Consider the following 43,047-nt stretch of genomic DNA (forward strand, 5'->3'; position numbering starts at 1 on the left):
CCCGGCGCAACAGACGCGACACACTGTTGGCATTAAGTGGCTGCTTGCTGAGATGCCCCCAGCGATCAATGCCACGAAACAGTGGGCCTTTCTCAATACCGCTGAGCGTTAGCCACTGTTCGACGGCTTGTACCGGGCATAGGCGTTTCAGCGCCGGCATGGTCAGATTGCGCCCGCGGTTGTCCCGGTCGGTCTTGCTGCTTGCCAGGAACACGTGCATGCCTACTTCCGTCTCGATCCGCACGTGCTCGGCCTGCAGTCGGCACAGCTCGTCGCCACGAAAGGCGCGCCAGAAACCGAGCAGGATCAGCGCCTGGTCGCGGGCGGCACGCAGTCGAAGTGCGGGTAGTGCACTGTGCATGTCGGCGCTCAAGCCCTCAATGCTGGCTTCCAGCACCTTGAGCTGCAACGCCGGCGCCTGTTTCACCGGCTGCGGGTGCAGCGCCTGGATGCCGCGCAAGGTGTCGCGCACTTGGGCCGCCTTGGTCGGGTCGACAAAACCGCGCTGCTGGTGCCACTGGGCGAGTGCCGCCAGGTGCGTGCGCAACGTACTGGCGGACAGCCGTGCCCCGAAGGCCGCCAGGTAGCGCACCACGCTGACGCTCGACGCCGGCAGCAGCCCGCCCCACTCCCCTTCGAAGTGCTCGATGGCCTGAGCGTAGCGGCGCGCGGTGCTGGCCCGGCGTGCCGCCTGCTGATACCGCTCCGCGTCGCTCACCTGACCTCCCGTGTACCGCGCTTACGCGCCGAATCCCGCTAAAACGCCTGTCAGGTTCAAGAAATCTGCATTCTCGAACGTCAGCTCGTCGGTCCGAAACTCCCAGTCCATATGCCAATCGTACCTGTACGCGCATACTGCTTGTACGGTACGAAATTGTCGGACTCTGCTCATGGCACGCGCAGGCATTAACAAGGCTCTGGTGCAACGGGCACGCGATACCTTACTCGCCCGTGGCGAACACCCAAGCATTGAGGCGGTGCGGGTAGAACTCGGCAATACGGGATCTAAAAGCACCATCCTGCGCTACCTGCAGGAGCTGCAGGCATCCGAACCGCACCCACCGAGCATTCGCCTTGATGACGAGCTGCAGACCTTTATCGGCAGTCTAGCCCAGCGCCTCGCTGCCGATGCCCAGGCGGCCGTCGCCGAGGACCGTGCTCGGCTACAGCGACAGCAAGCGGCCTACGAGCAACAACGCGCGATTGATCAAGCCCGGATGGAACAATTGCAGACAGTCCATCAGGAGTTGGGAGTCGAACGTCAGGCCGCTCAGCGACGTGAGCAGGAACTCAACGAACGCTTGCAAACCGTCGACGGTGAATGTGCGCGCTTAAAGGCGGGCGCACAGCATGCCCAGCAACTCTTGGAAGAACGCACTCAGCAGATCCGTTCCTTAGAAGAAAAGCATAAGCAAGCGCACGAAGCGCTGAGCCACTATCGACAGCAACACCTCCTACAACGTGAACAGGAGCTGCAGCGCCATGAGCGGCAGACCCAGCTCTTGCACCAGGAGGCACGCCACTCCCGCGAACTTCTCATGCGCAAGCAGGAAGAAGTGGCTCAGATCTACCTTGAACTTGAGCGCATCAACGCCGAGCAACAGATGCGCGTGCAGGACTTGCGCCGCCAGGAGCACGAATTGCAGCAGGCACTCATAGACAATGCACGCTTGATGAACGCACTACAAACCGCTGAAGCAGGGCGACAGATTCTGCAGGATGAGATCCAGGCTTTGCGCGCGCGAGCGCACCGCACACTGCTTGAACGACGTGGAGACAAGCAGGCACTGCGGCGAATGACGCTGCAACTCGCGCAACTACATGAGCTCCTCGCCCGGCTGACGACAGTTTGATTGGCTATACGGGTGTCGTGGTGAATCGCAATACCCACTGCCCCGTGCCAACAGCCCGCACCGCCACGTCTACCGGAAACGGCTATCGATTTGCTGGTGTTGCCGCACTTAACTCACAAGAGCAGCCTGTTCCACACCCGTTGTTCAGGTGGTGCTAATACTCTGGTCTCACACTCAGCAGTTAGCAGCTGCGTTGAAGGGCAAGCAAAGCGCTGGCACTGTCGAGCCCACTTTCGACGAAAGGAATCTGGAATTGAGGCCGCGCCCTGTCGCTCACGAAATTGTGAGAGCAACTGCCAGTCATCCGTTACTAGCCACAGCAGCAGCAGTAAGTCTGACTGTGGTCTTTCTATGCCAATAATGGCGCTGAGCCGTCGACCCAGTTGGGCGTAACGCTCGACTAGCTGGTTAAATGCATCTGCATTTTCAGGCCAGCATTGAAGAGCGATGTCGCCAAATTGGCCTGTTCTGATCAACATATCAGTCAACTGATAGATATCGCGGGCAATATTTTTTAAAACAGAATCCACGAGCGCTATGCACAGGTAACGCGTGAAAAATTTAGCAATCCCCAATCGATGATAACGATACTGAGGAGCGTCCCCTCTCAACAACAACACGAAAACACCCAAGCTATCCAAGTTGGGATATGCACGCACCTCACGCATATGGCGTTGCGAATAATACCCAATCGGCGCGTTCTGGATCCTCACCGCGTTGGCGCAGGAGTTCCAAAAAGCTTTGCTTTGGTTCGTCTGGATATCGGACAAGGCGTACCAAATCGGACTGGTGAGACCGTTCAACATTTCTGGCAGCTCGTTCAACAACAGCTTCAACAAATCGGAGCTAGGCAAAGCGCCCTGAAAATAGGCATCCCATTTTCGATTGAGCTGCGTGTCTTCCGTTGGTCCGTGGGTTGCTTCCCACCAACGTGCTAACGCTGGCCCGTTTGGCGCAACGTGGATTTTTGCCGCCAGTGTAAAAATGAAATGCTTGGCCCGGCAGTGCCGTACCAGCCTGTTGTACCCACAGATATCAGTCATCAATCACCAACCTAATTTGCTGGCAGACGTTCCCAGTGAAAACCGGGGTGGAACTTTCTGTACCTGCTGAGACCCTTGTGTTAGAGCCTTAATCCAAAAAATCGATGTATTGTTTTACGGGTTTGGAAAACAGTGAGAATACGCGCAATCTGTTAACACCGAAACAACGCCAGCCATAACGGCGGGCTGGCGTCGAAGGGCCCATCAGGAAAGGATGACATTAAACTGTCAGGCTTCATAATTGCAGATGATTCTAATTGTTATTTGGATCTATATCGTCGGATCTCACATATTCCTGAACTATGGAGGCAGCCATGATCGTTATTCCTGAAGCGTTGATGAAAGAATTTACGCTATCGACGGTGAAGCGAATCGCTCATGGACGCCATGGCCGACGCGTATCATGCTTTCCCTCCCGTAAAAACCACATGGGTGTCATGTGTGACTCCTTGCTTGAAAGCGATTTCTGCCTTGAGTTAGAGCGGCGAAAAGCAGTAAAACAGTACATCTCACAGCCTTTCAAACTTACAGAAAATAAGAGTCGTGCCAGTTATACACCGGACTTTGAAGTATTACTTCATAACAACCAAACTATATTATACGAAGTCAAGAGCGAAAACCGCTTCAAATATGGCCGAAGCGTTGAAAAGCTTGAATTATTCTCTTCCATTTTAAGAGAGTGCGGCTACTCTTTAGAGTTCGCGCTCGACTCAGACATCCGACATATACACAGAACAAGAAACCTTAGGATGCTCTATCATCACTCCTTTACCGTGACCGATAGTGAAGTAGAGAGCTTCAAGCTCAATTTAAAAAAGTGTAGACAGCAGGTCGCTTCCATTACCTCACTTTTATCCAGCGGCTTCGAGCCAAGACTTATTGCTTATGGTTTGTTCTATCAAGTCTTGCATGCGGACCTCAATCATCCATTGACCATCAACTCAGTCGTTAAAGTGGAGACTACTGATGATCACCTTGACTAGTGACCACGATGAGTTTTCTCCAATTATTGGCGAGCACTACAACTATTACGGGCATGCTTTTGAGGTGATGGAAATAGTGGCCGACCGCTACCAGTTGAGAAGCTTAGAGCGTAGCGGGACCATCACTTATCACCGCTACCATCGGCTACAAAAAGCCTGGCAAAAAGGACGTTTTATACGAACACAAGTAGCCCCCCTCAATGGCGAACCCAACAAGATCCTAGCAGGCCTGACCCAGGTTGAACTCAATGCATTTTCGCGACGCAAAAGTTATGTAGACCAAGTATTGGCGCAATTAAATGGCCCGCTCCCTATACGCGAGGTAAAAACCATCATTGCGAGTACCGCCAGCACAATCAATGATCCGACTCCCCCCTGCTACAATACCGTACACAACTGGATCAAGGCATACTTTCGCTCAAACCAAAATCCCATCTCACTGGTTACCCGCTCCATCAGGCGTAAGACACCGCGGTTATTGCGCCAACCTTTTGCTATTCAAGAGATTATTCAACATCACATCAATGAATATTATTTAATTAAAACCCCATTTTCTGGGACAGATATAATTGAGCAGATCCAGGCAGCTGTCGCAGAGACCAATTCTAGACGCCCTGTCAATGATTTATTACTAACTCCCTCGGCAAGCACGCTCCGAAGAATCCTAAATGAATATGACAATTATGAGCTAACCCAGAAGCAACGCGGCAGCAAAGAGGCAAGGAAGCGACATTATTGGGGGATAAAAAATCAACCCCATGTAGAAATGTTAGACTGCGCAGAATGCGACTCGCATCAATTAGATATCCAATTAATAGATGTAAATGGGGGCAGGTGTGGCAGGCCATGGCTTACCTGCCTGATGAATGTTGCCTCGCGACGAGTGCTAGGGTGGAAAATTTCCACGAACAATCCGACCCTTGATTCAACACTTAGCGCACTGAGAAATTCCTTATCTTCTAACAGTTCACGCACTGGCCTGTGTAGAACTTATGTAATTGATAACGGTGCTGAGTTCGTCAAGGAAATGCTCAAAATTATACTTGCCAGCATGGGCAGCACACCCATTTTTTGTGAACCTGAAGAGCCAAATCAAAAGCCGCATATTGAGCGTTTTTTTAGAACGCTTGAAGTTCAACTCATTCACTACATGAGAGGCACGACGTTTTCCAATCCAAAAGAAAAGGGCGACTACAACTCAGAAGCAGAAGCTTGTTACACACTGGATCAACTCGAACACGCGTTTCAGGATTGGCTCGAAAATGTATACCACCAATGCTACCATCGTGAAATTGGAACTTCGCCCGATCTCTATTGGGACAACCATATAAACAACCTATTTCCTCCTCGCCAATTTTCTGACTTAACTCTTAAGCAGATGTTCCTATGTAAAGAAAGTGCATTTGCGGTTAACGGTCGTGTCGGATTCAAAAAGCTACAATGGACCTGCCCCAGCGTTCCTTTTCTCAACCTGTGGAGAGGTCAACGCAAAAAATTAACGATTTATTATGACGTAAGTGACCTCGGGAAAGCATTCGTCTGCCATCCAGACAATCCTGACGAGTTACACACCGTGCACGCTGTAAATCCAGAATACCAAGAAGGGTTATTGTTCAGCACGCACCTTCAGATTCTTGAAAAAATAAAAGAGGAGAAACGTACATTCAATCACTCTATTGCATTGAAGCATCGAGTACGAATTAATCAAAGCATTGTCAAGAAAAACAAGAACAAGGCACGAACTGGCAAGCCCCCTTCATGTCAAAGGTTACCGCCAAAAAACAACGATGTAAACTCCAAACAAGACGGGCTTTTTGAGCCGACCCATTGGGTACGTGCTGAAGATCTCCCTGATGTAATAGCAGCGTGCCCAGCCCCCACTAAATTCAATCCTGAAGAGCAATAACAATGGATGCCGAAATTAAAGATCGACTAGAACGATATAGCCAACAAGTGGTTTTTTTCAAGAACTATCGGAGCAGCTATGCGCTGATTTTGAAAGCTATTGAAACCACTCAACTGCGCGGATCTCCTAATTGCGCTCTAATTACTGGACCTTCAGGCACCGGTAAATCCACCCTACTTAGCTTCACTCAAGCAGCCTACCCCTCAAAACACTACGTTCACCTTAAGCATGATAAGCAATTAATCATCCCAGTAGTCAAATGCACTCTCCCACCTGCTACCACGCCCAAATCTTTAGTGAAAACAATTTTGATAAGCCTGGACTGCGACGAACTTCAGGGCGACACGGTCGACTTGACCCATAGACTTAAAACACTGCTTCGCACCTGCCAAGTCCAGGCAGTACTGATTGATGAATTTCAATTTCTTATTAAGAAAGACGCCTTTAAAACGCAAGAAACGGTGATTAGCTGGCTCGTAAGGCTGCTTGACGAGACAGCGACCCCCTTCATTCTTGTTGGGCGTGACGAAGAGGACACCGAATCTTTATATTACCGCAGTTGTGAAAACCTGATTTACAGACGCGCGGACTTAGCCCGCAGATTTCCTTTTCACGCAAAACTTGATCTGCTTGCTTACAGTGATTTGCAGAATAGCGAATACCAGACTGTACTCACAGAACTGGATGCACAGATGTACGCTATAGGCGAACTTGGGCCTGGCACGCACCTCACGGATCCGGGGATAAGGGAGCGTATCTACCTCGCTTCGTTGGGAAACCTTGAAATTATTAAACTTCTCACTTTCAACGCCCTACAGCTATGCCTCAGCCAAAACCCTAAGGTCCTTTCAGTAGACTTACTAGCAAGATCTTATGCACTGGTTAAGCTTATAAACAATCTTCCCGATCGGCAAAATCCCTTCAGCATGTCCCAATCCGAGTGTTCCAGGCAGGTGAACTAATCATGAAAATATTTCATTACATTCCCGCGCCATACACTGAAGAAAGCCCTTCAAGCCTCTTGCGACGGGTGGCGCTAAACAATGGATTCAGTAGCGTGAACCGTTTTTGCAAAAGAACCAATTTAACAATAGGCGTAGAACTCCTATTGCAGCAAGGTGATTTCCACTCACTTCTTCAGAGAGAATATCCGGAAATTGAGTACCTACCTGCTTTTTACAAAAAGCTACCATTCAAGCCTGGTCACCCGATAGATATAGGTGGATGCGAAGTTCCCGCCGTACAATTGAACTGCCTTGCATCAGGCATTTGCACCGAATGCCTAAAAGTGGGATGGGAACCTAAGGTTAAAGATCTAAGATGCGTAGAATACTGCCCAATCCATATGCGTCGATATCTGTTTTCCTGCCCACACTGTCATATTAAATTCACACCGTTTACCCAGTTGAGCGAATCCTGCGCTTGCGGAGCAAGCCTCGTATGTGAATCGGTCACAGCTGACACAGCTAAACTTGAATTGACTTTAATGTCAATATTAAAAAACAAAGACCAATTAGTTTTGGACAATTTTTTTTTGCGCTTACAAAATTAAAGTACCGCAGCAAAACTTATACGAGTCAAACTAGTCGCATTTTGGCATTGTGCGCGATGGACATAGCTTTCGGCCACATTACTAATGCGTACAACAGACTCAATACAAACTTTCACTACCCAAACCCACTGAACCACAGAGCTATCATAGCCCAACTAACGTACGCATCATACAAGTCTATTCCCTCCACTACCCTTGCCAGCTTAGATTTTGTGAGCCAGGTCAACCATGGACAAATACTCGGCATCAGTTTCGCCAAAGTGGAGCTTCTCACGATGCTAGATATTCCATACTTCCATTGGCGTACAAAGGCTTTTGAGCTATTCAGGAAATCCACTCAGGGCCGGTATAGTACAGATGAAATCATTAAAATCCACAAGCTATATCAGACCTTCATCCATGATTATATGGAAGAATTGGCTGCTTCGGTGAGCGTTATACAAGCCAAACAAACGCTAGACATTCCGAAAAACCTAGTCATCAAACTCTACCGACTTGGCCACCTAAGAAAACTACAAAGCCAGTCACTTATACCAACCAGAATTTCACAAGACTCTCTTAAAATCATCCATGACAAATACATTTCCATTTGGGCAATTAGCAAATTACTACAACTCAGAATCGCGTCAATCCAAAAGGCAGTCATTGAAAGTGGGGCGTCATATCTCGCTCACCCTGGGGAACACACACCGTACCTCATCGAGAGAAACTCGCTTCCTATATTGCGAGAACACTTAACTCAAGTAAAACTCCACCCTGAACCAAGCAGCTTGAGACTTGATGATAACTTAAGAATCTCAACCATAGATACAAATCAGAAGACACAACTCATCACATTCAAGCAAGCTTGCAAGCGCCTAGGCTGCCGAAAAGTAGACATGCACCTACTTGCCAATAGCGGGGTTTTCACAACATACGGGCGCAGAAATTTACGCTTGCTGAAATCAGCAGATATATCTTCATTCAAACGAAAATTCATAACACTAAGCAGTTTAAAAAAAGCCACCGGAATTCATGGCAATCAAATTATAGAAGTACTCAGTGAAATGGGCATCCTTTCAGCCACTTTCAGAGCCGGGGATTTTTCGACCACTATCGTCAAAAAGAGTGATATCAAGAAAACCAACTTTCAAATTTCATACGAATATGCATCCACGCTTACAACCTACAGAAAAAACGGCAAATCCATCACATTTAATAAAGCCCAAAAAGAGCTAGGCATAGGGAGACATGAGTTTTCTAAGCTCGCAAGAGACATTATTTACAGACGCCCTATCGTCTACCAAAGCACTTACTACAGAAGAGGTTTTTCTTTCGGAGAATTTGAAGAAATAAAAAAAACATTTTTGGAATCAGTCCCACTTGACGCAATAATCAAAGAATGCGGAATACCAAAATCTCAAATACTTTCACAATTCAAAATCATTCGAAACAAAGAGATACTCCACCTAAATAAAATTGCCAACTTAAGAAAAAGCTTCGCAGCGGACATATTTTTTTATTATACTAACTACATATCTATAAACGCAGCCGCGAGCAGTATTAATATTTCGCCACCGTACCTTTTAAAAATATTGTCCCAACACCCTGACCCTAACCCGTATCTAAAGAGTACGCCATCATTTAAGTGCCTGAGTGCTGGACACTTTGATTTTGCATTTAAACTTGCTCGCAATCTTCCCGAAAACTTCTCGGGCCCAGTTAAGCCGACTTAAGACAAACCTACCCCTCCATTCAGTGTCTTTTCCCTCCGATAAACAAAACCAAACTCACCTGGCAAAAAACCTTATTATTTCAAAAAACTTGAAAAAAAATTAACCTAGCACTGATCCAACGCTTCTGGCAATGCCCTACCAGAAGAGGCCGTTTTCAATGACGTTTGAAGATCAACGCCAGGAGCATTGCGCGCGCTGAAGCCCAGGCATCGTGACCACGATTGATAGCCACGTTTTTAACCCAACCAGAAGAGAACCCAGCAATGTCGATAGATAACAGCCTCATCGGTTCCGTAATCAATGCCTTGCCGATGGACCGCATGATCGCAGGCCCCCTGCAGGCCATGGTCCAGGCCCAGGTCACCGCCAGCAAATCCTACGCCGACTTCCTGATGCAGGTGTGCGTCCAGGACGGCAAGGCCGTGGCCATCCAGTTCGACTACGACGAAACCATCGTCGACGAACAAGGCGAGTACAAGGGCGTGGTCAGCAAGACCATGAAAGTGCCGCTGGTGGCAGCCATCACCCACCCGAACATTTCCATCGAAGAAGGTAATGTCGAGTTCGAGCTGGTCATCAACCAGATGTCGGAAGACGTTTCCAGCAAGGACATGAATGCCGAGGCAAGCGGTTCGCTGGGCTGGGGGCCGTTCAGGCTCAACGTGAAAGGCAGCGTCAGCCACAAGTCCACGCAAACCCGCAAGACTGACACCCGCGCCCGCTACGCCTTCAACACGACCTTGAAACGCCAGGACCCGCCTGAAGCGATGATGCGGGTGATCGACTTCCTGACCGACGCCGCGACAAAGCCGACCGTGGTCCAAACCGCCACACTGGACAGCCAAGACGCAATTTCCCAGGCCGATACCTTGAAGAACCCTGCGGCCGACGGCGCTCCGGCCCTCGGCGCCGCCACCTCTTGAGGCGCACCTCCCCGCCCCGAACAGCCCCCCCTGACCAGCAACAGGGGGGCACCACCTGGCCTGAGGAGTCGAAGCATTGGATAAATCCCCCGCCCCCATGACTTCCATCGACCTGCGCGAAATCACCCGTGGCCTGCAGGAAGCCGCCAGTGCTACCAACAGCCTGATCGCGCAGCAGTACATCAACCTGTTCGACCAGTTCTTCGAATGCGACACCGAAGCGTTGGGCGCGCCCATGAAAGCCAAGATGGTCGAAGTGGCCATGGACGGCCAGCACATCATGCGCGTACCGCTGTTCGCGCTGGTGTCGCCCAAGGGCCTGGCCCTCGAGCGCATGCAGGTCGACCTTTCGGTACGGGTCAAAGGCACCGAAGCACAGCAGGCACTGTTGACCGCAGGCGAAAACAAGGCGGCCAGCTTCAAGGTCACCATCGGTGGCCAAAGCCGTCAGGGCGACAACCGTGACCCCGATGAAGTGCAGATCCGCATGCAGTTCCAGGCCAGCGAACCACCAGAAGCCCTCAACCGGCTGATCGAGGAGTACACCAGCCTGATCATCCCGGTACGCGCCCCCAGCCCGCCGCCCTCGCCCGACACCAATGAGTTCATCGAGGCGGCCATCGTCCGTTGACGGCCGCCCCCGCGACGGCTCAGAAGTCGCGCTTGTAGAAGATGTCCAGTGAGCTGGCCAGCCCGCTGGCAGCCTCGAGGTACACCTTCTTGCTCAGCTTGTAGCGCAATGCAATGGTGTTCGCAGGCTCGAACACCCCCACCCCATAGCGCAGGCTCAGTTTCTCGGTGAGGTTGCCGCTGGCGACCACGCTGGTGGTATTGCCCGAACCTTCGGTGTCCAGCTGGAAGTCGTCGATACCCAGGCTCGAGGCCAGGCTGCCGGTGATCCCGGCGCTACCCGCCAGGCCCAGGCCCAAGGCCGCTTCGGCAAGCATGTTGTTGTCTTCGCCGGACGCGCCCAGAGGCCGCCCCAGTACCAGGTACGACAGCGCCTGCTCCTGGCTCATGGCCGGCTCCGAGAACACTTTGCTGGTGGGCTGCTCGGCACTGCCGCTCAGGCGGATACCGGCAATCACGTCGTCGACCTTGCGGATCGCTTCAATGTCCAGGTACGGCTGGTCGATCGGGCCTGCGAACAGCAGCCGCGCACGGCGAATGGTCAGGCGCTGGCCGTAGGCACGGTAGCGGCCGTCGGCCAGGCTCAGCTCGCCACGGGTGTCGAGGTTGTCGCCGATGTGCACATGGCCGAGCAGGTTGGCCTTGAGGCCAAAGCCACTGAACGAAAGCTTGTCGCGGCCCACTTCGACATCGATGTCCATGGCCATCGCCATGGGTGGCTTGCCCTCTTCGGTCTGGTGGCCAACGATCACCGTGTCATCCGAAACCTTGACGGTGGACGGTGGCAGCTCGCGTACAGTGATCGTGCCCTTGGGCACCTGTACCTTGCCGGTCACCGCCAGCTTGTCGTCGATCAGGCGCAAGGTCAGGTCCGGGGCAACCTCCAGCGTCGCATAGGGCTCGACCGTGACGGGCAGTTGCTGGCCCTGCAGACGCAGGTCCATGCCCAGGGCCTGGCCCCAGGTGAGGTTGCCATTCAACTGGCCACGCCCCACCTCGCCACTGCGCCAGCCGCCATTGAGCTGTACCTGCTCGCCGGCAATCAATGCCTGCAATGACAGGTCCTCGAGGCTGACCGGCAGCTCGGCGCCGCTGACTTCGCCACCGCTGAGCATCAGGTTGCCGTTGACCTGCGGCGCCAGCAAGGTGCCCGACAGCCGGCCACTGCCATTGAGCTGCCCGGCCAGGCGCTCGACCATAGGCACGAACGGGCGCGCCACCGACAGGTCGAGGCCGGCCAGGCGAAAATCGCCCGACAGCGGTTTGTTCTTGCCCAGTGGATCGAGGCGGGTGTTGACGTTCAGCTCGCCCAGGCGCTCGCCGCGGAACGCCAAGCGGGTATCGATGCGCCTTGGCGCCAGCGTGCTGTCCAGGCGCAGGGCCTGGTACGGGAAGTCGACCCAGCGGTCCTTGTCGCGCACGCGCAGGGTACCGCCACTGGCGTCGACGACGATGTTGCCCTTGGGGCCAGTGGCCGGGATATCCAGATTGATGTCGGCATTGAGCAGGCCCTGCCAGGCGAAGTCCTTCGGCAGCCACTGGGCCAGGCTGTCCAGCGGGAACTGCTTGAGGTGGTAGCGCAAGCGTGGCTCGGGGGCCAGGCGCTGGTCGTCACCACACAAGCTGGCCTGGCCGGAGCGCCAGCAGTGCGCAGCAAAGTCCAGCTGGCCGCTGGCCAGCCGCTGCAGGCGCGCCGGTGCCTGCAACTGCCAGTCCTGGCCGCCGGCCTGGATCCGCCCACTGGCCAGGCGCCCACGCCAGTCACCCTTGTTCAACTGGCCATCCAGGCCGAGGTCGAGCTTGAGCTGCGGGCCGTCCAGCGCCAGGGTCAACGCTTGCTGGCGAATGTCGCCTTTGCCGTTGGCCTGCAAGGTACCCAATGCCGTGTCACCCAGGTGAATGCCGCTGGCCTTGAGTTCGATCACGCCGCGCTGGGCGTTGTCCAGGCGGGCATCCAGGTCCAGCTGCTGCAAGCGGTTTTCCGCCTGGGCCAGCCGCTGGCCCTGCAGGGTCAGCGTACCTTGCGGGGCCTGCAAGATGCCAGCGACGTCCAGCCGACCCTTGACCTGGCCCTGCAACCTTGGCCACAACTGGCCCAGGCGCGGCAGGTCGAGGTCGACCCGCCCGGCCAGGCGCTGCTGCAGGCTGCCACTGCCATTGATGCGGTTGTCCCCCAGCTGGATTGCCAGGGCGCCCAAGGTCCAGCTCTGCCCTGCCCCCTGGGCCTCGACCTTGAGCATTGCCGGCTGGCCGCGCAGGCGGCCTTTCAGGTCAAGCTGGGCATCGAGGCTCAGGGCGTCGCCTTTCATCTCGCCCTTGCTGCGCAGCGGCCCCGCCAGGGTACCCGGCAGCTCGGCCAGCCAATAGGCTGGGTCGAGCGCCGACAACTGCAGGTCGACATCCCATGCCAGGGTGTCGGCAAAGCGCACGGCGACACTGCCGACAGCCTTGCCTTGCCCGGCGCTCAGCGTCAACTGCGGCAGCTTCACCTGGCTCAGGTCACCTTCGAACGGGCTGGCCAGGCTGAACGCGCCGGCCGGGCCATCCAGGTCGCCATTGAAGGTGCCCTGGTAATTGCCATCGCGATAATGCACCTGGGCCATGAACCGCTTGAGGGTGACCTCGGGCGGCGTCTCCAGTGGATACAGGCGCAGCCACGGGAAGTCCTGCCAGTCCAGTCGGGCGTCGGCGACCAGGCCTTGCTTCCAGTCAGCCGTGGCTTGCAACTTGACCCGCTGGGTATCGCTGGCGTTCAGGTCCAGGGCATCGAGCCGGGCGCCTTTGCTGTCGACCAGCCCGGACAACAGCAAGGCGATCGGCGACTGCTCGGCCGGCAGGCTGGCCGACCCCGACAGTTGATAGCCCTTGAGCAGGTCGCCCCGGGCGTCGAGCTTGAGCTGGTTGAACTGCACGGTGTCGGGCAACGAGGCGGCCGGCTTGAATGCCTCGGAGCGGATCTGCAAGGTCGCCGGCAGGTGCTCGGCCAACGCCTGCAATTGCCCGTTCAGCGTGGCGTCAAGGTAACCACTGCTGGTGCCTGTGAGTTTCAGGGTTTTCTGCAGCTCGCCGGTGGCGGTCAGCGCCAGCTGCCAAGGTTTGCCGTCCACCGCTGGCAATTGCAGCTGCGCCTGGAGTTGCACCGGCCAGTCAGCTTCGGGCTGCAGGTCGCCCTGCAGGTTCAATTGCAGGTCATCGCGCTGCAGGTGCAGGCTGTCGATGCGCAGCCCGGTATTGGTCCAGTGCGCCGCCAGTTGCAAGTCGCCAAGCAGGTCGCTGCCATCCAGGCGCAACTGGCCAACCTTGACCTCACCCAGTTCGATGGCCAGCGGCAAGCGCAGGGCTGGCAACTGCAGCGGGCCGCTGTCGGCCGATTCGGCGCTGGGCGCAAAGGCCATGTCGATGCGCTGCGCCTGCAACTGGTCAATGCGCAAGGTAGAGCGCAGCAGGCATGCCGGCGACCAAGCCAGCAGCGGTGCCTGCACCTCTACCGTGCTGCCGGCATCGGCCCAGCTCAGCCGGCTGGCTTGCCAGCTACCGGCCAGGCGGCCCTGGAAGTCAGCCACCTCAAGCCCGGGCACCTTGCCCAGCACCCAGCGGCTGCCGGCCTCGGTCCCCAGCAGCAGGCCGAGTACCAGGCCCAGGCTTGCGGCGACCCCGAGCAGGCCCGCCAGAATGTACTTGATCACGCGTTTCACAGCTCAGGCCCCATGGAAAAGTGCAGGCGAATTCCCCCTTCATCATCCAGCGCCTTGGCCAGGTCCAGGCGCAGCGGCCCGACCGGCGACACCCAGCGCACGCCAAAACCGACACCGGTCTTGAGGCTTGGCAGCTCCAGGTCGTTGAACGAGTTGCCCTGGTCGACGAAGGTTGCCAGCCGCCACTTTTCGGTCAGCGAATATTGGTACTCGACACTGCCCGCGACCAGGTAGCGCCCGCCAATGCGGTCGCCGTCGCTGTTCTTCGGTGACAGGGTCTGGTAGTCATAGCCACGCACGCTCTGGTCGCCACCGGCGAAGAAGCGCAGCGACGGCGGAATGTTGTTCTTGAAGCCATTGGTCGCGCTGCCACCGAACTGAACCCGGCCGAGCAAGCGGTGATCACGGCCAAGCGTGGTCAGGCCCTTGAGCAGCACGTTGCCATGCAGCAGGTTGGTGTCCGAGACCAGCCCTTCCTTGGCCACCTGTACATCGAACTGCAGGCGGTAGCCGTTATGCGGGTCGATGCGGTTGTCACTGCGCAGGAAGGAGTAGCTCACCCCCGGCATCAGCAGGTTGCTCAGCCCGGAGTCATCACCCAGGCGGTACTCCTCGCGCTGGTACTTGAGGGAAATCACCCGCTGCCAGCCGCTTGGCAGCTTGCTGTGCCACTCGGGGCCCACCGTCAGCAGTTTGCTGAGGGTGTCGGTGCCGGCAATTTCTTCGTTCTGGTAGCCGCCGGCAAAGCGCAACTTGTCGGTCAGCGGCGGGTCGAGCGGGATGTCGTACCAAAGGCCGACGTTCTGCCGGGGCGCCGACAGTTCGGTTTCCCAACCGTAGCTATGGCCCTGCGGGTTGACCCAGTGGCGGGTCCAGTTGGCCTTGCCGCGAGGCCCGACGTCGGTCGAGAAGCCCAGGCCCAGGCCCATGGTGCGGGGCTTGCGGGTTTCCAGGCGGACATCCACGGGGATTTCTTCGCCCACGGCGGCGGTGGGCGCCGCATCCACGCGCACGCCTTCGAAGTAGCCGCTCGATTGCAGGTCATTGTTCAGCTCGGCGATCAGTTCCGAGTCGTAAGGTGTACCCGGCTTGAACGAGACCATGCGCTGCAGCAGGTCGTCGTCCAGCGGTGTGTCGCCACCGAAGGTGACGGCGCCCAGGTGATAGCGTGGGCCGCTCTGGTAGACCAGTTCGATATCGGCCACACCCGCCTGGGGGTCGACCGCCAGGCGCTGGCGGCTGAAGCGCCCACTGAAGAAGCCATAGCGCGACGCCTGGTTCTGGATCAGCCGCTTGGCATCCTCGTAATGGCCGTGGTTGAGTTGTTCGCCAGCGCGCAGGGCCTTGCTGTCGGGCACGCGAAAGGCCTTCATCTCGCTGGCGGGGCCTTCGATGCGTACGGTCACGTTGCGCAGGCGAATCGGCTCGCCGGGGTCGATGGTGATGATCAGTTGCGGGGAACGGTCAGCCTCGCTGGCGGGCTTGACCTCTGTGTCGATCTGCGCCTGGTAGTAGCCAAGTGCCTGCGCGGCTTTGCGCGCCTGCTCCTGGGCGCCGCGACTGAAGCGCAGCAGCGCTTCTTCATCGCGGTCGCCAAGGGTACCGATATAGCCTTCGACATTGGCCTTGAGCGCCTTGTTGGCCGGTTTTACCTTCACCAGCAACTCGCTCTGGCCCCATGCTGCGAAACTGGCGACCCAGATAACCAGGCCCCAGGTCAATCTTCCTGAATACGTCATGCGGCGCATGCTACCAGAGCCGGGCGCTCAAGGGAGCCGCCGTGCCGTCTGCTCAGGCAAAAGCAGAATTGGAAGAGACCGGATTGGGATGGAAGAACACCCTCTCACGGATTGGTCCTACAGCCACCTCGCCAATTTCCTCATAACCCTGGCGCTGGTAAAAGGCCAGGTAGTGCTCGTTGCCGGTGTCCAGCACCACACCCTGGGTACCAGGGTCGTCTGCGCACCAGTCATGCACAGCTTGTAACAATTGCTCGCCGTAGTGCTTGCCCTGAAATTGCGGGTGCACGCCCAACAGCGGCAGCACATGCACCTCGTCGGTGGGCAGGCAGGTGGCCAGGGCGGCCTGGTAGTCCATGTAACGGCGCGTACAGCGCAGGCCGGTGCCCATCATCATGCGCAGGCGCCAGGCCCAGCTGTCGGCCACGCCCAGCCGGCGCAGCGGCGGCACGATCAGGGCCAGTGCGATCAGGCGGTCCTCCACCAGCAGGCCGATGGCGGGCAGTTGCAGGTAGAAGTGCTGGCGTACCCACTCGCGCACCATCACCCGCAGGCGCCGCTCATAGCCTGGGCGCTGGGCCTCGAAGATATAGGCGAAGGTAGGTTCGTGACGGTAGGCGTTGTACAGCAACGAACGCGCCTCGCGGCTGTAACCGTCATCGAGCAGGCAGACACGGGCCGGAGCGGCAGTGGTTTCGGGCATTGCGGGCAGTCCTCCTGGAATGGGCTTACAGTGCCCTGGGAAGGACGTTAGCAGCAGGCTCCCGAAGCCGCCATGCTGGTGATGGGAGGCGATGTCGGCTAGCATCGCGCCTTTTACCGGGATTATCTTTCCATGAAGATCGTCTGTTTCAACATCAACGGCCTGCGGGCCCGCCCGCACCAGCTGGCGGCGCTGATCGAAAAGCACCAGCCGGACGTGATCGGCCTGCAGGAAACCAAGGTCAGCGACGATCAGTTCCCGCTGGCCGACGTGCAGGCGCTGGGCTACCACGTGCATTACCACGGCCAGAAAGGCCACTATGGCGTGGCCCTGCTGTCGCGTCAGGCACCGCTGAGCCTGCACAAAGGCTTTGCCAGCGATGAAGAAGACGCCCAGCGCCGCTTCATCTGGGGCACCTTCGCCGATGCCGATGGCAACCCGATCACCATCATGAACGGCTACTTCCCCCAGGGTGAAAGCCGCGACCACCCCACCAAGTTCCCGGCCAAGCAGCGCTTCTACAGCGACCTGCAGGCGCTGCTGGAAGGCCAGTTCCGCAACGACCAGCCACTGCTGGTGATGGGCGACATGAATATCTCGCCGCAGGACTGCGACATCGGCATCGGCCCGGACAACGCCAAGCGCTGGCTCAAGACCGGCAAGTGCAGCTTCCTGCCGGAAGAGCGCGAGTGGATGGAACGTTTGAAAGGCTGGGGCCTGGTGGACAGTTTCCGCCACCTGTACCCGGAAGTTTCCGACCGCTTCAGCTGGTTCGACTACCGCAGCCGCGGCTTCGAGGACGAACCCAAGCGCGGCCTGCGCATCGACCTGATCATGGCCTCGCAGCACCTGGTGCCGCGGATCAAGGCGGCGGGTGTGGACTATGAACTGCGCGGGATGGAAAAGCCGTCGGACCATGCGCCGATCTGGCTGGAATTGAGCTGATCGCCGGGGGCTGCTGCTCAGCCCATCGCCGCAAGCCTCATAGAACAATACGTGACTCATTGGTTCAGTGAGGTTCCGTAGGAGCAGCCTTGTGCTGCTCCTACGGAGGACGCGTCAAAGGCGCGAATTTTTTTGTGCTCTGCGCGACAGTGCAGCCCAAAAAAGGCTGGGCAATCTCCCACAAAGATCGCACAGCTCTCTGTGCTGTACCTGTGGGAGCGGGGGCACCTATCAAATCTGCCAGTTTTCACCTCAGCGCCTTTCAGCCAATCTGCTCGCATCTATGGCTAACAATGAAGACGCCATGTCCATACCAAATCGAGCTCTAAAGCTTTTCTACCAGAACGGGTATCTTTACCTTGAGTCAGGTGCCGACACGATACACAGTGTATTCCGTAACAACGGCGCCCCCTTGGCGCAGAGGCTTCGCGATGAGGGAGGTGACAAAACGGCACTGATACTTGGCGACCAACAAAACTCCGTGCTCGGCCTGCTCGGCAGTTTGCGCGCCGATGTGACTTATACACCTTATGGATATGCGCCATTCCCTGAAGAACAACGATTACTACTGGGATTCAATGGGCATTATCGAAACCTTGGCCCAGTCTTTTACTTTCTTGGCAACGGATATAGGGTCTATTCCTCCATCCTGATGCGCTTTTTTTCGAGTGACAGTTGGAGCCCCTTCGGCGATGGAGGGCTGAACGCCTACAATTACTGCGCCGGTGACCCTGTGAACATGGCTGACGCGTCCGGGCATATGCCAAAACCGGTTCTTCGCGGGCGCCCGGCCGCAAGAGGCCGTCACCATCCCACCAGCGCGAGAGTTGAGCCTAATGCAACTTCTCCATCCAGAAGTCGTTCGCCCCTAAAAGTCAAAGATGAGGTTCAAGAAGGTTTTAACCGTCAACAAAGACGGAAAATCGATGGGTCAATGTCTGAAAATCACTACAGAGAGCCAGATACACTATCCGAGTCAAGTGGCAGTTCCTCGTTCAGGCGCAGTTCTTGGTACAGCGACAGTTCCGGGCCTAGTAGCCGTTCCGAATCTCGGGGATATTCCAGTTCGAGAAGCCGTTCACCGATACCACGATTAGCTGTGACTCGGCGTGAGCAGAAAGAGGCCGATACATTAGCGTGGGTTAAGCGCAACTTGGCCAATTATATGGCCCGACTTCACATCAACTCTAATACCATTCCGACTACAACAGCACAGGGCAGTCCCGCTGTGAACGGGGATGGTGCGCCACCCGGGATGGAAAACACGTTGCCTGAATGGGGCTTGGGTGAATTGAATCGAAATCTCCGAGACTTCTGATGGTCTGGGGCAGCACTCTTGAGCACTACGGGTTAGCAGCAGGCACTTACTGTCGTGCGATGGGCCGCAATGCGGCCCCAGCGTGTTCCTCGACGAAGCTGCATAGAGTCTGCAATTTATTCACAGACCCAACCGCAACGCCTCCCCCACCCCCGCCCCACGCACATCGTCCGCCGCGCTGACCAGAGCAAAGTTGTAGGCCCCGTGCGACCAATACCGCGCCTCCAGCTGGCCATCCACCCGCTGCCCGTCCGGCATGCGCCGGTACTGATCACCTGGTGAGCGCAGGAACAGGCTGATGCGCTGGCCCTTGCCATCCTCGAACACCAGCAGCGCCGCCGGCCCCTGCTCATTGCTCAGCAGGCGCGCGCCCACCGGTTTGAAGCCGTAGCCCGCCAGGTCCGGCAACTGGCCCACGCGGCTGAAGTGGCGCCCCAGCCAGTCACGCAACTGGCCCGGGTCGCTGGCCTGGATATCCAGCGCCTGGCTACCGGCAAACAAACGGTGTGCCTGGACGGCATCGGCCATCGGCAGGTCGGCACGCGCCAAGGTCGCGTCGCGCACCTGCCAACCGCCCAGGCCACCCACGCCCAATGCCAGCAGCAACACCGCCGCCGTGGCCCAGCGGCGCTGGCGGCGTTGGCGCAATTGCCGGCGCAACTGCCCCAGGTCCAGCTGCGCCGCCCCGGGCACTTCGCCAAACCCGGCCAGTGCCGTACGCAAGCGGCGGGCGTCGGCACGCCAACCCTCGACTTTGGCCGCGGCCTGCGGGTTGGCCGCCAGCCAGGCCTGCACTTCGGCCCGGCGCACAGGCTCCAGACGCTCGTCGACGTAAGCGTGCAGTTCGTCTTCGCTGGGGATCAGGCGCGTCATTTCAGTCTCCGCAAGGCCGGGGGCTGGGGGCTGCCCTCGGTCAGTTCGCGCAAGGCATTGCGGGCGCGCGACAGGCGCGACATCACAGTGCCGATAGGGATACCCAGGGCCTGGGCGGCCTCCTTGTAGCTCAAACCCTCGATGCTGACCAGCAGCAACAGCGCACGCTGTTCTGCCGTGAGCCGGGCGAAAGCCTGCAGGTCGGCCTGGGCCAGGACAATGGCCTCGAGGTTGCCGCCAACCGGCTCGTCGTCGCGCTCAGCGCGGCCGAACCAGGACAGCCAGCGCGCATGCAGGCGCTCGCGGCGCTTACCGTCGAGGAACAGCCGATAAAGGATGGTGAACAGCCAGGCCCGCAGGGCATCGGCGTCGCGTTGCTGGTCGCGCCGGCTCAAGGCCCGCTCGACCGTGGCCTGCACCAGGTCGTCGGCGCTGCCCGGCTCGCGGGTCAGCCACACGGCAAAGCGGCGCAGGCGGGCCAGCAGCTCGCGCCACTGGTGGTCGTCCAGATCATGCATGGCAAAGTCCCGGCCTCTGGGGCTGTCAGTGTAAGAGGCAGACGCCTGTGAGGAAATTCTATTCCCGGCGATGGAATAAGTTTTTCCCTGCGCCGTCGTACCGGCACCTTCACCGAACCGGACAATGACCATGAACTCACCTCTGCACGGCCCGGCCAAGGCCCCGCGCCTGGCCGCCATCGGCGCCGTGATGCTGAGCGCGGGCGCCGCCTTTGCCTATGCTGCCGGCTGGCTTGGCGAAACCCGCCTGACCCCGCAGCGCATCATCGACACCTTCGAAGCCCAGGCCGGGCATTACCCGGGTTACCGCAAGAACCACGCCAAGGGCCTGTGCGTCAGCGGCTACTTCCAGCCCAGCGGGCAGGCCGCCAGCCTGTCCACGGCACGGGCGTTCAGCCAGCCGCGGGTGCCAGTGATCGGCCGCTTCGCCATCGGTGGCGCCAACCCGTTCGCGCCGGATACCGGCATACCGGTGCGTAGCCTGGCCATCGAGCTGAGCACCGACGACGGACAGGTCTGGCGTACCGGCATGAACAACCCGCCGGTGCTGGCGGTAAGCACGCCACAAGCCTTCTATGAACAGGTGCTGGCAGGGGCGCCAGACCCGGCCACCGGCAAGCCGGACCCGGGCAGACTGCAGGCGTTCTTCGCCGCACACCCGGAAAGCGCGGCGTTTCGCCAATGGGCGGCAGGCTACAAGCCCAGCAACAGCTTCGCCAGCACGCAGTACCACAGCATCAACGCCTTCCGCCTGATCGACGCAAGCGGCGCAGCCCACCCCGTGCGTTGGCAACTGGAGCCGCAAACAGCGTTTGCCGCCCTGCCTGCCCAGGTCGATGACAAACAGTTCCTGCAGCACGACCTGCAGCAAAGGCTGGCCCAAGGCCCGCTGCGCTGGACCCTGCGCCTGGTGCTGGCGGAAACTGGCGATGCGGTGGACGACCCTGCCAGCCCCTGGCCTGCCGAACGGCGCAGCGTGGACGCCGGCACGCTGGTACTGGAGCAGGTCGACGGCCCCGAGCAAGGTGCCTGCCGTGACCTCAACTTCGACCCGCTGATCTTGCCCCGGGGCATCCAGGCCTCTGCCGACCCGATCCTCGCTGCCCGTTCGGCCGCCTACTCGGAATCCTTCAATCGCCGCAGCCGCGAATCGCTCGGCACCGGAGCCCACCCATGAAAACCGACGCCTTCCACCCCCTCGCCCGCCTGTTGCACTGGCTGATGGCCGTGCTGATCCTGGCCATGTTGTTCATCGGTGTGAGCATGGTCGCCGACCTGTCGCCGCGCCACCCCGTGCTGATCGGGTTGCACAAGGCAACCGGCCTGGCCCTTCTGGTGCTGGTGCTGCTGCGCATCGCCATTCGCCTGGCCCTGCCCCACCCAGCCCTGCCGCACGACCTGCCCACACTGCAACGCTGGGCAGCCGGGGCCTCGCACCTGCTGCTCTATGGCCTGATGCTGGCCATGCCGCTGCTGGGCTGGGCCATGCTGTCGGCCGGTGGCTACCCCCGCCCGCTGGGCTTGCCGGCGATTGCCCCGCATGACCTGCAGTTGTACGCCGTGCTGCGCCAGGCCCACGGCTGGGCCGGCTACCTGCTGTTCGCCACGGTGCTGGTGCACGTGGGTGCGGCCTTGATGCACGCGTGGGTGCGCCGCGATGGCGTGTTGCGTAGCATGTGGCCTGGCCCACTGCGCCGCAGCGAATGAAGCTCGGCAGCCCAGGGGGTCGACAATCGATAATAATTCCCAACAAGATCGGCTTTCTATCTGCCGAACCGCCCTGGACTGCCCTATGAACCTCGCAAAGGATCCTGCCACCCTTGTACCCGCCAGCGCCCTGGACTTGCGCCCCCTGCTGCTGGCCAACATGGCCTGTACCATGTCGATGATGGCCTTCGTCGCCCTGATCGGCCCGATCGCCCGCCAGCTCGGCATGGCCACCTGGCAAGCCGGTGCCGCCGTGACCGTGGCGGGCGTGGTCTGGGTGCTGCTGGCCCGGCCCTGGGGGCGCGCCGCAGATCGCCTGGGACGTCGGCGCATCCTGCTGCTGGGCAGCGCCGGTTTCACCCTTGCCTACTGGCTGCTGTGCCTGTTCGTCGAAGGTGCGCTGCGCTGGCTGCCGGGGGCGACCCTGGCCTTCATCGGCCTGATGGTCGCGCGCGGCTGTATCGGCGCCTTCTATGCTGCCATCCCGGTGGGCTGCAATGCGCTGATCGCCGACCATGTCGAACCGCAACGCCGGGCCCGGGCCATGGCCTCGCTGGGGGCGGCCAACGCCGTGGGCCTGGTGGTGGGGCCGGCGCTGGCAGCGCTGCTGGCGCGGCATAGCCTGAGCCTGCCGTTCCATATCATGTCGCTGCTGCCGGCCAGTGCCTTTCTGGTCCTGCTGTTCACCCTCAAGCCGCAGGCGCTGCCGCACAGCCATGCCCCCAGCCCGGTGCGGCTGAACGACCCGCGCCTGCGCCGGCCCTTGCTGGTGGCGTTCAGCGCCATGCTCAGTGTCACGGTATCGCAGATCATCGTCGGTTTCTTTGCCCTCGACCGCCTGCACCTGGGCCCTGCCGAGGCAGCCCAGGCCGCCGGCATCGCCCTGACCACGGTGGGTGTGGCGCTGATCCTGGCGCAGGTGCTGCTGCGCCAGCTGGAATGGCCGCCGTTGAAGATGATCCGGGTCGGCGCCACGGTTTCGGCCCTGGGCTTTGCCTGCGGCTCGCTGGCCACCACGGCGCCCTGGCTGTGGGCTTGCTACTTTGTCGCGGCGGCGGGCATGGGCTTTGTCTTCCCGGCGTTTTCGGCGCTGGCGGCCAATGCCATGCACGCCTCCGAGCAAGGCGCCACGGCCGGCTCCATCGGTGCAGCCCAGGGCATGGGCGCAGTAATCGGGCCGCTGGCCGGCACGCTGGTGTATGCCGTCGATCCACGCTTGCCATTCCTGGCGGTGGCGGCGCTGTTGCTGCTGGTCGGGTCATGGCCGATGCCCCGCGATCAGCGGGCCTGACAAGCACAGCGCGCAAGCGCGCAGAGTGTGTTTTAATGCGCATCGCTCATTATTATTGACACCTCTGATTACAAGGCGGCTATGGACACGGGGACGCGACTCAAACTGGTGCGTGAACGCAACAACCTCTCCCAACGGGAACTGGCCCGCCGCAGCGGGCTGACCAATTCGACGATCTCGCAGATCGAGCAGAATCGCGTCAGCCCTTCGGTCAGCTCCCTGAAAAAACTGCTCGAAGGCATTCCGATGAGCCTGGCGGAGTTCTTCAGTTTCGACGAGCCGGTGCGCGAAGAGCGCTACGTGTTCCGTGGCGGCGAGCAGCCAGACCTGGGCCGCAACGGCCTGCGCATGCTGCTGGTCGGCGCCAGTGTCGAAGGCCGGCAGATGCGCATGCTGCGGGAACTGTATGCACCGGGCGCCGATTCGGGCGAACCGATCGTGCATGCCGAGGGTGAAGAGTGTGGCCTGGTCACCCGCGGCACCGTCGAGTTGTGGGTCGATGGCCAGGTGAGCGTGCTCAACTCGGGCGACGGGTACTACATCCCCACTACCCTGCCGCACAGTTTCAAGAACATCGGCCCGGACGAGGCCGAGATCATCAGCGCCAATACCCCGGCGAATTTCTGATTGCTTCATGCGTGAGGGATGGCACCGGCTTCGCCGGTGTTCGCGGCTGAAGCCGCTCCCACAGGGAAGGCGCCAACCCTGTGGGAGGGGCGCCTTCAGGTAAGGCTGTCGGCGCCCTGACGCAGGGCCTCTTCGACAAAGTCCAGGCGGTCCTGGCCGAAGAACATCTCGTCACCGACGAAGCAGGTCGGCGCGCCGAACACACCGCGCTCCACTGCCTCTTCCGTCGCGTGCCTGAGCGCGGCCTTCACCTCGTCATCACCCGCCAGCGCGCGAAATGCCTGCGGGTCGAAGCCGCCTTGGCTCAGCGTGTCGTCGAGGACAGCGTTATCGCCCAAGTTGCGGCTCTGCGCAAACAGCCCATTGAACAGCACCGCCAGCAACGCCTCGAACCGCTCCGGCGAACGCAGCTGGGTGCCCACTGCCCCGCGCATCAGGGTCAAGGTATTGACCGGGAACCCCGGCGGCAACTCGAACGGTACTCCATAGCGCGCGGCGAAGCGCGCCAGGTCGGTGAACATGTAACGGCCCTTGGCCGGGATCATCACCGGCGAGGCGTTGCCGGTGGCCTGGAAAACCCCGCCCAGCAGCATCGGCCGGTAACGCAGTGTGGCACCCTGGCGGGCACACAGGCCAGGCAGTTGGGTCCAGGCCAGATAGCTGGCCGGGCTGCCCAGGTCAAAAAAGAAATCGACTGTCTTGTTCATGTGGTTACGGTCCTTGCTCGGTGAAAGGGGCTTACCAACGTTCCATCCAGGGGCGCAGGTCCAGCTCGAAGGTCCAGGCGTCGCGGGGCTGGGCGTGCAGGAACCAGTAGCTGTCGGCGATGTGGGCCGGTTCTAGGATGCCATCCTGGTCCTTGAGGGCGTAGCGCTCGGGGAATGTGTCACGGATGAAGGCGGTGTCGATGGCCCCGTCAACCACCACGTGGGCGACATGGATGTTCCGCGGCCCCAGCTCGCGCGCCATGCTCTGGGCCAGGGCGCGCAAGGCGTGCTTGGCCCCGGCGAATGCCGCAAAGCCCGCCGCGCCACGGGTGCCGGCAGTGGCGCCGGTGAACAGGATGGTGCCGCGCTCGCGCTGGACCATGCGCCGGGCCACCGCCTGGGCGGTGAGGAAACCGGCAAAACAGGCCATCTCCCAGATCTTGAAGTATTTGCGCGGGGTTTCCTCGAGAATGCTACAGGGCACATTGGCACCGATATTGAACACAAACGCTTCGATCGGGCCGATATCACGCTCGATGGTTTCGACCAGCGCCGCCACCTCCTCCTCCTTGCGCGCATCGGAGCCAAAACCGTGGGCCTGGCCGCCGGCAGCGCGGATTTCGTCCAGCAGCGGCTGCAGCTTGTCAGCCTGGCGCCGGGTAACACAGGCAATGTAGCCCTCGCGGGCAAAGCGCTTGGCGATCTCGCCGCCGGTAGCATCCCCCGCGCCAATCACGAGCACCACTTTTTGTTGTTCTGTCATGCCTGCCTCCATTGGTGAATGATCGTTTAGTAAACGAACGCTATGTTATGATCGCCGCCACCGTCAAGCCCGCCTGCAGAGGCAACTGAATGCGCTACACCAACGAACACAAGCAGCAAACCCGCGAGCGGCTGCTGGCCAGCAGCGGCGCGCTGGCCAAACGCGGGGGCTTTTCCAGCACCGGCGTGGCCGGGCTGATGAAGGCGATCGGCCTGACCGGCGGCGCCTTCTACAATCACTTCCCGTCCAAGGACGACCTGTTCACCGAGGTAGTGCGACAGGAACTGTGCAACAGCCCGCTGGCGCGCCTGGCCAACCAGGGCGCCAGCCGCGAACGCCTGGGCCGTTGCCTGCAGCAGTACCTGAGCCTGGCCCACCTGCACAATGCCGAAGGTGGCTGCCCGCTGCCGCCATTGGGGGTGGAGATTGCCCGGGCCGAAACACCCGTGCGCGCCGTGGCCGAGCATTGGCTGGTGGAGCTGCACCAGGCCTGGAGCGCGACCCTGGAGGACGACGAATTGGCCTGGGTGCTGATCAGCCAGTGCGTCGGTGCCTTGCTGGTCGGGCGCATGCTGGCCACTGAAAGCGTGCAGTCGCAGGTACTGGACGCCAGCCGCAACTTTGTCGAGAAGGCCCTGCATGAAGCGGATTAGTCTACTGCTGGGGCTACTGCTGAGCCTGCCTGCACTGGCCGAACAGGCCTGCCCGCCAGGGCAGTACCAGGTGTGCCTGATGGGGTGTTTCTGTGCGCCCATCGACCCCGGCCAGGCCGGGCAGATTTTCAAGGACGTGGAAGTGCTGGCTTCGTCCAGCCTGACCTACGCCCTGCAGCAGGCCCGCGACGAAGCCACCGCCAGCGGCGTCGAGCCGATCCCGTTGCATATCCGTGCGCAACTCGAACCCTGGTACGACTTTGCCGTGCTGGACGCGGCGCGCTTCCGGGTGGGTGACGAACAGCAGATGAGCGCAGCCAATGCGCTGCTGCAGAACCCCGACGTTAACGCCGTGACGCTGATCGACACGATCATCTTCCGCCGCCCCGCCGATGCCGAGGACAACGTGGCGTTGTGGGCACACGAGCTCAAGCATGTGCAGCAGTATCAGCAGCTGGGTGTGGAAGAGTTCGCCCGGCGCTACACGCGCAACTACGACGACCTGGAAGCGCCGGCCTACAAGATCGAGGGCGAGGTAAGCAAGGCGCTGCGCGAGCGTGGTTCGGGGCAGGCCAGATAAGCCAGGGGCTGCTTTGCAGCCCTTCGCCGGCAAGCCAGCTCCCACAGGGACTACACAGGCCTTGAGAGCTGTGCGGTCGAGGTGGGAGCTGGCTTGCCGGCGATAGGGCCCTGTCAGGACACCGCAGAAGCTTCTTCAGCCACCTGCTCACGGCTGGCATAACGCTGCGCCAGCACCGCACAGACCATCAGCTGGATCTGGTGGAACAGCATCAGCGGCAGGATCATCGCGCCAATGCCACTGCCGACGAACAACACCTGCGCCATTGGCACCCCGGTAGCCAGGCTCTTCTTCGAACCGGCGAACAGGATGGTAATGCGGTCCTCCAGGTCAAAGCCCAGCAGCTTGCCGAGCAGCCGGGTACCGTACAGCACCACTGCCAGCAAAATCCCGCACACGGCAAACAACCCGGCCAGGTGCTGCGGCGATACCGTGTGCCACAGCCCGGTGACCACCGCCTCGCTGAACGCGGTGTAAACCACCAGCAGGATCGAGCCCTGGTCCACCACCTTGAGCCAGCGCGCATTGCGCTTGACCCACGCACCGATCCAGCGCCGGGCGACCTGCCCAGCCACGAACGGCACCAGCAGCTGCAGGGTGATCTTCAGCACCGCATCCAGGCCGGAACCGGTATCGCCGCTGGCCCCCAGCAACATCATCACCAGCAACGGCGTGAGGAAGATACCCAGCAGGCTGGATGCCGCCGCACTGCAAATGGCCGCCGGCACGTTGCCACGCGCCAGCGAGGTGAAGGCGATGGCCGACTGCACGGTGGCCGGCAAGGCACACAGGTAGAGCACGCCCAGGTACAGCTCGTTGCCCACCAGCGGCACGAACAGTGGCTTGAACGCCAGGCCCAGCAACGGGAACAGCACGAAGGTGCAGGAGAACACCAGCAAGTGCAGGCGCCAGTGCCCGGCACCGGCGATGATCGCCTCGCGCGACAGCTTGGCGCCGTGCAGGAAGAACAGCAGGCCGATGGCCAGGTTGGTCAGCCAACCAAAATACACCGCGCCGTCGCCCGAGCAAGGCAGCACGGTGGCAATCAGCACCACCCCGAGCAAGGCCAGGGTGAAATTGTCGAATAACATGCGCAAATACTTCATCACAGTTTCCGTCTTGTCATTGTGCAAGAGCAGACGATAAGGTCTTCGGTTTTTCGCCGCTAACGCCGGAACCCCCACCGGTGTCGCTCAACGGACACGCTCCAGCACAGGACCCGCTCATGCCCCTCTCCCGCCTGGCTGCACTTGCAGCCGCCATCACTCTCACCCTGGGCTACAGTGCCGCCCAGGCCGACGACCAGTTGCAGGCCAAGGTCGACCAGATCATCCGCCCGTTGATGCAGGAGCAAGGCATCACCGGCATGGCCGTGGCCATCTATGCTCGCAACCACGCGCACTACTTCAGCTATGGGGTGGCCAACAAGGCAGACAATGTGCCGGTCAGCCGCGACACGCTGTTCGAGATCGGCTCGCTGAGCAAGACCTACACCGCCACTTTGGCCGCACTGGCCAGTGCCGAAGGCAAGCTGGACCTCGATGCCCCGGCCAAGCGCTACCACCCGGCCCTCGCCGGCGCACCCATCGGCGACGCAAGCGTGCTGGAGCTGGGCGCCTACAGTGCCGACTGCCTGCCGTTGCAGTTCCCGGATGAGGTGCAGACGCCGCAGCAGGTGGTCGATTTCTTCCGTCACTGGCAACCCCGCGCCAAACCTAGCACCCAGCGCTGCTACTCGAACCCCAGCCTGGGCCTGTTCGGTGACCTGGCCGCCCGCGCGCAGCATCAGCCGTTTTCCACGCTGATGAGCGAGGGCCTGCTGAAACAGATGGGCCTGGAAAACACCTATCTGCAGGTCCCGGCCAGCGCCCAGGGGTTGTATGCCCAGGGCTACGACAGTGCCGACAAACCGGTGCGTGTCGGCCCCGGCCCCTACGCCGACGAAGCCTACGGCATCAAGACCAGTGCCAGCGACCTGCTGCGCTATGTGCGCCTGCACATGCAGCCGGAGGGGCTGCCGCCGGCGCTGGCGCAAGCCACGGCCATCACCCAGCGGGGCTACTTCCAGGTCGGCGCCATGACCCAGGGCCTGGGCTGGGAGCGTTACCCCTACCCGGTCACGCTGGGCACACTGGTCGATGGCAACGGCCCGCAGCTGATCCGTGAACCGCAGGCAACCACGCGCTTGCATCCAGCCCTGCCGCCGCTGCCGGCAGCCTGGTACAACAAGACCGGCTCGACCAATGGTTTCGGCGCCTACGCCGCGTTCGTGCCCGCCGAACAGCTGGCCGTGGTGTTGCTGGCCAACCGAAATTACCCGAACGAAGCCCGGGTGCGCGCGGCCTTCGACATTCTGTCCGGGCTGTAGTGCGGGCAGCGATTGTCGAACAAAACGACACAATGTAGTGACCAAAAATATTCACTACAAAATGGTTGACGCCGTTCATCGCCCTTGGGCATGATGAAGCCGTCTCCCTGATCGGGAGCGGTGGCAAGGGTGTTCCAGACGGCCTGCGCGGTAACGCAGGCCGTCCGTGGAGAGGGAAACTGTCCAAAAGGCAGCGTGAGAAAGCCCCTGTTGCGATGCTGCTGTAGCAGCCTTGGTAGTGCGCTACACCGTGGTAGCGCCAACTGTGAAAAATCACCTACGAATGGGTAATGGGGGCTTTATGATGAACTTGAACAACAATCCGACTATCGACCAATTGGCTCAGCTGTTCGCCGTACGCAAGGACAGCCTTGACGACCATCTGCTGTGGGTCAGCCAGACCGGTGAAGTGCGCCTCGACCGCCTGCCACCGAACACCGTCGAAGATGAATTCGAAGAGCACCTGCCCAGCATGCGTGCCCGCTTCAAGGTCTACCGCCGTGGCCAAGGCTACGTCGGCAAGAAGGCCGCCGCCGACACCGAGTTCGTTGGCCGCGTCCTGCAGACCCTGCAACAAGAATGGCCCGCTGCCCGTGAGCAGCAGGCAGTCAAGGTGATCGAACCGCTCAACTGAGGGTTCCCACCCTTACCTGAGCCCGGCCCGCATAGGCCGGGCTTTTTCATGCCTGGCGCCGCTGGCTGCGGGGCGCTGGCAGCGGCAAGGCGCCGGTTGCCATCGCCCGGGCACGGTCGACACCCCATACCAGGGCGCGGGTCATGGTCTCGCCTGGCCGTGCGGGGTAATACTCCTCCAGCAATGCTCGCCCATCCCCGGCATACAGCCCCAGGAACAGCTGGGTCGCCCCCAGGCGCGACAAGCGCACCTGCACGTCCAGCGTGGTGCCGTCACTGAGTGCTTCGTCGTGGCAGCGGCTGTGCAGCTGGGCGTCGGCCCATTGCCAATAGGTCTCTTCCCTGACTCGCATGAGCATTCAATCCTCCGTTGCTGGAATGCCGCGCAAGAAAACCACAGCCTCGGCCATCCTGCGAGCGCTACCCGGCAATGCCATGAGGCGGATCAAGAAATGGCAATAAAAACCCCGCCATTCGGCGGGGTTGTGCTGGAGCGGGATCACTTCTTCAGCGGAACCCGCGGCATGAAGCGGCCTTTTTTGCTGCGCTGCAGGTGTGCAGGCTGGAGCTGTTCGGAATCATCCAGCGTCATGTGGGCGAAGCCCAGGCGGAATGCCGCCTGGCCGCAACGCACCTGGCTGTTGATGGGGAACGCGTCGTTCAGGTCTTCGAAAAAGGATTCGCTCATGCCCTGTCTCCCTCCAGTGGCGGACGCGCCGGCAACCAGAACAGTTGCTCCACCAAACGCGACCTGTGAAGGTGAGACTAGCTGGTCATTTGCGGACCGCCCGGACCTAAGCCCTGGACCCGACCAGCGGCAGACGCTCTACTTCAGGCGCACCGCTGTGCCGGTAGCAAATACCACGACCATGCCGCCCTGTACCGACGGCATGCTGATCTCGAAATCCACCCCCACTACCGCATCAGCTTGCAACTGGCGTGCCCGCGCCTTCAGTTCTTCGGTGGCCTGTTCCCGGGCTTCGCGCAGTGCGCTTTCCAGGGTTTGCGAACGGCCGCCGAAGAAGTCGCGAAAACGTGCAAAGAAATCGCGCACGAAGTTGATGCCCTGCACCGATTCGGAGCTGACCACGCCCAGGTATTCGGCAATCGGGCGGCCTTCGAGCTGGCTGGTGGTGGAAATGATCATGGGGTGCACTCCATTGGCCTGGCAAAAGAGGCCGATTCTAACAGAGCGCCCTGTTTGCAACGCGCATTTGTGGGAGCGGCCTTGCGTCGCGAAAGGGCCGCAACGCGGCCCCAGGATCTCAGCAGCATGCAGAAACCCGGGGCCGCTTCGCAGCCCTTTCGCGACGCAAGGCCGCTCCCACAGAGTCAGCTACGCGCTGACAGCTTTTAACCGGCGCCCAAGCCTTGCGCCGAACACGTTCACCAGCAACCCTGCCATCACCAGCAATGCGCCCCAGCCCTGGGTCGCGGTCAAACGCTCGCCCAGCAACAACGCCGACGAACTCAGGCCAATCACTGGCACCAGCAGCGAGAACGGCGCCACCTTGCCGGCCGGGTGGCGCGACAGCAGCTTGCTCCACAGGCTGTAGCCGAGCATGGTGGCGACAAACGCGAGGTAAGCCAGGGCCAACACCGAACTCCAGCTGATATTGGCAAGGGCATGGCCAATACGCTCCGGCCCCTCCAGCCACCAGGACAATGCCAGGAACGGCAGTGGCGGAATCAACCCGCCCCAGATCACCAGCGCCACCAGGTCAACCGAGCCAAAGCGCCGGGTAATGATGTTGCCCATGCCCCACATGGCGCCGGCACACAGGGTCAGCACCAGCGCCAGCATCGGTACATGGCCGCCGTCTTCGCTGCCTATAAGCGCCAGGCCGCTGGCGGCCACCAGCAGCCCCAGCACGCTGGCCAGGCGCAACCGCTCGCCAAGGAACAGCGCGGCAAAGCCGAGGGTGAAGAACGCCTGCGACTGCAGGATCAGCGAGGCCAGCCCTGGCGGCATGCCGCTGTACATGGCCTGGAACAGAAAAGCGAACTGGCCCAACGAAATGGTCGCACCATAGGCGATCAGCCAGCGCCAAGGCAGCTTGGGCCGCTTGACCAGCAGGATCGCCGGGAACGCCACCAGCAAGAAGCGCAATGCCCCCAGCAGCATCGGCGGCAACCCGTCGAGGCCAACCTTGATGACCACGAAGTTGACTCCCCAGGCAACAATCACCACCAGGGCGATGAGCAGGTCCTTGAGCGGCATTGCGACATCCTTCTTCAAGCTTTCTAGACATATTTCGTTACAGCATAAGGCTATTCCTTCGACAGGGACCAGCACAGTTGCAACCCATCATTGCGCAACAGCACGACTGTTTCACTCGCAAGAGATGGCTTGACCGCACTTGTATATACATGCTCATATCATGCGAAGTCATCCGCCTTGCGTCCCGCCGATGATTGACTCGCTTACACAAAAACAATGAAGCGGAGCCACTGAATGTCCAGCAAACCCGTACTCGAGCGGCGCTCGATCGACTACATACCCGAGACTGAACGCCATGGACGCGTGTACAGTCAGTTCACCCTGTGGCTCGGAGCCAACCTGCAGATCACGGCAATCGTGACCGGCGCCCTGGCCGTGGTGCTCGGTGGCGACGTGTTCTGGTCGCTGATCGGCCTGCTGCTCGGTCAATTGATCGGCGGCGCGGTCATGGCCCTTCATGCCGCTCAAGGTCCTCGTCTGGGGCTGCCGCAGATGATTTCCAGCCGCGTGCAGTTCGGGGTCTACGGCGCGGCCATACCGATGGTGCTGGTATGCCTGATGTACCTGGGCTTCACCGCCACCGGCACGGTGCTCTCCGGACAGGCGATCGGCCAGTTGCTCGACGTCAGCGACAGCACTGGCATCCTGATATTCGCCAGCATAATCGTGCTCGCCACCCTGGCCGGATACCGGGTGATCCACTGGATCGGCCGAATCGCCAGCGTGCTGGGCATCATTGCCTTCGTCTACCTGTTCAGTCGCATCATGATGCTGGCCGACATCGGGCAGTTACTCGACAACCGCCACTTCAGTTGGGCATCGTTCCTGCTCGCCGTATCACTGGCTGCGTCCTGGCAGATCGCCTTCGGCCCCTATGTGGCCGACTACTCGCGCTATCTGCCAAGCAGTACATCGCCAGTGAGGACCTTCCTCGCCGCAGGCCTGGGCTCGGTGATCGGTGCCCAGGCATCAATGATCCTCGGGGTGTTCGCCGCCGCCATCGCCGGTGCCCAGTTCTCCGGTCACGAAGTGGCCTACATCGTCGGCCTGGGTGGCGCCGGTAGCACCGCAGCGCTGCTGTATTTCTGCATCGCCTTTGGCAAGGTGACCATCTCGACGCTGAACTCTTATGGCAGCTTCATGTGCATTGCAACCATCATCAGCGGCTTCCGCGGCCACCTGACGATCAGCCGTGCGCAGCGCCTGCTGTTCGTACTGGGCATCGTCGGCGCCGCCACCCTGGTGGCCTTGCTTGGCCAGCATTCGTTTCTCAGCGCGTTCAAGTCCTTCATCCTCTTCCTGCTGACGTTCTTCGTGCCATGGAGCGCGGTCAACCTGGTCGACTACTACTTCATCACCAAGGAGCGTTACGACATCCCCGCCCTCGCCGACCCGCAAGGCCGATACGGCCGCTGGAACTGGCCTGGAATCATCGTCTACACCTTGGGCGTGCTGATACAGATGCCGTTCATCGACACCAAACTGTACACAGGGCCGCTGGTCGCGCACCTGGGTGGTGTGGATATCTCGTGGCTAATCGGCCTGGTAGTGCCGAGCGTGCTGTACTACTGGGTGGCACGGGGGCGGGCGCACGAGGCACCGGCAGCGATGATCGTGCCTGACGCACACTGAGCCCACTCGCCATCAACGTAGAAACGTCTTGCCCTCTCGCCGCAAACGCGATGCGAGGGCAAGACGGCTTTCACCGCGAGCGCGCCAATGTCAACGACGATAGTCCGGCGCGACTCGCTCCAGCATCCGCAACAACGCCGCCCACGCCAGCTGCAGCGCATCCGCATCCGCCAGCTCGCCCTGCTTCAAGCCCCGCCCCGGATCATTGAACTGCCGCTCGGTATGCCTACACACTTCGGCGGGCGGTAAAATCACCTGCCCGGCACTCTGTGCCGCCAACTGGATCTCGCACGCCTTCTCCAGGTAGTACATGCGCAGGAACGCTTCGGCCACGCTGCGCCCGGTGGTCAGCAGGCCATGGTTACGCAGGATCATCACCGGCTTGTCGCCCAGGTCGGCTACCAGCCTTCGCTGCTCATCCATGTCCAGCGCAATCCCTTCATAGGCGTGGTACGCCACCTTGCCATAAAACTCCATGGACATCTGGTTGAGCGGCAGCAGCCCACATTCCAGCGCCGCCACCGCACAACCTGCCCGGGTGTGGGTGTGCAACACACAACGGGCATCCTCGCGGGCAGCATGGATGGCGCTGTGGATGACGAAACCGGCCGGGTTGACCGGGTGCGGCGTCGCTTCCACTGGCCGGCCTTGCAGGTCGATCTTCACCAGGCTGGAGGCCGTGATCTCATCGAACAGCAAGCCGTACGGGTTGATCAGGAAGTGGTGCTCCGGCCCCGGCAGGCGCAGGGAAATATGGGTGAATATCAGGTCGCTCATGCGGAAGTGGGCGATCAGCCGATAGCAGGCGGCCAGCTCCTGGCGCAGGCCTTGTTCCGTTGCGGTCATCATCGTTATTCCTTTGCAGAATGCTATTTGCTGGCCCACGCATTGAAGCGCTGTTCCAGCTCTTCGCCATGGTCGACCCAGAATTCCACATTCATCGCCAACGCCCCCTGCAGGTTCTGCGGCGAAGTAGGCACCCAGCTGGCCAGGGACGGGTCGAGCTTCGCTGCCGCCTGGGTGTTGGTCGGCCCATAGGGGATCTGCTGCACATAACGCACCTGGGTGTCCGGCTGGTTGGCGAAGGCGATCAGCCGCTTGGCCTGGTCGACATGCCGCGAGCCCTTGATGATCGCCCAGTAATCCATGCCATACAGGCTGCCAGGCCAGACCACTGCCAGCGGGCTGCCCTGCTGGGCCGCCACGGCGATGCGCCCGCTGTAGGTCGAGGTCATCACCACGTCACCCGCCGCCAGCCACTGGGCAGGCTGGGCCCCGGCGTCCCACCACTGGATATGCGGCTTGAGTTCGCTGAGTTTGGCAAAGGCACGCTCGACCCCGGCCGGAGTGGCCAGTACCTTGTAGACATCCTCGACCTTGACCCCGTCAGCCATCAGGGCGAACTCCAGGTTGTACACCGCACGCTTGCGCAGGCCGCGCTTGCCCGGGTACTTGCTCACGTCCCAGAAGTCGGCCCACGACGCAGGCGCCTGGGCCAGCTTGCTGCGGTCATAGGCAATGGCCACGCTCCATACCAGCGCGGCCGAGCCACAGGCTTGTGCCGCGTCGGCAATCAGTTCACCCGCATGGCCCATGCGCTGCCAGTCCAGCTGCTCGTAGATGCCCTCGTCGCAGCCACGCATCAGGTCAGGCCCTTCGATCTGCACCACGTCCCAGTCGACATTGCCCGTGTCGGCCATTACCTGGATCCGTGCCATTTCGCCGTTGTACTCGCTCTGGATCAGCTTGCTGCCATCCTGGGCACTGAACGGTTTGAAGATCGCCTCGTCCTGGGCTTTCTGGCCGGCACCACCATAGCCGACCACGACCATCTGCGGTGCCGCTTGCGCACTGCCCAGGCCCATGGCCAGCAACGCTGCGCAAAGGCTGCTTACACGTGGGAATACCTGCATCGTAGTTGCCTCCTGTCGGTGCCCGAGGGGCCCGTTTTCTTGTTGTTGTGAGGTCACGCCCTCGCCATGAGGGTGAGAAAAACCTAGTCGTCGACCAGTAAAAAAACAAGTTGATTTTTTACTGACGCTACACTTTCATAAAAAAACAAGAACAACACCGCACCGGAGCCGCCTGTATGCAGACCGCCTTCCCTCACCTGTTCGAAGCCTTGCAGATCCGCGGCAAACGCTTGAAGAACCGCATCATGTCCACCGGCCACGACACCTGCCTGCCTACCGACAACCTGGTCAACGACAAGCTCATCGCCTACCAGCGCGCCCGCGCCGCCGGTGGCGTCGGCCTGATCGTGCTGCAGGTGGCCGGGGTGCATGACAGCGCCCGCTACACCTCGCATGTGCTGATGGCCACCGACGATGCCTGCATCGACGGCTATCGCCAGCTTGCCGAGGCCTGCCATGAGCATGGCACCGTGGTGCTGTCGCAACTGTTCCACCCCGGGCGGGAGATCATGGAGTCGGCGGACGGCTTGCTGGCGGTGGCCTACTCGGCGTCCGCGGTGCCCAATGAACGCTTCCGGGTGATGCCGCGCGCGCTGGACCAGGCAATGATCGACGAGATCGTCCAGGGCTATGCCAGCGCTGCCCGCCGCCTGCACCAGGCCGGGCTGGATGGCGTTGAAGTGGTGGCCAGCCATGGCTACCTGCCTGCGCAGTTCCTCAATCCGCGGGTGAACCAGCGCACGGATGGTTACAACGGTGAGCTCGAACAGCGCCTGCGGTTCCTGCGCGAAGTGCTGGCTGCCGTACGCGCGGCCACCGACGAGCAGTTCATCATCGGCCTGCGCATCAGTGCCGACGAGCGCGACAGCCAGGGGCTGAGCGAGGACGAATCGCTGGCTGCAGCGGTTGCCTTGCAGGGCCAACTCGACTACCTGCACATCGTTGCAGGCACGTCGGCATCCCTGGGCGGCGCCGTGCATATCGTGCCGCCGATGGCCATTCAACCAGCCTACCTGGCCCGGGAGGCCGGCACCTTCAAGCAGCACCTGGGCATCCCGCTATTCGTCACCGGGCGTATCAACCAGCCCCAGGAAGCCGAACTGATCCTGGCCCGTGGCCAGGCCGATGTCTGCGGCATGACCCGTGCGCTGATCTGCGACCCGCAGATGCCGAACAAGACCGAGCATGGCCAGGTCGAGGACGTACGTGCCTGTATCGCCTGCAACCAGGCTTGCATCGGGCACTTCCACCGTGGCCTGCCCATTTCCTGCATCCAGCGGCCGGAAACCGGCCGCGAATTGCAGTACGAGCAACTGTCCATCACCACCCACCCCAAGCGCATCCTCGTGGCCGGTGGCGGGCCCGCCGGCATGAAAGCCGCCGCCGTGGCCGCTGCGCGCGGGCATCAGGTCACGCTGTACGAGGCCGGCCCGCAGCTCGGTGGCCAGGTGCTGCTGGCCCAGTTGCTGCCACGGCGCAGCGAGTTCGGTGGCGCCAGCACCAACTTGCAGCGGGAAATGGCCCTGGCAGGCGTGGAAGTGGTGCGCAACACCCGGGTCGACCGCGCACTGGTCGAACGAGAACGCCCCGACCTGGTGATCGCGGCCACCGGTGCCACCCCCTACTGGCCGGCCTTCGAGCGCACCGGTGAGCTACAGGTGGTGGACGCCTGGCAAATACTGCGCAATGAAGCAAAACCGGGGCGCTCGGTGCTGGTGATCGACTGGCGCTGCGACTGGATCGGCCCCGGCATCGCCGAACGCCTGGTACGCGAGGGCCACCAGGTGCAACTGGCGGTCAATGGCACCCATTGCGGCGAAAGCCTGCCGCTGTACGTGCGCGACCAACTGGCCGGCGAGCTGCATCGCCTGGGTATTCCCGTCACACCGTATGCCCGCCTGTATGGCAGCGACGACAACACGGTGTACCTGCAGCACACCGCCAGCGGCGAACCGATGATCTTCGAAGGCATCGACACCCTGGTACTGTGCCTGGGCCATCAACCGGAAGACCGCCTGGCCACGGAGCTGGCCGGCCTGGTCGAGGTGCGCCGCATTGGCGACTGCCTGGCGCCGCGTACCGCCGAAGAAGCGATTCACGATGGCCTGACGGTTGCCTGGGCGCTCTGAGGCTGTACATACTGCGGCTTTTCACGATGGACCGACGTGCATGAGCCAACTCCCCCAGCCCCCCGCCAGCGAAGCCGGGGGCGCCGCGCCGCAGTTTCTCGGCAGCCGCATTCGCGGCCTGCGCAAACGCCGTGGCATGACCCTGGCGGAGCTGGCCACGCACAGTGAACTGACTGCTGGCTACATCAGCCAGCTGGAGCGCAACCTCTCCTATCCATCGATTCCGGCGCTGTTCAACATCGCCCGCAGCCTGGGGGTGACCATCCAGTGGTTCTTCGCCAGCGAAGCCACCACTGCGCCCGAGGACCAGGGCTATGTGGTACGCCGCAACAGCCGCCTGAGCGTGCATTACGAAGATGGCATCGTCGATCAACTGCTCACGCCCCAGCCCAACCGCCAGCTGGAAATCCTGCATTCGCGCTTCCCTCCGGGCAGCTACAGCCAGCAGAGCTACAGCCACGACGGTGAGGAGGCCGGCTACATCCTCAGCGGCAGCTTCGAGCTATGGGTAGGCGAGCGGCATTTCCAGCTGGGTGAAGGGGACAGTTTCAGCTTCTCGAGCCAGGAACCGCACCGCTATGGCAACCCCGGCGAGGTGGATGCCGTGGTGATCTGGGTGATCACGCCGCCAACATTCTGAAGCACGCTCGCTCCCCAACATCCAGCAACAGGGTCTACCTTGTTAACCGAACTTCAGAGGAGCACAACCATGAAGCAGATCCTGATCATTGGCGCGGGCTTTGCCGGCCTGTGGAGCGCGCTCAGCGCCGTCCGCCAGCTTGACCTCCACGGCCGCAAGGATGTCGAGGTCACCTTGCTTGCACCCCAGGCCGAGCTGCATGTGCGCCCGCGCTTCTACGAGCCCGACGTCCATGCCATGGCCGCGCCGTTGCAAGAGCTGTTCGATGCCGTCAACGTCCGTTTCGTGCAGGGCACGGCCTTCCACATCGATGAAGCGGCCCGCCGCGTCAGCTACCGCACACGCAGCGGTACCCAGTGCAACCTGCCCTACGACCGCCTGATCATGGCCTGCGGCAGCGTGCTCAACCGGCCCGACATGGTCGGCATCGAGCATGTGTTCGATGTCGACAAGCTCGACAGCGCCGCGCGCCTGGAAACCCACCTGAAGTCACTGGCGAACCTGCCCGACACACCCGCGCGCAATACCGTGGTGGTGGCCGGCGGTGGCTTTACCGGCATCGAGACCGCCACCGAACTGCCGGCCCGCCTGCGCGAAATACTTGGCGAGGACACGGCGTTGCGCGTGGTGGTGGTCGACCGCGGGGCGAGGATTGGCGCGGCCCTGGGTGACGGCATCCGCCCCGCCATCGAGCAGGCCTCCGAGGCCCTGGGCGTGGAGTGGATCTGTGGCGCCACGGTAGCCTCGGTCGACCCTGCCGGCGTGCTGCTGGACAACGGCCAGCGCATCGACGCCAGCACGGTGATCTGGACCGTGGGCTTCAAGGCCAACCCGCTCACCGAGCAGATCAGTGGCGAGCGCGACCGCCAGGGCCGCTTGCATGTCGATGGCAATCTCAAGGTGAAAGGCAATGATGCCGTGTACGCGGCGGGTGATGTGGCCTATGCCGCCTGCGACGAGGCTGGCAATTACGCGGTGATGTCCTGCCAGCATGCGATTCCGCTGGGGCGTCATGCGGGCAACAATGCGGCGGCCGAGCTGATTGGCGTGGCACCGAAGACCTACAGCCAGCCCAAGTACGTGACCTGCCTGGACCTTGGGGCCTGGGGGGCGGTGTATACCGAAGGGTGGGAACGCACGGTGTCGCCACCGGAAGACAAGGCCGAGGCCAAGGTGTTGAAGGCGCAGATCAATACCGTGTGGATCTATCCGCCGGCGGCCGAACGTGCTGCAGCGCTGGCAGCGGCTGACCCGGCTATTCCAGTGGCCTGAGGTTGATTGTGGGAGCGGCCTTGTGTCGCGAAAGGGCCGCGCAGCGGCCCCAGGATCTCAGCGTTTACACCGAGATCTCTGGGGCCGCTTTGCGGCCCTTTCGCGACACAAGGCCGCTCCCACAGAGTTCGCGCAAGCCTTTGAAGCTTGCGCAAGACAGCAGGATCAGGCAGCAGCAAACAGCTCGTTGGCAATCTGCGCCTGGGCAGCATCGATCGCCTGGCTGCGGTGCTCAGGGCCATAGGCCAGGCCATGGGCGCGGACGATTTCCAGGTCGGTGACACCAATGAAGCCCAGGAATACCTTGAGGAAGTCCTCATGCCCGGCGCCAGTCGGCTGGCCAGCGTGCAGGCCACCGGCGGTGGACACCAGCACTACCTTCTTGTTGCCGCACAGACCTTCCGGGCCGGCTTCGGTGTAGCGGAAAGTCTTGCCGGCGACGGCAACACGGTCGATCCAGGCCTTGAGCTGGGTCGGCACGGTGAAGTTGTACATCGGCGCACCAATCACCACGGCATCGGCAGCCAGGAACTCTTCCAGGGTTTCCGCGCTCAGCTTGGCTTCGAAGGCCTGGGCTGCGTCGCGCATGTCTTCCGGGGTGCCAGCCGCTACCAGGGTAGCCGCGGAGAAGTGGGCGATGGCGTCAGCGGCCAGGTCGCGGTACACCACTTCCACGCTCGGGTCGGCGGCTTTCCAGGCTTCGACCACTTCGCGGCTCAGTTGGCGGGAGGCGGAATTGTCGCCCAGGATGCTCGAATCGATATGCAACAGTTTCATGGGACTCTCCTGTGAATGAAGACCGCGACGTTGGGCGATCACGATGGGGAGAATCCTACCGACATCAACAATAGCTGATAAGGCAGCAAAAATGCGTTAGTTTGTCCTACAGGTGGAACAGTGAGACATTCCCATGCAAGACCTCAACGACCTTTTCTACTTCGCCCGCGTGGTCGAAGCCGGCGGTTTCGCCGCAGCCGGCCGCCAGCTGGGCATCCCCAAGTCGCGCCTGTCGCGGCGTATCGCCGAGCTTGAAGAACGCCTGGGCACGCGCCTGCTGCAACGCACTACAAGGCAACTGAAGCTCACCGCGGTGGGCGAGCGCTACCTGCACCACTGCCAGGCCATGCTGCTGGAAGCCGAAGCCGCCGACGAGGCCGTGGCCAGCATGAGCAGCGAACCGCGCGGGCGCTTGCGGGTGTCCTGCCCGGTGGCATTGGCCCACGCCTTTCTGCCGGATGTGATCAGCCGCTTTCTCGCGCAGTACCCACTGGTGCAACTGGACATGGTGCTGCTCAACCGCCGGGTCGACCTGATTTCCGAAGGTATCGACGTGGCCCTGCGCGTACGCGACCTGGGCGATGAAGACCCGGCCCTGGTCACCCGCCGCCTGCGCCAGGCGCAGATGCAGCTGGTTGCAGCGCCCGGTTTCGCCGACCACATCCGCGAACCGGGCCAACTGGCATCATTGCCGGTGCTGGGCGCTGCCGAGGCTGACCGGCTGGTACACTTCCGCCTGTTCGGCCCCCATGGCAAACAGCAGGAAATCGCACTGGAACCGCGCCTCGCCATCGATGATTTCGTAGTACGTAATGCTGCTGTACGGGCAGGCCTCGGGTTTACCGCGCTGCCCAGCATGTTCTGTGAAGAAGAACTGGCGCGCGGCGAACTGGTGCGCCTGCTGCCGGACTGGTCGCTGCCGGGTGGCTACCTGCAGGCGGTGTACCCGCACCGGCGCGGCTTGCTGCCTGCGGTACGGGTATGGATCGACCACCTGGCGGCGTCGTTCGAGGCCTGTGGAGAAAAGTATGTCTGAGCGGAACATGAGCGAAGCCCAGGTGGCAGCGTTCTGCCTGAGCCTGCCGGGTGCGCGGGAAGACTACAAATGGGGCGGCATCCGGGTGTTCTCGGTGGCGGGCAACAAAATGTTCGCGGTGCTCGACCTGGCGGGTGCGGGGTTGTCGTTCAAGGTGGCCGACGAACTGTTTCTCGGCTATTGCGATCGCCCGGGGGTGCGGCCTGCGCCGTACCTGGCGCGGGCGCGGTGGATCAGCATGGCATTGCCCTACCCCATGGGGCGTGAGGAGCTGTGTGATCTGTTGCAGCGCTCGCACCAGCTGGTGGTGCGGCGGTTGCCTAAGCGGTTGCAGGTGGGGCTGGTGTTGTGAATTCCCTGTGCTGGCCCTTTCGCGGGTAAACCCGCTTGTGTCTTGATGAGGGATTAAAATCTGGAGTGAGAGCGGTGAATGACAAGCTGAATGCCGCAGGTGCCATGAGCACGAGTGGGAGCACAAGCTGTCATTCACCGTTCCACTTTGGCGAGAGCCCGAACAGTTGGATGCGGCTCTGATCTCGAATCACAAGCGTGGGCCAAGCCAAAGTCCTCTCACAGTGTTGAGTTTAGGAGGGTTTGGTGATGGCGTCCTTCCTGGGTATTGATGTTTCCAGTCGATCACTCGATGCGCTGGTGCGGCCACAGGGCATAAAAATCCATGTGAGCAATGATCGGGCAGGCTTCGAGGAGCTGCAGCGAAGCCTTGGCGGGCGCAGTATCAAGCGCGTTTTGCTGGAGGCCACGGGCGGCTACGAGCGAGATGTCATGCATTTCTTGCAGGATGGCGGCTACAAAGTCATACGCGTCAATCCCAGGCGAGCCCGAGCGTTCGCAGAATCCATCGGCGTCAAAGCCAAGACCGACGCCATCGATGCCGAAGTACTGGCCCACTACGCTGAGGTCATTCCAGACCAGTCCACCCTGCGGATCAGCCCGGAACGTGCGCTGTTGCGGGAATTGCTGCAGCAACGTGATCGGCTGGTTCAGCAGCGTGATGACGATCTGAGGCGCCTGAAACAGGCGCAGTCCCGCGTGGTGTCCGACTTTCTGAAAGCCAACCTCCAGCACTTCAAATCGCAGATCAAGCTGGTTGAGCAAGCGATCAGCCAGCAAGCGGAAGCCCTGAAAGATGAACGGGTTACTCAGCTGGTCCAGGTCAAAGGCATTGGGCTGGTTACGGCGGGCAAGCTGGTAACGCTTCTGCCAGAACTGGGACGTGTCGAGTCTAGAGAAATAGCCTCATTGGTCGGGGTGGCGCCCTTCAACCACGACAGCGGAAAATTCGTGGGCAAGCGCTCTATCTCAGGCGGGCGGTTTGAGGCCAGGCGATCATTGTACATGTCATGCCTTGTGGCGATGAAGTACAACCCAGCACTCAAGGCTAGTTATGAGGCACTGCGCGAACGAGGAAAAGTTGCCAAGGTCGCTATCGTAGCCTGTATGCGGGTATTCCTCGTACGGCTCAATGCCATGCTCAGGACTGGCGAGCCTTGGCTGGATCTGGTCTTGCCACAGCCTAAGCGGACCTAGATCAGGAAACCGACGTAATTCATATGAGAGCGGGCTTGCCCACCAAGCCAATACCGCGCTGGATGGCACGGGCTTCGCCCGTGTTCGCGGGACAAGCCCGCTCCCACAGGTGACGCGCTAGATTTTAGAAATTGAGCAAGACAGTTGCTCCCAC

41 protein-coding genes (1 of these 41 only partly in view) are annotated in these 43,047 nt (G+C 60.8%); 24 read left to right on the top strand and 17 right to left on the bottom strand.

From position 1 onward, the window contains the following. Positions 1 to 718 carry the 5' portion of a site-specific integrase gene (locus CAG46_RS17420; protein ID WP_085616636.1) on the bottom strand. The gene continues 188 nt to the left of window position 1, outside the view, so 718 of the gene's 906 nt are visible here — the first part of the coding sequence; it begins with the start codon at positions 716 to 718; its stop codon lies beyond the left edge, outside the window. A gap of 172 nt (positions 719 to 890) precedes the next feature. Between CAG46_RS17420 and CAG46_RS17425 the strand changes: the two genes are divergently transcribed. After that, positions 891 to 1,853, top strand: a complete 963-nt coding sequence (locus CAG46_RS17425; RefSeq protein WP_085616638.1) for a DNA-binding protein — start codon at positions 891 to 893, stop codon at positions 1,851 to 1,853. Between the two features lie 113 nt (positions 1,854 to 1,966). Here CAG46_RS17425 and CAG46_RS17430 read toward each other — a convergent pair whose 3' ends face one another. Next, the gene (locus CAG46_RS17430; RefSeq protein ID WP_143492637.1) at positions 1,967 to 2,896 is read right to left on the bottom strand and encodes a hypothetical protein; all 930 of its coding nucleotides are present in this window, start codon (positions 2,894 to 2,896) and stop codon (positions 1,967 to 1,969) included. Between the two features lie 314 nt (positions 2,897 to 3,210). On the opposite strand from CAG46_RS17430, the gene CAG46_RS28280 reads away from it, so the two are divergent. The 6 genes from CAG46_RS28280 to CAG46_RS17450 all read left to right on the top strand — a co-directional run bounded on the left by CAG46_RS28280 (position 3,211) and on the right by CAG46_RS17450 (position 10,606). Next, positions 3,211 to 3,879, top strand: a complete 669-nt coding sequence (locus tag CAG46_RS28280) for a hypothetical protein (protein ID WP_143492636.1) — start codon at positions 3,211 to 3,213, stop codon at positions 3,877 to 3,879. Beyond that, a complete protein-coding gene (locus CAG46_RS17435; RefSeq protein ID WP_085616642.1) occupies positions 3,863 to 5,785 on the top strand; it encodes a DDE-type integrase/transposase/recombinase in 1,923 nt (640 codons plus the stop codon). Before CAG46_RS28280 ends, CAG46_RS17435 begins: the two co-directional genes overlap by 17 nt. 2 nt (positions 5,786 to 5,787) lie before the next feature. Continuing rightward, the gene (locus CAG46_RS17440) at positions 5,788 to 6,747 is read left to right on the top strand and encodes an ATP-binding protein (RefSeq protein WP_085616644.1); all 960 of its coding nucleotides are present in this window, start codon (positions 5,788 to 5,790) and stop codon (positions 6,745 to 6,747) included. Positions 6,748 to 7,549: 802 nt separating this feature from the next. Beyond that, positions 7,550 to 9,052, top strand: a complete 1,503-nt coding sequence (locus tag CAG46_RS28285) for a hypothetical protein (protein ID WP_143493460.1) — start codon at positions 7,550 to 7,552, stop codon at positions 9,050 to 9,052. Between the two features lie 263 nt (positions 9,053 to 9,315). Further along, positions 9,316 to 9,975: a DUF2589 domain-containing protein gene (locus CAG46_RS17445; RefSeq protein ID WP_085616646.1), complete on the top strand. Its 660-nt coding sequence runs from the start codon at positions 9,316 to 9,318 to the stop codon at positions 9,973 to 9,975. A gap of 76 nt (positions 9,976 to 10,051) precedes the next feature. Next, a complete protein-coding gene (locus tag CAG46_RS17450) occupies positions 10,052 to 10,606 on the top strand; it encodes a DUF2589 domain-containing protein (RefSeq protein WP_025338935.1) in 555 nt (184 codons plus the stop codon). A 19-nt stretch (positions 10,607 to 10,625) separates the two neighbouring features. Here the strand turns inward: CAG46_RS17450 and CAG46_RS17455 are convergent, their stop codons facing one another. Genes CAG46_RS17455 through CAG46_RS17465 form a run of 3 tightly spaced genes read right to left on the bottom strand, consistent with a single transcriptional unit; the run spans position 10,626 to position 16,742 of the window. Continuing rightward, complete coding sequence (locus tag CAG46_RS17455) at positions 10,626 to 14,300, bottom strand: translocation/assembly module TamB domain-containing protein (protein ID WP_085616648.1); 3,675 nt, start codon at positions 14,298 to 14,300, stop codon at positions 10,626 to 10,628. Continuing rightward, positions 14,297 to 16,039 carry an autotransporter assembly complex family protein gene (locus CAG46_RS17460; RefSeq protein ID WP_085616691.1) on the bottom strand — a complete coding sequence of 581 codons (1,743 nt, stop codon included), beginning with the start codon at positions 16,037 to 16,039 and terminating at the stop codon, positions 14,297 to 14,299. Before CAG46_RS17460 ends, CAG46_RS17455 begins: the two co-directional genes overlap by 4 nt. A 52-nt stretch (positions 16,040 to 16,091) precedes the next feature. Then, complete coding sequence (locus tag CAG46_RS17465; protein WP_025338932.1) at positions 16,092 to 16,742, bottom strand: N-acetyltransferase; 651 nt, start codon at positions 16,740 to 16,742, stop codon at positions 16,092 to 16,094. 132 nt (positions 16,743 to 16,874) lie between these two features. Between CAG46_RS17465 and xthA the strand changes: the two genes are divergently transcribed. Together xthA and CAG46_RS17475 are read left to right on the top strand one after the other, a co-directional pair. Beyond that, positions 16,875 to 17,687 carry an exodeoxyribonuclease III gene (xthA, locus tag CAG46_RS17470; protein WP_025338931.1) on the top strand — a complete coding sequence of 271 codons (813 nt, stop codon included), beginning with the start codon at positions 16,875 to 16,877 and terminating at the stop codon, positions 17,685 to 17,687. A 304-nt stretch (positions 17,688 to 17,991) separates the two neighbouring features. After that, complete coding sequence (locus tag CAG46_RS17475) at positions 17,992 to 19,005, top strand: RHS repeat-associated core domain-containing protein (RefSeq protein WP_256575097.1); 1,014 nt, start codon at positions 17,992 to 17,994, stop codon at positions 19,003 to 19,005. Between the two features lie 120 nt (positions 19,006 to 19,125). Here CAG46_RS17475 and CAG46_RS17480 read toward each other — a convergent pair whose 3' ends face one another. Beyond that, complete coding sequence (locus CAG46_RS17480; RefSeq protein ID WP_025339389.1) at positions 19,126 to 19,878, bottom strand: anti-sigma factor; 753 nt, start codon at positions 19,876 to 19,878, stop codon at positions 19,126 to 19,128. Beyond that, positions 19,875 to 20,396, bottom strand: a complete 522-nt coding sequence (locus tag CAG46_RS17485; protein WP_075045376.1) for a sigma-70 family RNA polymerase sigma factor — start codon at positions 20,394 to 20,396, stop codon at positions 19,875 to 19,877. The genes CAG46_RS17480 and CAG46_RS17485 overlap by 4 nt, the downstream gene beginning before the upstream one ends. A 124-nt stretch (positions 20,397 to 20,520) precedes the next feature. Between CAG46_RS17485 and CAG46_RS17490 the strand changes: the two genes are divergently transcribed. The 4 genes from CAG46_RS17490 to CAG46_RS17505 all read left to right on the top strand — a co-directional run bounded on the left by CAG46_RS17490 (position 20,521) and on the right by CAG46_RS17505 (position 24,021). Then, positions 20,521 to 21,573, top strand: coding sequence for a catalase family peroxidase (locus CAG46_RS17490; RefSeq protein ID WP_085616652.1), 1,053 nt, complete (start codon positions 20,521 to 20,523; stop codon positions 21,571 to 21,573). Then, positions 21,570 to 22,103, top strand: coding sequence for a cytochrome b (locus tag CAG46_RS17495; RefSeq protein ID WP_085616654.1), 534 nt, complete (start codon positions 21,570 to 21,572; stop codon positions 22,101 to 22,103). Before CAG46_RS17490 ends, CAG46_RS17495 begins: the two co-directional genes overlap by 4 nt. Positions 22,104 to 22,188: 85 nt before the next feature. Next, complete coding sequence (locus CAG46_RS17500; protein WP_085616657.1) at positions 22,189 to 23,394, top strand: MFS transporter; 1,206 nt, start codon at positions 22,189 to 22,191, stop codon at positions 23,392 to 23,394. An 81-nt stretch (positions 23,395 to 23,475) separates the two neighbouring features. Beyond that, on the top strand, positions 23,476 to 24,021 hold the full coding sequence (locus tag CAG46_RS17505) for a cupin domain-containing protein (protein ID WP_003248033.1): 546 nt from the start codon (positions 23,476 to 23,478) through the stop codon (positions 24,019 to 24,021). A gap of 95 nt (positions 24,022 to 24,116) precedes the next feature. Here the strand turns inward: CAG46_RS17505 and CAG46_RS17510 are convergent, their stop codons facing one another. Further along, positions 24,117 to 24,728 (bottom strand): 2-hydroxychromene-2-carboxylate isomerase, encoded by a 612-nt coding sequence (locus CAG46_RS17510; RefSeq protein ID WP_085616659.1) that lies wholly within the window; start codon positions 24,726 to 24,728, stop codon positions 24,117 to 24,119. 31 nt (positions 24,729 to 24,759) lie between these two features. After that, positions 24,760 to 25,491 carry an SDR family oxidoreductase gene (locus CAG46_RS17515; protein WP_085616661.1) on the bottom strand — a complete coding sequence of 244 codons (732 nt, stop codon included), beginning with the start codon at positions 25,489 to 25,491 and terminating at the stop codon, positions 24,760 to 24,762. Between the two features lie 89 nt (positions 25,492 to 25,580). On the opposite strand from CAG46_RS17515, the gene CAG46_RS17520 reads away from it, so the two are divergent. Next, positions 25,581 to 26,144: a TetR/AcrR family transcriptional regulator gene (locus CAG46_RS17520; RefSeq protein WP_085616663.1), complete on the top strand. Its 564-nt coding sequence runs from the start codon at positions 25,581 to 25,583 to the stop codon at positions 26,142 to 26,144. Next, a complete protein-coding gene (locus tag CAG46_RS17525) occupies positions 26,131 to 26,724 on the top strand; it encodes a DUF4157 domain-containing protein (RefSeq protein WP_085616665.1) in 594 nt (197 codons plus the stop codon). Before CAG46_RS17520 ends, CAG46_RS17525 begins: the two co-directional genes overlap by 14 nt. A gap of 113 nt (positions 26,725 to 26,837) precedes the next feature. On the opposite strand, the gene CAG46_RS17530 is transcribed toward CAG46_RS17525, so the two are convergent. Beyond that, on the bottom strand, positions 26,838 to 27,830 hold the full coding sequence (locus CAG46_RS17530) for a bile acid:sodium symporter family protein (protein WP_085616667.1): 993 nt from the start codon (positions 27,828 to 27,830) through the stop codon (positions 26,838 to 26,840). A gap of 119 nt (positions 27,831 to 27,949) precedes the next feature. Between CAG46_RS17530 and ampC the strand changes: the two genes are divergently transcribed. Together ampC and CAG46_RS17540 are read left to right on the top strand one after the other, a co-directional pair. Further along, positions 27,950 to 29,092: a class C beta-lactamase gene (gene ampC / locus CAG46_RS17535; protein ID WP_085616670.1), complete on the top strand. Its 1,143-nt coding sequence runs from the start codon at positions 27,950 to 27,952 to the stop codon at positions 29,090 to 29,092. A 301-nt stretch (positions 29,093 to 29,393) separates the two neighbouring features. Then, positions 29,394 to 29,726 carry a hypothetical protein gene (locus CAG46_RS17540; RefSeq protein ID WP_003253895.1) on the top strand — a complete coding sequence of 111 codons (333 nt, stop codon included), beginning with the start codon at positions 29,394 to 29,396 and terminating at the stop codon, positions 29,724 to 29,726. 46 nt (positions 29,727 to 29,772) lie between these two features. Here CAG46_RS17540 and CAG46_RS17545 read toward each other — a convergent pair whose 3' ends face one another. From CAG46_RS17545 to CAG46_RS17560, 4 genes are all read right to left on the bottom strand, one after another. Beyond that, positions 29,773 to 30,084 carry a hypothetical protein gene (locus CAG46_RS17545; protein WP_025339398.1) on the bottom strand — a complete coding sequence of 104 codons (312 nt, stop codon included), beginning with the start codon at positions 30,082 to 30,084 and terminating at the stop codon, positions 29,773 to 29,775. A 140-nt stretch (positions 30,085 to 30,224) separates the two neighbouring features. Continuing rightward, positions 30,225 to 30,413, bottom strand: coding sequence for a hypothetical protein (locus CAG46_RS17550; protein WP_003253897.1), 189 nt, complete (start codon positions 30,411 to 30,413; stop codon positions 30,225 to 30,227). A gap of 138 nt (positions 30,414 to 30,551) precedes the next feature. Continuing rightward, positions 30,552 to 30,872, bottom strand: coding sequence for a YbjQ family protein (locus CAG46_RS17555; RefSeq protein ID WP_003258990.1), 321 nt, complete (start codon positions 30,870 to 30,872; stop codon positions 30,552 to 30,554). A gap of 189 nt (positions 30,873 to 31,061) precedes the next feature. Then, positions 31,062 to 31,946 (bottom strand): EamA family transporter, encoded by an 885-nt coding sequence (locus tag CAG46_RS17560; protein WP_075045384.1) that lies wholly within the window; start codon positions 31,944 to 31,946, stop codon positions 31,062 to 31,064. A 234-nt stretch (positions 31,947 to 32,180) separates the two neighbouring features. On the opposite strand from CAG46_RS17560, the gene CAG46_RS17565 reads away from it, so the two are divergent. Further along, positions 32,181 to 33,578 carry a cytosine permease gene (locus CAG46_RS17565; RefSeq protein ID WP_085616672.1) on the top strand — a complete coding sequence of 466 codons (1,398 nt, stop codon included), beginning with the start codon at positions 32,181 to 32,183 and terminating at the stop codon, positions 33,576 to 33,578. A 90-nt stretch (positions 33,579 to 33,668) separates the two neighbouring features. Here CAG46_RS17565 and CAG46_RS17570 read toward each other — a convergent pair whose 3' ends face one another. Both CAG46_RS17570 and CAG46_RS17575 read right to left on the bottom strand, forming a co-directional pair. After that, a complete protein-coding gene (locus tag CAG46_RS17570; protein ID WP_085616693.1) occupies positions 33,669 to 34,424 on the bottom strand; it encodes a class II aldolase/adducin family protein in 756 nt (251 codons plus the stop codon). A 23-nt stretch (positions 34,425 to 34,447) separates the two neighbouring features. Continuing rightward, positions 34,448 to 35,491 carry an ABC transporter substrate-binding protein gene (locus tag CAG46_RS17575; protein ID WP_085616674.1) on the bottom strand — a complete coding sequence of 348 codons (1,044 nt, stop codon included), beginning with the start codon at positions 35,489 to 35,491 and terminating at the stop codon, positions 34,448 to 34,450. 176 nt (positions 35,492 to 35,667) lie between these two features. Between CAG46_RS17575 and CAG46_RS17580 the strand changes: the two genes are divergently transcribed. The 3 genes from CAG46_RS17580 to CAG46_RS17590 all read left to right on the top strand — a co-directional run bounded on the left by CAG46_RS17580 (position 35,668) and on the right by CAG46_RS17590 (position 39,532). Further along, positions 35,668 to 37,620, top strand: coding sequence for an FAD-dependent oxidoreductase (locus CAG46_RS17580; protein ID WP_085616676.1), 1,953 nt, complete (start codon positions 35,668 to 35,670; stop codon positions 37,618 to 37,620). Between the two features lie 40 nt (positions 37,621 to 37,660). Next, positions 37,661 to 38,260, top strand: coding sequence for a helix-turn-helix domain-containing protein (locus CAG46_RS17585; RefSeq protein WP_025339404.1), 600 nt, complete (start codon positions 37,661 to 37,663; stop codon positions 38,258 to 38,260). Between the two features lie 69 nt (positions 38,261 to 38,329). Further along, positions 38,330 to 39,532 carry an NAD(P)/FAD-dependent oxidoreductase gene (locus tag CAG46_RS17590; RefSeq protein WP_085616678.1) on the top strand — a complete coding sequence of 401 codons (1,203 nt, stop codon included), beginning with the start codon at positions 38,330 to 38,332 and terminating at the stop codon, positions 39,530 to 39,532. A 165-nt stretch (positions 39,533 to 39,697) separates the two neighbouring features. Here the strand turns inward: CAG46_RS17590 and CAG46_RS17595 are convergent, their stop codons facing one another. Further along, entirely contained in the window at positions 39,698 to 40,309 is a 612-nt protein-coding gene (locus CAG46_RS17595) for an FMN-dependent NADH-azoreductase (RefSeq protein WP_049277030.1), read from the bottom strand. 133 nt (positions 40,310 to 40,442) lie between these two features. Between CAG46_RS17595 and CAG46_RS17600 the strand changes: the two genes are divergently transcribed. From CAG46_RS17600 to CAG46_RS17610, 3 genes are all read left to right on the top strand, one after another. Next, on the top strand, positions 40,443 to 41,345 hold the full coding sequence (locus CAG46_RS17600; RefSeq protein ID WP_013972466.1) for a LysR substrate-binding domain-containing protein: 903 nt from the start codon (positions 40,443 to 40,445) through the stop codon (positions 41,343 to 41,345). Beyond that, positions 41,338 to 41,697, top strand: coding sequence for an MmcQ/YjbR family DNA-binding protein (locus CAG46_RS17605; protein WP_085616680.1), 360 nt, complete (start codon positions 41,338 to 41,340; stop codon positions 41,695 to 41,697). Before CAG46_RS17600 ends, CAG46_RS17605 begins: the two co-directional genes overlap by 8 nt. A gap of 248 nt (positions 41,698 to 41,945) precedes the next feature. Beyond that, positions 41,946 to 42,893 carry an IS110 family transposase gene (locus CAG46_RS17610; RefSeq protein WP_085619579.1) on the top strand — a complete coding sequence of 316 codons (948 nt, stop codon included), beginning with the start codon at positions 41,946 to 41,948 and terminating at the stop codon, positions 42,891 to 42,893. Positions 42,894 to 43,047 lie beyond the last annotated feature (154 nt).

Source organism: Pseudomonas sp. B23(2017) (assembly GCF_002113725.1).
GTDB lineage: Bacteria > Pseudomonadota > Gammaproteobacteria > Pseudomonadales > Pseudomonadaceae > Aquipseudomonas > Aquipseudomonas putida_Z.

Bases quoted from the DNA above. Each gene is read 5' to 3' on its own strand.
- CAG46_RS17560 (WP_075045384.1), bottom strand. From the start codon at position 31,946: ATGCCGCTCAAGGACCTGCTCATCGCCCTGGTGGTGATTGTTGCCTGG.
- ampC (WP_085616670.1), top strand. From the start codon at position 27,950: ATGCCCCTCTCCCGCCTGGCTGCACTTGCAGCCGCCATCACTCTCACC.
- CAG46_RS17445 (WP_085616646.1), top strand. From the start codon at position 9,316: ATGTCGATAGATAACAGCCTCATCGGTTCCGTAATCAATGCCTTGCCG.
- CAG46_RS17480 (WP_025339389.1), bottom strand. From the start codon at position 19,878: ATGACGCGCCTGATCCCCAGCGAAGACGAACTGCACGCTTACGTCGAC.
- CAG46_RS17580 (WP_085616676.1), top strand. From the start codon at position 35,668: ATGCAGACCGCCTTCCCTCACCTGTTCGAAGCCTTGCAGATCCGCGGC.
- CAG46_RS17475 (WP_256575097.1), top strand. From the start codon at position 17,992: ATGTCCATACCAAATCGAGCTCTAAAGCTTTTCTACCAGAACGGGTAT.
- CAG46_RS17565 (WP_085616672.1), top strand. From the start codon at position 32,181: ATGTCCAGCAAACCCGTACTCGAGCGGCGCTCGATCGACTACATACCC.
- CAG46_RS17600 (WP_013972466.1), top strand. From the start codon at position 40,443: ATGCAAGACCTCAACGACCTTTTCTACTTCGCCCGCGTGGTCGAAGCC.
- CAG46_RS17425 (WP_085616638.1), top strand. From the start codon at position 891: ATGGCACGCGCAGGCATTAACAAGGCTCTGGTGCAACGGGCACGCGAT.
- CAG46_RS17435 (WP_085616642.1), top strand. From the start codon at position 3,863: ATGATCACCTTGACTAGTGACCACGATGAGTTTTCTCCAATTATTGGC.
- CAG46_RS17460 (WP_085616691.1), bottom strand. From the start codon at position 16,039: ATGACGTATTCAGGAAGATTGACCTGGGGCCTGGTTATCTGGGTCGCC.
- xthA (WP_025338931.1), top strand. From the start codon at position 16,875: ATGAAGATCGTCTGTTTCAACATCAACGGCCTGCGGGCCCGCCCGCAC.
- CAG46_RS17590 (WP_085616678.1), top strand. From the start codon at position 38,330: ATGAAGCAGATCCTGATCATTGGCGCGGGCTTTGCCGGCCTGTGGAGC.
- CAG46_RS17525 (WP_085616665.1), top strand. From the start codon at position 26,131: ATGAAGCGGATTAGTCTACTGCTGGGGCTACTGCTGAGCCTGCCTGCA.
- CAG46_RS17440 (WP_085616644.1), top strand. From the start codon at position 5,788: ATGGATGCCGAAATTAAAGATCGACTAGAACGATATAGCCAACAAGTG.
- CAG46_RS17570 (WP_085616693.1), bottom strand. From the start codon at position 34,424: ATGACCGCAACGGAACAAGGCCTGCGCCAGGAGCTGGCCGCCTGCTAT.
- CAG46_RS17595 (WP_049277030.1), bottom strand. From the start codon at position 40,309: ATGAAACTGTTGCATATCGATTCGAGCATCCTGGGCGACAATTCCGCC.
- CAG46_RS17540 (WP_003253895.1), top strand. From the start codon at position 29,394: ATGATGAACTTGAACAACAATCCGACTATCGACCAATTGGCTCAGCTG.
- CAG46_RS17550 (WP_003253897.1), bottom strand. From the start codon at position 30,413: ATGAGCGAATCCTTTTTCGAAGACCTGAACGACGCGTTCCCCATCAAC.
- CAG46_RS17605 (WP_085616680.1), top strand. From the start codon at position 41,338: ATGTCTGAGCGGAACATGAGCGAAGCCCAGGTGGCAGCGTTCTGCCTG.
- CAG46_RS17610 (WP_085619579.1), top strand. From the start codon at position 41,946: ATGGCGTCCTTCCTGGGTATTGATGTTTCCAGTCGATCACTCGATGCG.
- CAG46_RS17555 (WP_003258990.1), bottom strand. From the start codon at position 30,872: ATGATCATTTCCACCACCAGCCAGCTCGAAGGCCGCCCGATTGCCGAA.
- CAG46_RS17500 (WP_085616657.1), top strand. From the start codon at position 22,189: ATGAACCTCGCAAAGGATCCTGCCACCCTTGTACCCGCCAGCGCCCTG.
- CAG46_RS17485 (WP_075045376.1), bottom strand. From the start codon at position 20,396: ATGCATGATCTGGACGACCACCAGTGGCGCGAGCTGCTGGCCCGCCTG.
- CAG46_RS17530 (WP_085616667.1), bottom strand. From the start codon at position 27,830: ATGAAGTATTTGCGCATGTTATTCGACAATTTCACCCTGGCCTTGCTC.
- CAG46_RS17490 (WP_085616652.1), top strand. From the start codon at position 20,521: ATGACCATGAACTCACCTCTGCACGGCCCGGCCAAGGCCCCGCGCCTG.
- CAG46_RS17505 (WP_003248033.1), top strand. From the start codon at position 23,476: ATGGACACGGGGACGCGACTCAAACTGGTGCGTGAACGCAACAACCTC.
- CAG46_RS17465 (WP_025338932.1), bottom strand. From the start codon at position 16,742: ATGCCCGAAACCACTGCCGCTCCGGCCCGTGTCTGCCTGCTCGATGAC.
- CAG46_RS17515 (WP_085616661.1), bottom strand. From the start codon at position 25,491: ATGACAGAACAACAAAAAGTGGTGCTCGTGATTGGCGCGGGGGATGCT.
- CAG46_RS17575 (WP_085616674.1), bottom strand. From the start codon at position 35,491: ATGCAGGTATTCCCACGTGTAAGCAGCCTTTGCGCAGCGTTGCTGGCC.
- CAG46_RS17545 (WP_025339398.1), bottom strand. From the start codon at position 30,084: ATGCTCATGCGAGTCAGGGAAGAGACCTATTGGCAATGGGCCGACGCC.
- CAG46_RS17520 (WP_085616663.1), top strand. From the start codon at position 25,581: ATGCGCTACACCAACGAACACAAGCAGCAAACCCGCGAGCGGCTGCTG.
- CAG46_RS17430 (WP_143492637.1), bottom strand. From the start codon at position 2,896: ATGACTGATATCTGTGGGTACAACAGGCTGGTACGGCACTGCCGGGCC.
- CAG46_RS17510 (WP_085616659.1), bottom strand. From the start codon at position 24,728: ATGAACAAGACAGTCGATTTCTTTTTTGACCTGGGCAGCCCGGCCAGC.
- CAG46_RS17585 (WP_025339404.1), top strand. From the start codon at position 37,661: ATGAGCCAACTCCCCCAGCCCCCCGCCAGCGAAGCCGGGGGCGCCGCG.
- CAG46_RS28280 (WP_143492636.1), top strand. From the start codon at position 3,211: ATGATCGTTATTCCTGAAGCGTTGATGAAAGAATTTACGCTATCGACG.
- CAG46_RS17495 (WP_085616654.1), top strand. From the start codon at position 21,570: ATGAAAACCGACGCCTTCCACCCCCTCGCCCGCCTGTTGCACTGGCTG.